The 56,598-nt window shown below is 66.9% G+C and carries 60 protein-coding genes and 1 tRNA gene (1 of these 61 only partly in view); 38 read left to right on the top strand and 23 right to left on the bottom strand.

The genetic code is table 11. From position 1 onward, the window contains the following. The 3 genes in view from ABZX92_RS08515 to ABZX92_RS08505 are tightly spaced (at most 16 nt apart) and all read right to left on the bottom strand, a layout consistent with a single transcriptional unit that may run on beyond the window. A protein-coding gene (locus ABZX92_RS08515; RefSeq protein WP_355555438.1) for a methyltransferase domain-containing protein crosses the window boundary here: on the bottom strand, positions 1–1,570 show its 5' portion. The gene continues 110 nt to the left of window position 1, outside the view; only the first 1,570 of its 1,680 coding nucleotides appear in the window; it begins with the start codon at positions 1,568–1,570; its stop codon lies beyond the left edge, outside the window. Between the two features lie 16 nt (positions 1,571–1,586). Next, positions 1,587–2,456 carry a glycosyltransferase gene (locus ABZX92_RS08510; protein ID WP_355555436.1) on the bottom strand — a complete coding sequence of 290 codons (870 nt, stop codon included), beginning with the start codon at positions 2,454–2,456 and terminating at the stop codon, positions 1,587–1,589. Further along, positions 2,453–3,571 carry an SHOCT domain-containing protein gene (locus ABZX92_RS08505; protein ID WP_355555434.1) on the bottom strand — a complete coding sequence of 373 codons (1,119 nt, stop codon included), beginning with the start codon at positions 3,569–3,571 and terminating at the stop codon, positions 2,453–2,455. Before ABZX92_RS08505 ends, ABZX92_RS08510 begins: the two co-directional genes overlap by 4 nt. A gap of 202 nt (positions 3,572–3,773) precedes the next feature. Between ABZX92_RS08505 and msrA the strand changes: the two genes are divergently transcribed. Next, positions 3,774–4,433 carry a peptide-methionine (S)-S-oxide reductase MsrA gene (gene msrA, locus ABZX92_RS08500; protein WP_355555432.1) on the top strand — a complete coding sequence of 220 codons (660 nt, stop codon included), beginning with the start codon at positions 3,774–3,776 and terminating at the stop codon, positions 4,431–4,433. 12 nt (positions 4,434–4,445) lie between these two features. Then, positions 4,446–5,354, top strand: coding sequence for a hypothetical protein (locus ABZX92_RS08495; RefSeq protein WP_355555430.1), 909 nt, complete (start codon positions 4,446–4,448; stop codon positions 5,352–5,354). On the opposite strand, the gene ABZX92_RS08490 is transcribed toward ABZX92_RS08495, so the two are convergent. From ABZX92_RS08490 to ABZX92_RS08470, 5 genes are all read right to left on the bottom strand, one after another. Then, entirely contained in the window at positions 5,341–5,559 is a 219-nt protein-coding gene (locus tag ABZX92_RS08490; RefSeq protein ID WP_355555428.1) for a hypothetical protein, read from the bottom strand. The two genes, ABZX92_RS08495 and ABZX92_RS08490, sit on opposite strands and share 14 nt — an antisense overlap. Positions 5,560–5,792: 233 nt before the next feature. After that, the gene (locus tag ABZX92_RS08485; protein ID WP_355555427.1) at positions 5,793–6,149 is read right to left on the bottom strand and encodes a septal ring lytic transglycosylase RlpA family protein; all 357 of its coding nucleotides are present in this window, start codon (positions 6,147–6,149) and stop codon (positions 5,793–5,795) included. Between the two features lie 45 nt (positions 6,150–6,194). Then, complete coding sequence (locus ABZX92_RS08480) at positions 6,195–6,587, bottom strand: contact-dependent growth inhibition system immunity protein (RefSeq protein ID WP_355555425.1); 393 nt, start codon at positions 6,585–6,587, stop codon at positions 6,195–6,197. A gap of 28 nt (positions 6,588–6,615) precedes the next feature. Continuing rightward, entirely contained in the window at positions 6,616–7,245 is a 630-nt protein-coding gene (locus tag ABZX92_RS08475) for a hypothetical protein (protein WP_355555423.1), read from the bottom strand. Between the two features lie 40 nt (positions 7,246–7,285). Next, the gene (locus ABZX92_RS08470; RefSeq protein ID WP_355555421.1) at positions 7,286–10,090 is read right to left on the bottom strand and encodes a BTAD domain-containing putative transcriptional regulator; all 2,805 of its coding nucleotides are present in this window, start codon (positions 10,088–10,090) and stop codon (positions 7,286–7,288) included. A 58-nt stretch (positions 10,091–10,148) separates the two neighbouring features. On the opposite strand from ABZX92_RS08470, the gene ABZX92_RS08465 reads away from it, so the two are divergent. Next, a complete protein-coding gene (locus ABZX92_RS08465) occupies positions 10,149–11,195 on the top strand; it encodes a cytochrome P450 (RefSeq protein ID WP_355555419.1) in 1,047 nt (348 codons plus the stop codon). On the opposite strand, the gene ABZX92_RS08460 is transcribed toward ABZX92_RS08465, so the two are convergent. The 3 genes from ABZX92_RS08460 to ABZX92_RS08450 all read right to left on the bottom strand — a co-directional run bounded on the left by ABZX92_RS08460 (position 11,170) and on the right by ABZX92_RS08450 (position 12,329). Next, complete coding sequence (locus ABZX92_RS08460) at positions 11,170–11,598, bottom strand: OsmC family peroxiredoxin (protein ID WP_355555417.1); 429 nt, start codon at positions 11,596–11,598, stop codon at positions 11,170–11,172. The genes ABZX92_RS08465 and ABZX92_RS08460 overlap by 26 nt on opposite strands. Positions 11,599–11,822: 224 nt before the next feature. Then, positions 11,823–11,898 (bottom strand) — tRNA-Gly (locus ABZX92_RS08455). A 32-nt stretch (positions 11,899–11,930) separates the two neighbouring features. After that, positions 11,931–12,329 (bottom strand): hypothetical protein, encoded by a 399-nt coding sequence (locus ABZX92_RS08450; RefSeq protein ID WP_045313098.1) that lies wholly within the window; start codon positions 12,327–12,329, stop codon positions 11,931–11,933. Between the two features lie 159 nt (positions 12,330–12,488). Here ABZX92_RS08450 and ABZX92_RS08445 point away from each other — a divergent pair, with 159 nt between their 5' ends. The 4 genes from ABZX92_RS08445 to ABZX92_RS08430 all read left to right on the top strand — a co-directional run bounded on the left by ABZX92_RS08445 (position 12,489) and on the right by ABZX92_RS08430 (position 15,710). Beyond that, complete coding sequence (locus ABZX92_RS08445; RefSeq protein ID WP_355555415.1) at positions 12,489–13,811, top strand: sigma-70 family RNA polymerase sigma factor; 1,323 nt, start codon at positions 12,489–12,491, stop codon at positions 13,809–13,811. Positions 13,812–13,905: 94 nt separating this feature from the next. Beyond that, on the top strand, positions 13,906–14,343 hold the full coding sequence (locus ABZX92_RS08440) for a DUF983 domain-containing protein (RefSeq protein WP_355555414.1): 438 nt from the start codon (positions 13,906–13,908) through the stop codon (positions 14,341–14,343). Positions 14,344–14,358: 15 nt separating this feature from the next. Continuing rightward, complete coding sequence (locus tag ABZX92_RS08435) at positions 14,359–15,225, top strand: DNA-formamidopyrimidine glycosylase family protein (protein ID WP_355555412.1); 867 nt, start codon at positions 14,359–14,361, stop codon at positions 15,223–15,225. 35 nt (positions 15,226–15,260) lie between these two features. Continuing rightward, positions 15,261–15,710, top strand: a complete 450-nt coding sequence (locus ABZX92_RS08430) for a hypothetical protein (RefSeq protein ID WP_355555410.1) — start codon at positions 15,261–15,263, stop codon at positions 15,708–15,710. Here the strand turns inward: ABZX92_RS08430 and ABZX92_RS08425 are convergent, their stop codons facing one another. From ABZX92_RS08425 to ABZX92_RS08415, 3 genes are read right to left on the bottom strand one after another with little or no spacing between them, the layout of a single operon-like run. Next, entirely contained in the window at positions 15,711–16,289 is a 579-nt protein-coding gene (locus ABZX92_RS08425; RefSeq protein ID WP_355555408.1) for an LUD domain-containing protein, read from the bottom strand. Then, positions 16,282–17,700 (bottom strand): LutB/LldF family L-lactate oxidation iron-sulfur protein, encoded by a 1,419-nt coding sequence (locus ABZX92_RS08420; protein WP_355555406.1) that lies wholly within the window; start codon positions 17,698–17,700, stop codon positions 16,282–16,284. Before ABZX92_RS08420 ends, ABZX92_RS08425 begins: the two co-directional genes overlap by 8 nt. Continuing rightward, complete coding sequence (locus ABZX92_RS08415) at positions 17,682–18,389, bottom strand: (Fe-S)-binding protein (RefSeq protein WP_355555514.1); 708 nt, start codon at positions 18,387–18,389, stop codon at positions 17,682–17,684. Before ABZX92_RS08415 ends, ABZX92_RS08420 begins: the two co-directional genes overlap by 19 nt. Positions 18,390–18,500: 111 nt before the next feature. Between ABZX92_RS08415 and ABZX92_RS08410 the strand changes: the two genes are divergently transcribed. Next, on the top strand, positions 18,501–19,763 hold the full coding sequence (locus tag ABZX92_RS08410; RefSeq protein ID WP_045313081.1) for a histidine kinase: 1,263 nt from the start codon (positions 18,501–18,503) through the stop codon (positions 19,761–19,763). Positions 19,764–19,814: 51 nt separating this feature from the next. Further along, on the top strand, positions 19,815–20,156 hold the full coding sequence (locus ABZX92_RS08405; protein WP_355555404.1) for a hypothetical protein: 342 nt from the start codon (positions 19,815–19,817) through the stop codon (positions 20,154–20,156). 223 nt (positions 20,157–20,379) lie between these two features. Here the strand turns inward: ABZX92_RS08405 and ABZX92_RS08400 are convergent, their stop codons facing one another. Beyond that, positions 20,380–20,547: a hypothetical protein gene (locus ABZX92_RS08400; protein WP_166048541.1), complete on the bottom strand. Its 168-nt coding sequence runs from the start codon at positions 20,545–20,547 to the stop codon at positions 20,380–20,382. A gap of 112 nt (positions 20,548–20,659) precedes the next feature. Here ABZX92_RS08400 and ABZX92_RS08395 point away from each other — a divergent pair, with 112 nt between their 5' ends. From ABZX92_RS08395 to ABZX92_RS08325, 15 genes are all read left to right on the top strand, one after another. After that, positions 20,660–21,520: a S49 family peptidase gene (locus tag ABZX92_RS08395; RefSeq protein ID WP_355555402.1), complete on the top strand. Its 861-nt coding sequence runs from the start codon at positions 20,660–20,662 to the stop codon at positions 21,518–21,520. A 63-nt stretch (positions 21,521–21,583) separates the two neighbouring features. Then, positions 21,584–22,453 (top strand): LytTR family DNA-binding domain-containing protein, encoded by an 870-nt coding sequence (locus tag ABZX92_RS08390; protein ID WP_355555400.1) that lies wholly within the window; start codon positions 21,584–21,586, stop codon positions 22,451–22,453. Then, positions 22,450–22,878: a hypothetical protein gene (locus ABZX92_RS08385; protein WP_355555398.1), complete on the top strand. Its 429-nt coding sequence runs from the start codon at positions 22,450–22,452 to the stop codon at positions 22,876–22,878. Before ABZX92_RS08390 ends, ABZX92_RS08385 begins: the two co-directional genes overlap by 4 nt. Position 22,879: 1 nt before the next feature. After that, on the top strand, positions 22,880–24,679 hold the full coding sequence (locus tag ABZX92_RS08380; protein ID WP_355555396.1) for a cation acetate symporter: 1,800 nt from the start codon (positions 22,880–22,882) through the stop codon (positions 24,677–24,679). 259 nt (positions 24,680–24,938) lie between these two features. Next, entirely contained in the window at positions 24,939–25,289 is a 351-nt protein-coding gene (locus ABZX92_RS08375) for a DUF485 domain-containing protein (RefSeq protein WP_355555394.1), read from the top strand. After that, positions 25,286–26,878: a cation acetate symporter gene (locus ABZX92_RS08370; RefSeq protein WP_355555392.1), complete on the top strand. Its 1,593-nt coding sequence runs from the start codon at positions 25,286–25,288 to the stop codon at positions 26,876–26,878. Before ABZX92_RS08375 ends, ABZX92_RS08370 begins: the two co-directional genes overlap by 4 nt. A 112-nt stretch (positions 26,879–26,990) precedes the next feature. Further along, positions 26,991–27,476: a SigE family RNA polymerase sigma factor gene (locus ABZX92_RS08365; protein WP_355555390.1), complete on the top strand. Its 486-nt coding sequence runs from the start codon at positions 26,991–26,993 to the stop codon at positions 27,474–27,476. Next, positions 27,476–28,357 carry a hypothetical protein gene (locus ABZX92_RS08360; RefSeq protein ID WP_355555389.1) on the top strand — a complete coding sequence of 294 codons (882 nt, stop codon included), beginning with the start codon at positions 27,476–27,478 and terminating at the stop codon, positions 28,355–28,357. The genes ABZX92_RS08365 and ABZX92_RS08360 overlap by 1 nt, the downstream gene beginning before the upstream one ends. A gap of 59 nt (positions 28,358–28,416) precedes the next feature. Beyond that, positions 28,417–28,755, top strand: a complete 339-nt coding sequence (locus tag ABZX92_RS08355) for a rhodanese-like domain-containing protein (RefSeq protein WP_355555387.1) — start codon at positions 28,417–28,419, stop codon at positions 28,753–28,755. A gap of 2 nt (positions 28,756–28,757) precedes the next feature. Then, positions 28,758–29,663, top strand: a complete 906-nt coding sequence (locus tag ABZX92_RS08350) for a DUF4328 domain-containing protein (RefSeq protein WP_355555385.1) — start codon at positions 28,758–28,760, stop codon at positions 29,661–29,663. Positions 29,664–29,725: 62 nt separating this feature from the next. Further along, the gene (locus tag ABZX92_RS08345; RefSeq protein WP_355555383.1) at positions 29,726–29,872 is read left to right on the top strand and encodes a hypothetical protein; all 147 of its coding nucleotides are present in this window, start codon (positions 29,726–29,728) and stop codon (positions 29,870–29,872) included. 14 nt (positions 29,873–29,886) lie between these two features. Then, entirely contained in the window at positions 29,887–30,072 is a 186-nt protein-coding gene (locus ABZX92_RS08340; RefSeq protein ID WP_355555382.1) for a DUF397 domain-containing protein, read from the top strand. 23 nt (positions 30,073–30,095) lie between these two features. Beyond that, a complete protein-coding gene (locus tag ABZX92_RS08335; RefSeq protein WP_355555380.1) occupies positions 30,096–31,064 on the top strand; it encodes a glycerophosphodiester phosphodiesterase family protein in 969 nt (322 codons plus the stop codon). A gap of 76 nt (positions 31,065–31,140) precedes the next feature. Further along, positions 31,141–33,855, top strand: coding sequence for an NACHT domain-containing protein (locus ABZX92_RS08330; protein ID WP_355555378.1), 2,715 nt, complete (start codon positions 31,141–31,143; stop codon positions 33,853–33,855). A 15-nt stretch (positions 33,856–33,870) separates the two neighbouring features. Then, positions 33,871–34,071: a hypothetical protein gene (locus tag ABZX92_RS08325; RefSeq protein WP_355555377.1), complete on the top strand. Its 201-nt coding sequence runs from the start codon at positions 33,871–33,873 to the stop codon at positions 34,069–34,071. Here ABZX92_RS08325 and ABZX92_RS08320 read toward each other — a convergent pair. After that, on the bottom strand, positions 34,058–35,245 hold the full coding sequence (locus ABZX92_RS08320) for a cytochrome P450 (protein ID WP_355555375.1): 1,188 nt from the start codon (positions 35,243–35,245) through the stop codon (positions 34,058–34,060). The genes ABZX92_RS08325 and ABZX92_RS08320 overlap by 14 nt on opposite strands. Positions 35,246–35,335: 90 nt before the next feature. Between ABZX92_RS08320 and ABZX92_RS08315 the strand changes: the two genes are divergently transcribed. The 10 genes from ABZX92_RS08315 (at position 35,336) to ABZX92_RS08270 (ending at position 42,803) form a co-directional block, all read left to right on the top strand. Beyond that, positions 35,336–36,076, top strand: a complete 741-nt coding sequence (locus ABZX92_RS08315; RefSeq protein WP_355555373.1) for a glycerophosphodiester phosphodiesterase family protein — start codon at positions 35,336–35,338, stop codon at positions 36,074–36,076. A 29-nt stretch (positions 36,077–36,105) separates the two neighbouring features. Continuing rightward, complete coding sequence (locus ABZX92_RS08310; protein ID WP_355555372.1) at positions 36,106–37,041, top strand: DUF5926 family protein; 936 nt, start codon at positions 36,106–36,108, stop codon at positions 37,039–37,041. Between the two features lie 62 nt (positions 37,042–37,103). Then, complete coding sequence (locus ABZX92_RS08305; protein ID WP_355555370.1) at positions 37,104–37,439, top strand: DUF952 domain-containing protein; 336 nt, start codon at positions 37,104–37,106, stop codon at positions 37,437–37,439. An 87-nt stretch (positions 37,440–37,526) separates the two neighbouring features. Then, positions 37,527–38,051, top strand: a complete 525-nt coding sequence (locus ABZX92_RS08300; RefSeq protein WP_355555512.1) for a SigE family RNA polymerase sigma factor — start codon at positions 37,527–37,529, stop codon at positions 38,049–38,051. A 3-nt stretch (positions 38,052–38,054) separates the two neighbouring features. Further along, positions 38,055–38,867: a hypothetical protein gene (locus ABZX92_RS08295; protein WP_355555368.1), complete on the top strand. Its 813-nt coding sequence runs from the start codon at positions 38,055–38,057 to the stop codon at positions 38,865–38,867. A 279-nt stretch (positions 38,868–39,146) separates the two neighbouring features. Next, positions 39,147–39,764, top strand: coding sequence for a hypothetical protein (locus tag ABZX92_RS08290; RefSeq protein ID WP_355555367.1), 618 nt, complete (start codon positions 39,147–39,149; stop codon positions 39,762–39,764). A 157-nt stretch (positions 39,765–39,921) separates the two neighbouring features. After that, positions 39,922–40,482 (top strand): hypothetical protein, encoded by a 561-nt coding sequence (locus tag ABZX92_RS08285; protein WP_355555365.1) that lies wholly within the window; start codon positions 39,922–39,924, stop codon positions 40,480–40,482. A gap of 78 nt (positions 40,483–40,560) precedes the next feature. Beyond that, positions 40,561–41,145, top strand: a complete 585-nt coding sequence (locus ABZX92_RS08280) for a hypothetical protein (RefSeq protein ID WP_355555363.1) — start codon at positions 40,561–40,563, stop codon at positions 41,143–41,145. Between the two features lie 103 nt (positions 41,146–41,248). Continuing rightward, positions 41,249–41,656 (top strand): YciI family protein, encoded by a 408-nt coding sequence (locus tag ABZX92_RS08275; protein WP_355555361.1) that lies wholly within the window; start codon positions 41,249–41,251, stop codon positions 41,654–41,656. A 1-nt stretch (position 41,657) separates the two neighbouring features. Then, on the top strand, positions 41,658–42,803 hold the full coding sequence (locus ABZX92_RS08270; protein WP_355555359.1) for a DUF6596 domain-containing protein: 1,146 nt from the start codon (positions 41,658–41,660) through the stop codon (positions 42,801–42,803). A gap of 49 nt (positions 42,804–42,852) precedes the next feature. Here the strand turns inward: ABZX92_RS08270 and ABZX92_RS08265 are convergent, their stop codons facing one another. The 4 genes from ABZX92_RS08265 to ABZX92_RS08250 all read right to left on the bottom strand — a co-directional run bounded on the left by ABZX92_RS08265 (position 42,853) and on the right by ABZX92_RS08250 (position 46,394). After that, a complete protein-coding gene (locus tag ABZX92_RS08265; protein WP_355555357.1) occupies positions 42,853–43,410 on the bottom strand; it encodes a ferritin in 558 nt (185 codons plus the stop codon). A 100-nt stretch (positions 43,411–43,510) separates the two neighbouring features. After that, a complete protein-coding gene (locus tag ABZX92_RS08260) occupies positions 43,511–44,698 on the bottom strand; it encodes an arginine deiminase (protein WP_355555510.1) in 1,188 nt (395 codons plus the stop codon). A gap of 147 nt (positions 44,699–44,845) precedes the next feature. Beyond that, positions 44,846–45,619 (bottom strand): CPBP family intramembrane glutamic endopeptidase, encoded by a 774-nt coding sequence (locus ABZX92_RS08255; protein WP_355555355.1) that lies wholly within the window; start codon positions 45,617–45,619, stop codon positions 44,846–44,848. Between the two features lie 10 nt (positions 45,620–45,629). Then, positions 45,630–46,394 carry a DUF2470 domain-containing protein gene (locus tag ABZX92_RS08250; RefSeq protein ID WP_355555353.1) on the bottom strand — a complete coding sequence of 255 codons (765 nt, stop codon included), beginning with the start codon at positions 46,392–46,394 and terminating at the stop codon, positions 45,630–45,632. 78 nt (positions 46,395–46,472) lie between these two features. On the opposite strand from ABZX92_RS08250, the gene ABZX92_RS08245 reads away from it, so the two are divergent. The 3 genes from ABZX92_RS08245 to ABZX92_RS08235 all read left to right on the top strand — a co-directional run bounded on the left by ABZX92_RS08245 (position 46,473) and on the right by ABZX92_RS08235 (position 48,349). Next, positions 46,473–46,937 carry a hypothetical protein gene (locus tag ABZX92_RS08245; RefSeq protein WP_355555351.1) on the top strand — a complete coding sequence of 155 codons (465 nt, stop codon included), beginning with the start codon at positions 46,473–46,475 and terminating at the stop codon, positions 46,935–46,937. Then, positions 46,934–47,440 carry a hypothetical protein gene (locus ABZX92_RS08240; RefSeq protein WP_355555349.1) on the top strand — a complete coding sequence of 169 codons (507 nt, stop codon included), beginning with the start codon at positions 46,934–46,936 and terminating at the stop codon, positions 47,438–47,440. The genes ABZX92_RS08245 and ABZX92_RS08240 overlap by 4 nt, the downstream gene beginning before the upstream one ends. A gap of 441 nt (positions 47,441–47,881) precedes the next feature. Beyond that, positions 47,882–48,349, top strand: a complete 468-nt coding sequence (locus ABZX92_RS08235) for a CAP domain-containing protein (RefSeq protein WP_355555347.1) — start codon at positions 47,882–47,884, stop codon at positions 48,347–48,349. Positions 48,350–49,595: 1,246 nt separating this feature from the next. On the opposite strand, the gene ABZX92_RS08230 is transcribed toward ABZX92_RS08235, so the two are convergent. Next, positions 49,596–49,805 carry an ATP-binding protein gene (locus tag ABZX92_RS08230; protein ID WP_355555345.1) on the bottom strand — a complete coding sequence of 70 codons (210 nt, stop codon included), beginning with the start codon at positions 49,803–49,805 and terminating at the stop codon, positions 49,596–49,598. Positions 49,806–52,468: 2,663 nt separating this feature from the next. Between ABZX92_RS08230 and ABZX92_RS08225 the strand changes: the two genes are divergently transcribed. Beyond that, the gene (locus tag ABZX92_RS08225) at positions 52,469–53,689 is read left to right on the top strand and encodes an MFS transporter (protein ID WP_355555343.1); all 1,221 of its coding nucleotides are present in this window, start codon (positions 52,469–52,471) and stop codon (positions 53,687–53,689) included. Between the two features lie 394 nt (positions 53,690–54,083). On the opposite strand, the gene ABZX92_RS08220 is transcribed toward ABZX92_RS08225, so the two are convergent. After that, on the bottom strand, positions 54,084–54,746 hold the full coding sequence (locus tag ABZX92_RS08220) for a response regulator transcription factor (RefSeq protein ID WP_355555341.1): 663 nt from the start codon (positions 54,744–54,746) through the stop codon (positions 54,084–54,086). 575 nt (positions 54,747–55,321) lie between these two features. Next, positions 55,322–55,951, bottom strand: a complete 630-nt coding sequence (gene shbA / locus ABZX92_RS08215) for an RNA polymerase sigma factor ShbA (RefSeq protein ID WP_355555339.1) — start codon at positions 55,949–55,951, stop codon at positions 55,322–55,324. Positions 55,952–56,598 lie beyond the last annotated feature (647 nt).

Raw genomic sequence — 56,598 nt, 5'->3', positions numbered from 1 at the left:
AGACCTGGTGGATGGCGGCCAGCTCCGCCTCCAGCTCGGCGATGCGCCGCTCGCTGATCTCGTTGCGCTCCAGCACGCGGTCGAGGTTGCGGGCTGAACCGGGCGGCAACATCAGTGCGTGCTTGTCCAGCTCCACGTGCACCAGCGCGCGCATGACCAGCCACTCGTCGGGGTTCACGACGTGCGCTGACGACTTGTCGGACCACTTGTTGTAGATCGCGGTCATCTGCTCCGTGTCGTGCACGCCGCACAACGAGGCGGCGCGCACCAGGAAGTCCCAGTCCTCGCAGACGGTCAGCGTCTCGTTGAACGCGAAGCCCAGCTCGACGAGTCGGCGGGGGAACGCGAAGCAGTGGAACGGCGTCTCGTTCTGCCGCAAATGCCTCAGCATGTCGAAACGCGTCGCGTACGTGGGCGTGAGCGGGCCGCTCGCGTAGCCGTCGTCGCCCCACGTGCGCTTCTGCTCGGCCGCCCACCAGCGGACGATCGTGCCAGGGGCCTCGGCCGCGCCTTCGTGGACGTTCTCGACGTAGTTCGCGAGCACGAGGTCGTCATCGTCCAGGAAGACGACGTAGTCGCCACGGGCGGCACGCAGGCCGACGTTCGCGGGAACGCTGCGGGTGCCGCCGTCGCACGACAAGGTGCGCACGCGCTGGGCGAGGTTGCCTTCGAAGTCGTCGACCAGCTCCTGCACAGCGCGCAGCCGTGTCGAGTCGTGCACCACGATCACGACCTCGAAGTCGAGGTCGGTCTGCGCGCCGAGGCAGCACAGCACGTCGCTCAACGCCAGCGGGCGCTTGCCCTGGGTGCGAATCACGATGCTGAGGAAGACCGAGCCCGCGTCCTGCGCGGCAGGCGCGCGCCGAGCGCCGCGGTGGTAGCGGCGCACGAACTGGTTCACCGAGCCGAAGTCGTCCGCCTCGTCGCGCAGCGTCCGCAAGAAGGAGCCGACGTTCGTCTTCGGCTCGAACAGCGGGTGCAGGGCGCGGTGCTGGTCGGACTGCTCGAGCAGGAAGTCCTCACGGGCCGACTCGTACCAGCCGGTCGTCGTCGTCAGCTCCGTCAGCGACGACTCGGTGAAGAACCGGACGTGCGTGCGGTCGAGGAGACCGGACTCCGTCATCTCCCAGCGGCCGGCGAGCAGCTGCCGGGCGAGGTCGACGTGCGCGACGTTCGGGATGCTGATGATCAGCTCGGCGTCCTGCTCCGCGATCACGCCCAGCGAGGTCAGCACCGCCGACGGATCCGGCACGTGCTCCAGCACGTCCAGGCACAGCACGGCCGCGACGGACCGCCCGGAGACGATCTTGTCCAGCGACGTCGCCAGGTCCGGTGCCGTCAGGTCGACGACGTGGCCCTCCAGACCGCGCGCGGCGAGGGCCTCGATCGCCGCCGCGTCCACATCGATGCCGACGTAGGTGGCGCCGCTGGCCGTGATCGGGTCCGCGACCGCCGCGGCGCCGCAGCCGATGTCCAGCACGATCTTGCCGTGCGGATCGGTGCCCGCGAGCAGGCGGACAGCGGCGCCGTACGGGCCGTTCTCGTTGAAGTCGAACTCGTAGTTGCCCACGCGGAGTACCCCAGGTTCAGAAGCGGCGGCGGCCGTACTCGAAGTCGATGAAGTCGGCGACCGTGCTCGCGTTCGGCAGGGGATCGGGCAGATCGTCCTCGTCGAGTCGCTGGAAGTCCGCGACCGCGCGCTTCTGGTCGTCGTGGCCGTGCCGGGTGACGACGTCGACCGTCTCCTCGACGAGGTCGGCGCGGTCGTACTTCGTCAGCAGCTTGAGCCTGCCGAGCAGGCCGGCGTGCAGCTCGATGCTCGTCGGTGCGACGTTCGCCTTGTCGTCGAGCCGCTTGTCGTGGAACACCACGGCTTTCGGCTGGTGCACGACGCGTGACCCCGCGAGCCGCAGACGCCAGCTGAGGTCGACGTCGTTGACGTAGGACGGGAACGACACCTGGTCGAACCCGCCGACCTCGTGGAACAACTTCGTCCGCACGAGCAGGCAGGCGCCGCTCGCCCAGCTCTGGTCACCCGTCGAAGGGTCGAACCACTTCGGGTGCTCACAAGGGATCTGACGGGCGTCCACGGCACCTACGTGCACGTCGCGGGCCGCCTTCAGCAGGTGCTTGAGCAACATCGGCGCGACGTAGGTGTCGGGGTTGAGCAGCAGCAGGTAGTCCTCGTCCGCACCTTCCGCGAGCCTGTTGCAGCCCGCGCTGTGGCCGAGGTTCTCGCCGAACCACGTGTAGTGCAGAGCCGCGAAGCCGGTGTTGTCCTGCAACGACTGCACGTCGCTCGCACCGATCATCGGCGTGCTCGAGCAGTCTCCGATGTGGACGGTCACGTCGATGTCGGCGTGCTGCGCGCTCTGGTTCAGAGCGCGCATGCAACGCCACACCTCGTCGAGCTCGTTGTGGAACAGGACGACGGCGACCCGAAGCGTCGTCCTCATTTAGCGGGCGTGTGCTCGAGCTGGTCGGCCAGGACCTGCTTGAAGGCGGCGACCACGTCGGCTTCGTTGGCGCCGAGCACCTCGACGCGGAGGAGCTCGCCACCGGAGACGTAGCTACCGCGCCGCACCTGGAGGGTCTTGCCCGCCGCGTCCTTGACCTCCGCGCCGAAGACCTTCACCCCCGGCTTCGACTCGGTGGGCGACTCGGCGAAGGCGAACCGCAGCTGGTCGTTCTCCATCGCGTCGCGCAACGCGGCGGGGTCGGCGCACTTGAACGCCCACATGCTGTCCGAGTTGCCCTTGGTGTCCAGCACGACGACCGAGCGGGTCTCGGTGACGTCGAACCGCTTGAGCATCAGCAGATCGGGCTCCGGCAACGGCTTCGCGGCTTCCAGCTGCTGCGGGGTGTAGGTGTTCGGGCCGTTCTTGGCGCCTTCGGGAATGGTGAGGTTGCCGAACGGCGTGGGCTTCTTCTTGGTGGGCGACTGCGAGGTGGGCGCCGGGTTGGTCGGAGACGGGTCCGCGTTGTTGCTGCCCGTGCCCTTGAACACCGTGAACCAGAGCACCGCGCCCGCGACGAGCACCAGCACGACGCCGAAGATCGCGAACACCTTGCCCTTGCCGGAGGGCTTGTCGTCGAAGACCTCCGGGCCGTGCGCCTGGAACCCGCCGCCACCCCACTGAGGCGCCATCAGGTCGTGGTCGCCCGTGGTCCACGGCGGCGGCTGCGCCGATGAGGCCGAGTACGGGTTCTGCGGCGGCGTGGCCTGCCAGCCACCGTGCGGGGGCTGCGCGGGCCGGACGAACTGGGTGCGCTCGGCGCTGGCGTCGCCCGCGGAAACGACCTGCGTGCGATCCGCGTTCTCGGGCTGCGGGGTCTTGCCGGGGACGTTCGAGACCACCTGGGTGCGGTTCGACGAATCGTCCTGTCCCTGGTCCCATCTGAACGGCGGTGGGAAGGAGTTCGGCGCCGGGGCCTGCTGCGCAGGTGCGGCGGCCGCTCCTCCGGCGGATCCGGCGAGAATCTCGTCACGGCGGCGGCGGTACTCGTCCGCCGAGATCTTTCCCGAGGCCAGCACCGCGTCAAGGCGGCTGAGCTCCTCCTGCCAGGTCACGCCGGCCTTCCTTTCTGCTGCTCACCGCTGCCCGCGCGCGGGCAATCCCAGGGTCGTGCTCGCGGTATGTCTATCGTACGAGTTGCTCTTCTCCGCAGTGGGTGGAAGGAGCATTTTGTGACCACCTGGGACCGGAAAGATCGTACGAACGCCGCGCCGGACTGCAGCCCGTCAGGGAACCGGCCCGCGTAGATTGATCCGCATGGCGTTGTTCGGTCGTGACAAAACGCAGGTCACCGGCGCTGCGGACGCTCTGCCGGGCCGCGCGGACCCCGTCGTGGTGCCGGCCCACCACGCCGTCTTCGCCGACCGCGGCCTGCAACCACCCTTCCCGGCGGGACACCGCACCGCGGTGTTCGGGATGGGCTGCTTCTGGGGCGCTGAACGCCTCTTCTGGCAGACGCCCGGAGTCTGGACCACCGCGGCCGGTTACGCGGGTGGCCACACCCCGAACCCCACCTACGAAGAGGTGTGCTCGGGCCGCACCGGGCACGCCGAGGTGGTCCTGGTCGTCTTCGACCCGGCCGCGTTGCCCTACCAGGACCTGCTAAGGGTGTTCTGGGAGGGACACGACCCGACGCAGGGCATGCGGCAAGGTGCGGACGTCGGCAGCCAGTACCGGTCGATCGCGTTGTACTCGGACGAGGGACAGCGGGTCACGGCGGAGGCCTCCCGCGACGTCTACCAGCGGGCGTTGAACGCCTCCGGGCTCGGGCAGATCACCACCGAGGTGAAGCGACTCGGGGAGTTCTACTACGCCGAGGACTACCACCAGCAGTACCTCTCCGATGCCAAGAACCCCTACGGCTACTGCGGTCTCGGCGGGACGGGTGTGTCCTGTCCCGTCGGCTTGAAGGCCTGAGACGATCAGTTCATGGGGGCGAAGCTCGACTTCTTCGCCGACGTCGTGCAGACCGGCACGATCCTCGGCGCCGACGCGGACATGGGGCCGGACGTGGTGGCCGCGGTGCTGGGCGACGACTTCAGCGAGAACTGGAACGGCCGGAGCTACTGGCGGTCGTACGGCCTCGTCGAGATGGCCTGGTACCGGCGCAGGCGCGGTCTTGGGCTGATGGGTGAGCACTGGGCGGTGCAGGCGCATCGGCTGGCGTACGGCGTGCCGCTCGATCGGGCGATCGTGGCCAGGTACGGCGAGTTCAGCGGGCTGCAGATGTTCGACGAGCTGCGGGACGAGCTGGCCCGGCGCGGTACCGGGCTGGTGGAGCTGGGCGGGCCCGAGTTCGGGCACCAGCAGTACTGGCAGCCGGACGCGCAGGTCGTGCTGTACGTGTCGGTGGAGGACGATCCCGGCACCGTGCAGAAGATCTTCTCGGCGTTCGGGGACGACCACACCATCACGTTCAAGGGCGACCACCGCGTCGTCTGGCAGCAGATGAAAGAGGTCTGCGCCATGACGGAGGACCAGCGCCGCCGGTGGGTCGAGAAGAAGCGGCCGGACGACTTCCGGTCCTGGTGGCGGTACTGCACCCGGCTCACGGCCGCGCGCACCGCGCTGGACGAGGTCGGCGACCGCGCGGCGTTCGTCGAGTTCGTCTTCTGGATGTGGACGTTCGGCGAGCAACGCGACGTCTGCACATCGAAGGAAGTCGCCTACCAGCAGGCGATGTTCGCTGCCCGCATCGACGAGCTGCACCCCGAGCTGGAGCTGCCGAGTCACGAGGTGCTGGCCGCCGCGTGCCTCAGCCACGTCAGCGAGCTGATGACCCGCGACGACAAGAACCTGATCTACGCCGCGAAGCTGTTGGACGTCAGCAGAAGATGAGCCCGCACGGTTTCGTGGTCGTCGTCGTGGTCGGCCGCGGCGGTGTCGTGGTGGTGGGCTTCGGCGGCTGAGTCGTGGTCGTCGTGACCCCGGTTGTGGTCGTCGTGGTGGTGGTCGTAGTCGTTGTCTGAGAAGAAGAAGACGGCGCGGACGACGACGAGGTGGACGACACGGTCTGTGATGGTGTCTCGGTCTGCGTGGGCATCAGAGACGGGGTGTTGATCAGCGAAACGCGGGCTGGTTTGTCGCCCTCGGGGCCTGTCGGATCGCCCGCTGCGAGCGATCCGACATGCGGTGCGAGCACGTAAAACGCCGCGATGACGGCACCTAGGAGCGCCCCAGTGGCGAGCCGACCCGGCCCACTCATCGCCGCCAACACCCCGTTTGCCTATCCCGTTCACTCGATTGGGTCAAGCAAAACGAGAGTTTTGGTATCGATCAAACCCTGGTGACGGTCACGCCGACTACGCCCTGTGACAACGTGGCGATGGTCTTGAAGGCCTTCGGGGTCAGGTCGATGCAGCGACCGGTGACGAACGGGCCGCGGTCGTTGATCCGCACGGTCACGGTCTTGCCGTTGGAACGGTTCTTCACCTTGACCTTGGTGCCGAACGGCAGCGTCTTGTGCGCGGCGGTGAGCTTGTTGGGGTCGAAGCGCTCGCCGCTGGCCGTCGTACCGCCACCGGTGTAGTAGGAGGCCTTGCAGGTCTCGGCCGAGGCGACGGGGGTGAACAGCACTGCGGTGGCGGCGAGGGAGGCCAGTGTGAGGCCGGCGGCCGCGAGGGTCTTTGCCATGGCACCAGCAACTCACCGGGCGGCAAAGAGACGCCTAACGCGCGCCTAACCGGGAAACTGCTCGGCGGCGTTCACCAGCAGCTGCCAGTCGCCCTCGGGCAACGTGCGCAGCCGGTCCAGCAGAACCGACATCCGCGCCAGTAACGCAGGGTGATCGGTCCAGAACGAATGATCTACTCTCAGTAGAGCGGCCAGCAGGTCGCCCGGGTACAGGGCGAACGACCGCAGCGGGTCCGACTCGACGTGCTCCAGCGCCAGCAGCGCGGTCACGTCCAGGCCCACCTGATGCGTCACCAGCAGGTGCAGCGACGTCGGCGTCAGCTCCCGCACCGGCAGGTCGCGCAACGCGCACAGGTCCCGGTACAGCTGCGTGGACGACTGGTCAGGTCTCAGCCAGTCGTCGTCGCTCAGGTGCGCGAGCGTTCTGTCGCGGTCCACGCACCCATCGTGCCTGCCAGGACAAGAGCTAGCGGGCCGACTGAGGCAACGGTTCGGCATTGGGCGACTGCCAGCCCACCCGGACGAACACCTCGCCCTCGTGCAGCAACGCCTGTGACGCCAGGCCCCACACGGTCGATGCGAGCAGTACAGAGCTCACGGCCTCGCCGAGTCGCACCCAGTCCTGGCCGATCATCCGGACCAACGCGCCGTTGCGCCGCGCCACGAGCTCCATGTCGCAGCTCTCGGCGTGGGCCGCGTGCAGCAGCCACGTCAGCGCCGAGTCCGGCACCTCGTCGGCCAGGAACGGGCGCGGATCCGCCCGCCGCAAGGAGATCGCCGCCGCGGAGGCCACCTCGCACGAGAACGGGTCCAGCTCCCAGCGCGGGTGCACGGACGCCACCTGGCCGTCGGCACCCGCGGAGCGCAGCACGTGGCAGTCCCAGCCCATCGCCGAGAGAGCAACGCGTACGTGGTGAAGCACCGCGCCACACGCGAGGAGCGCCGCCTGGTCCGTGCGCGTCGTGACGAGCTCCAGGCACTCGTTGCCCTCACGCCACCGCCACGGCGGCACGACGTCGAACGACGGTGCCCGCGCGGCGAGCTTCAGGACTTCTTCGATGGTTCCCACGTCTGGCCTGCGCACGCTGGTCCTCATTCAGCCCAGCCTGCCGACGCCCGGTTGCACGGAGCCTGCGTCACGACTGCGTGAGCTCTTTTTGGGCCGCCGCAATCACTGCGGCCACGGTCATCGCCGACCCGCGAGCGAACGAGGCGGCGTACTCCTCCTCGCCCAGGGCCTGCAAGCAAAGAGCCACGCATTGGTCATGCGACGCCGCGAAGTTCGCCGACCCGAACAGCGGCAACCCGACCGACTGCCACACCCGGTCAGCGCCGCCCAGCAACAACGCGGCGTGCGAAGCGGAGCCACACACGACCGAGATCAGCGCCAGCAGCTCCACCGACACCGCGATCCCCAGCAGGTCGTCGAACTTCTCCTTGATGCGCAACGAAGAAGTAGCCAGCTCACGGGCCTCGACGACGTCCCCACGTCCCATCGCGACGAACGCCAGGACGTACAACGCGTACGCGCGCGCCCACAGCTCACCGTTCTCCTCGCACACGGCTCGTGCTTCGGCGCAAAGAGAGGCTGCGCGGTCCAGCTCACCGCCAAAAGCCACCGTGATCGCCAACGCCACCCGCGCCATGATCACGTTGCTGTCCAGGTGCCCCAGCTCGGTGTGCACGCGGTCCGCCTCGGCCAGCAGCGACGCGCCCAGTGGCAGGTCGTCGTTGAACACCGCCGCCGCGCCCTGCACATAGGTCGCGTAGACGTCGGCGTCCGCGTCGTCCAGGAGCTCAGCCTCGGTTCGGCACGTCTCCAGCAGCGCCGGCACAGCGGCGGTGTTGCCTTGGAGCGTCGCCACGTACCCGTTGACCCACAACGCCTTGCAACGCGCCCGTGACGGCTCTGTCTCCAGCGACAACGCCCAGTTCAGCCAGTGCCGTCCCTCGGCGAACCGCCCGCAGCCGACCCAGTAGAACCACAGCGTCGCCGCCAGTCGCAACCCCGCGTCGGCCTCGCCCGGCGTCGTCAGCGAGTGCTCCAGAGCCGCCCGCAGGTTGCCGCTCTCGGTCGTCATCCACCCGACCGTCGCGGCCTGCCGTGGCGTGAACCAGGCCCGTTCGCCCTGCTCAGCCACACCGGCGTACCAGTCGCGATGCCTCAACCGCAGCCGTGCTTCCTCATCGCTCGCACGCAGCCGCGTCTGCCCGTACTGGCGCATGGTCTCCAGCAACCGATAGCGCGCCACGCCTGCGTGTTCCTCACGCTGCAGCACCGACTTGTCGACCAGGCCGTCGACCGCGTCGAACATGAAGTCCGCGGTCAGCGAGTCGTCCGAGCACACCGCCTCGGCCGCCGCGAGGTCGAAGCTGCCCGCGAACACGGACGCCCGCGCCCACAGCAGCTGTTCGCGCGGTGAGCAGAGGTCGAAGCTCCAGTCCATGGTCGCCAGCAGGGTCTGGTGCTGCGGCAACGCGGTCCGGCCGCCGTCGGTCAGCACCCTGAACCTGTCGTCGAGTCGTTCGAGCAGCTGCGCCGGCGTCAGCGCACGCACCCGCAGCGCCGCCATCTCGATCGCCAGCGGGATGCCGTCGAGTCGGCGGCACAGATCCGCCACGGCCTGCTCGTTCGCCCCCGTGATGACGAACGAGCCAGGCACGGCGGCGTCGGCGCGTTGAGCGAACAACGTCGCCGCCGGATAGGGGACCGACAACGGCGCCACGGCCAGCACCTGCTCGCCGTAGACCCGCAGCGCGCGCCTCGACGTCGCGATGACCCGCAACTTCGGGGCCACCCGCAACAGCGTGTCCACCAGGACCGCGCAGTGGTCGACGACGTGCTCGCAGTTGTCCAGCACCAGCAACGCGTCCCGGTCGGCGAGGAACTCCGTGAGCACCGACAGCTGCCCACGCCCGGTCTGGTCGACCACGCCCAGTGCCTCAGCCACGGTGTGCGGCACCAGAGCCCGGTCGCGCAACGCCGCCAGCTCCACCAGCCACACCCCGTCCGGTGGCTGCTCGCCCCGCGCCACGTGCACCGCGAGCCGCGTCTTGCCCACTCCGCCGACGCCGATCAGCGTGACCAGCCGGTGCTGCCGGATCAGGCCGGCGACGTGCCCGGTCTCCGGCCGGTCCACGAAGCTCGACCGGTCGGCGGGCAGGTTGCCGCGAATCAGGGGAGGCGTGCGTTCGGGCAGGTCAAGCCGTGGATCGGCGGCCAGCACCGCCTGTTCGAGGTCGCGCAGCCTGCTGCCGGGCTCGATGCCCAGCTCGTCGACCAGCACGCCGCGCGCCCGTTGGAACGCGGCCAGCGCCTCCGCCTGCCGCCCCGACCGGTAGAGCGCGATCATCAGCTGCTCCCACAGCCGCTCGCGGAACGGGTGTTGCTCGACCAGCGAGTTCACCAGCGGCGCCACGGCGGCGTGCTCACCGAGGGCGAGCGAGGCGTCCATCAGGTCCTCGGTCGCGTCCAGCCGCAGCTCGGTGAGCCGCGCGGACTCGTGCCGCGCCCACTCGCCCGGCCGGCAGTCCGCGAGCGGATCACCCGTCCACAACGCCAGTGCCTCGCGGAGCATCCGTGCGGAGTCCACCGGGTCGTCGCTCTTGCGTGCTGCTGCGACGAGCGCTTCGAACCGTGGGGCGTCCACGGTGTCCGCGGGTGTGTTGAGCACGTAGCCGGGTTCGCGGGTGGTGATCAGCTCGCCGAGCCCGGCGTCGCGGATCTGGCCGCGGAGGCGGGCGAGCAGGCTGTGCAGGGTCTTGGTGGCGGTCGCGGGTACCTCGTCCGACCAGAGCGCGTCCACGAGCGCGCTGCGCGGCACCGTCTCGCCCGGATTGAGGGCGAGCCGTGCGACCAGCGTTCGTTGTCCCGCGCTGCTGAGCTGAACTGCTCCGTTCGGACCGGTGAGTTCGAGCGGACCGAGCAGCCGGATGATCACTTGAATTCGTCCTGTCGTCAGCCCCCGACAAAGGCTGGAACCGGGACAAGATACTGCAATGGAATTCGACCCGAGAATCAACGCCCAGCGCGTGACCGCATACGCCGACCTGCGTGCCGTGCTGGCTGATCCGGTGACGTTCTCCTCCCGGAACATGACAGGTCCGCAGGTCGCGACCGTGGCGGCACTGCTGCCGCCAGAGCAGCGGCGATTGCTGGAATTGATGTCCTCGCTCAACGCGGCGGACGGAGCAAGGCACGCCCGAATTCGTGCGGCGGCGAATCAGAAATTCACTCCAACGGCCGTGCGCCAAATGGCTGATGCAATTCGGCTGCGCGCTAGGACGCTTCTCGACGAGCTGCCGGAGGAAGCGGACTTCGTGAGCGAGTTCGCCGCGCCGTTCGCGTTGGGAGTCGTCGGTGACGTGCTCGGCGTGCCCGAACGGGACTTCCCGCTGTTCCGCGAGTTCGTCGCGCCGGTGCTGGAGCTGACCAGCGGCGAGGAGGTCAGCGAGCGGGTCCTCGGGTCCTACTTCGCCGGGATGAACGAGTTCTGCGCCTACTTCGGGCGCTCGGACGCGTTCAAAGGCGGTCAGCTGTCCGAGCAGGAACGGCTGTCACTTTGCCTCGCCACCGTCGTCGCGGGCACCGACTCGACCACGAACCTGTTGGCCAGCATGCTGCTGCGGCTCGACGCACGGGAACGACGGCTGGGCGGCGTCGTGGAGGAGGTGGTGCGGCTCGACACGCCGTTCATCGGCTTCTTCCGCACGGCGACGTGCCCGGTGACGATGGGCGGGGTGAAGATCGCCGAGGGCGAGCACCTGTTCCTCGACTACGCGGCGGGCAACCGCGACCCCAAGGTGTTCACCGAGGGCTTCGACCCCGGCAGGCCGTCCGTACCGGGCCACCTCGGCTTCGGGCACGGACCGCACTACTGCCTCGGCGCGCAGCTGGCGCGCCTGGAAGGCCGGATCGTCGCCGAAGAGCTGCTCGACCGCTCGTCCGAGGTGGCCGAGCAGCCCGGCGACGTGCGCTACCGCAGGCACCTGATCAGTCACGGGCCCGCGGCGCTGCGGTTCAGACCAGGGCGGCGTCCAGCGTGATGTTCTCGACGGCCGCGAGCGCCTTGGAGACCGGGCAGTTCGCCTTGGCGCCCTCGGCCGCCGCGACGAAGTCCTCCTGGGAGAGGCCGGGCACGTTGGCGCGCACGGTCAGGTGGATGCCGGTGATGCCCTGGCCGGCGACGAAAGTCACCTTGGCGTTGGTGTCGATGGAGGTGGGCGGCGTGCCCGCGCCGGTCAGGCCGTGCGAGAGCGCCATGGAGTAGCAGGACGAGTGCGCGGCCGCGATGAGCTCCTCGGGGCTGGTCTTGCCGCCGGCCTCCTCGGCACGCGCCTTCCAGTCGATGTCGAAGCTGCCGCTCTTGGACGTTTCGAGGGCGACGTTGCCCTTGCCCTCGATGAGAGAGCCTTCCCAGTGCGCGCTAGCCGATTGGGTGACAGCCATGATCTCCATGTCCTTGTCGAAACGAGCTCGATCAGGTTGATGCGAGCGGACACCGGCCAGCTTTTCACGGTCTGGCCCCGAGATCACCTTGAGAACGCTGAGAAACGAAAGAAGCCGGTGTCCGTGGACACCGGCTTCTTGCAGGCTCGGGGTGTGGGGTGTCCCCACTGTGACCCGGAACGAAGAAACGGCTCATGCTCTCCATGAGCATGAGCCGTCCTGAGTGGAGCGGATGACGAGACTCGAACTCGCGACCCTCACCTTGGCAAGGTGATGCGCTACCAACTGCGCTACATCCGCACTGCCTTACGGGAAAGAACTATACAACAGGGTCAGACCGCGTCTCGACCGGGGGGTTGCAAACCGGCCAACAGCTGATCTACCTCGTCCAACTGTTCTTTGGGCCAGCGCCACTCCCACAGGGCGCGAACCTTGGGCAGCACGTCGACCGGCAACCAGGCGGCGACTTCCTCGCGGAGGTCCCAGTCGTCGAACACGTGCTCGTAGAAGCTGATCAAGGCCGCGTTCTCCAGGAACTGCTCCTGCTGGTGGAAGCACCAGTGCGCGAACCCGTACGCGCGCCGCAGCACGTCGTCGTCCTGCTCGCGATGCGCCTCGGCGGCCAGCTGCGACAGCTCGGAGAAGAAGACGTGGCAGGACCACTCCTCGGTCATGGCGACAGCACGAAGTTCCGGCACGAGGGCCGAAGCGCGTTCCCGCCAGTCCACCACGGGCGTGACGATAGTCGCTGGATCTTCTTCCGCCGACGGCCCGACGCCCACCTGTGACCGTCTCGTCACCGAATGCGTTGCGCTGATCAGCTCACGACTATCGGATGGTCTTGTATATCGACCTGTTCTCATCCGGAGGCAGGTCTGGCCCCTTGTGGCATGTTGAACCCTGTGATGGTCGACGAGAACGAGGTCGACCGGGACCTGCTCGCCAGGGTGCGCGAGGGAGACGACTCGGCCTACGGCGAACTGTTCTCCCGGCACGCGGACGCGATCCGCCGTTTCTCACTCAGGCACGTCCGCGAGGCGGCCGAAGCTGACGACCTCACCGCCGAGGCGTTCTTCCGGATGTTGCAGGCGATCAGGCGCGGAAGCGGTCCCACCGACCACGTCCGCACCTACCTGCTGACGGTCGCGCGGCGCGTGGCGTGGGAGTGGAGCGGTCGCCGGCGTGATGTCCCGGTGGAGGACGAGGAACTGGGCCGTCGCGTCGAGCCCGTGAGCGACAACGCGAACCGCCGGGCCGAGCACAACCTGATCACCAGAGCCTTCTCCAGCCTGCCCGAACGGTGGCGGGTCGTGCTGTGGCGCGTCGAGGTGGAGGGCGAGCGCCCCGCCTCCGTGGCGCCGCACTTCGGTCTCTCGCCGAACGCCATGTCGGCGTTGGCTCGCCGCGCGCGTGAGGGTCTGCGTGCGGCGTACCTGCAGGCGCACCTCGCCGCTGACGACGGGCGTTCGTCGTGCGCGGCGATCCGGTCGAAGCTAGGCACCTACACCGCGGGCGGGGTCCAGGGCGTCGAGGAACGCCGGATCCGCGCCCACCTGGACTCGTGTTCTTCCTGCTCACAGCTCTACATCGAGCTGAACGAGGTCTGCGCGGCCCTGCGCGCCAACTCGGCGTTCCTGATCGTGCCGTCCACGCTCGGCTTCGCGTTCGCCGGGAAGATGCTGATCAGCAAGGCGAAGATGGCGGTCGTGGCGGCTGGTGTGGCCACGATCGGCCTGTTCGGGACGATGGCCGCGGTGTTCAACGGTGGCCCCGGCGCGGCCGTGCTGCAGCCGGACCAGCACCCGGTGATCGCCATGAGCACGCCCGGTTCCAGCTCCGGCCGCAGCCAGGAGATCGTGGCCGCGCCTGCGCCGGAGACACATCAGCAGCAGGAGCAGCGGCACGAGAACGTGGTCAACCCCGGTGGCGCGCCGAAGCAGGAGACCGTGCGCAGGACGACGTCCAACCCGCCGCCGACCCAGCAGGAGCGCAAGGAGCCACCGGTCGAGCGGGCGTTGCCGGTCGTCCAGTCGTCGGCCTCGTCCTCCTCGGAGGTGGTCACGTCGGTGGTCACCAGCGCGCGGGACATCAGGTCGCTCGACACGCCTCCCTCGACGTCCGAGATCCCGTCGCCGCCCCCTGACCCGTGCTCGTCCCCGCAGACCACGACCACCACGATCACGCTCTACCCGAAACCGCTCGCCGAGGACTGACGGTGACGATCTAGGTAGGACGAGTTCACCCACAAGGCTCGGCCCGCGCCAGGTACGGTTTGAGCAGAATCGACCGAGCGTGGGAGACGGGTTTATGACGCGGCTGGTGCGCGGTGCCGACGGGCGGATGTGGACTGTCCACAGCCGGATCGAATGGCGCAACCCGGTGGAGTCCGACGACTTCGAGCACGACGTCAGCGGTGGCATCCTGCCAGGGATAATGATGGCCGGGATGCTCGTGGTGATGGTGGTGGTGCTCATCGCGTGGACGCCTGAGCAGGTCGTCGTGCCCGCGTGGCTGATCCTCGCGCTGATCTTCCTGTTCGCGTTCTTCCCGGTCCGCTGGGCGCTGCGCCGGCCGCACACGCTGGTCGCGGAGAGCAAGGCCACGGCCGACGAGCTGCCACCCGAGCGGTGGATCGGCCAGGTCAGGGGCCCGATGGCCGTCCGCCAGGAGGCCTCGCGGGTGGCGCGCACGATCGAGATGCACTCGCTGCCCGACGTCGAGGGCCCGCTGCAACCCGTCGACTGATGCGACACTGGACCGGTGCCCGAACTACCTGAGGTAGAAGCACTGGTCCACCACCTGCGTGAGAACGCGGTGGGCCGAACCGTGCACCGCGTCGACGTGGCGTCGCTGCAGGTGCTCAAGACGTTCGACCCGCCGTGGACCGCGCTGCACGGCCAGGAGGTCGTGGCCGCGCACCGGCACGGCAAACACCTGGACCTGGAGGTCGCGGACGGCCTCCACCTGGTCGTCCACCTCGCCCGCGCCGGCTGGCTGCGCTGGGCCGACACGATGTCCGCGCCACCGCCCAAGCAGGGCCGTGGTCCGCTGGCGTTGCGGGTGCACCTCGGGCCGCCCGGTCAGGGTCCTGGGTTCGACCTGACGGAAGCCGGCACGAAGAAGGGTCTCGCGGCCTGGATCGTGCGCGACCCGCAAACCATCCCGAGCATCGCGCGGCTGGGTCCGGACGCGCTGGGGATCACCCGCACGCAGCTGGAGGACCTGCTGCGCGGACGCACCGAGCGGTTGAAGACGGCGTTGACGGACCAGTCGCTGATCGCCGGCATCGGCAACGCGTACTCCGACGAGATCATGCACATGGCCCGGTTGTCGCCGTATGCCACCACGGGCAAGTTGAACGAGGAACAGCTCGATCACCTGCACGAGGCGATGCTCAGCACGCTGACCGATGCCGTCGCACGGTCCGTCGGTCAGGACGCGGCTCGGCTCAAGGGCGAGAAGCGGTCTGGGTTGCGGGTGCATGCGCGCACGGGGCTGCCTTGTCCTGTGTGCGGCGACACGGTTCGTGAGGTGTCGTTCGCGGACAAGGCGTTCCAGTACTGCCCGACGTGTCAGACCGGGGGCAAGCCGTTGGCCGACCGCCGGTTGTCGCGCCTGCTCAAATAACCGCTGCTTTACCGGACTTGCTCAGCCTCGGCGATATGACACGTCTTGGGAAAGCCGTCGCAGTCCTGTCCGTGGCCGCCGCAGCCTCCGTCATCGCGCCGATGAACGCCTACGCCGCCGAGTACGGCTGCACGGGCTCGCTGATCGACACCTACAAGGTGTACTCCAGCGTGCCCAACCACCTGAGCACGATCCGGCTCTACTACAACTCCAGCACCGGCTACAACTGCGCGGTCAACGTGAAGACCGCCTACTACTCGCAGTTCAAGCACTTCGCCAGCATCAGCATGTACAACCAGGACTTCCGCGAGGACGACAACAACCGTCCCGGCTACAACAACGACTACGACGCCGGCGACTTCCAGTACTACGCCGGTCCGGTCAAGGTGTACGCCAAGAACAAGTGCGTCACCATCCGCGCCATCACGAACTACTACGACGAGCGCGGCATCAAGGACGCCGTCGGAGTCCACTGCGGCAGCTGATCACGTCACGATGAGGACCTCCAGGGTGCGAGGGCCGTGGACGCCCTCCACCCGGTTGAGCTCGATGTCGCTGGTCGCGGACGGGCCGCTGATGAACGTCAGCGGCCGCGTGGGTTCCAGTCGCTGCAACGCTTCCGGCACCGACGCCGCGATCTGGTCCTGGCGGACCACGCACAGGTGGTAGTCCGGCAGCAGGGTGAGCGCTCTGCGCCCCTGGCCCTCCCCGCCGTCGAGGACGATCGTGCCGGTGTCCGCGATCGCGGCCGCACACCCGGTCAGCACGCCGTCCGCCTGGTCCAGCTCCTCGATGGTCAGCGGCTCGTGCAGCCACGTGACGCCGTCGATCAGCCACTCACTTGGAACGTCCTGCGGCGCAACGATTCGCTTGCCCTTCAGGGTCTGCAGCGCCGCGGGCACATCGATGACGGTGTGCACGATCGCGCGGTAGTCGGCGACCCGTTCGGCGAACAGCTCGACGCCACCGTCACCCGTCCGGTTGTAGCCGCGGACCGTCTGCGGCGCTGCCGGGACCTTCGCGTTGCGGATGCGCTGAAGGATCTCTTCTCTGGCGTCAGCCACGGTTCTTCCTCCACCAGGCGCGGAACGACTCAGCCGGCGGTGCGGGCACGTCGCGTGAGGACGTCCACTTCGAACCCGGCCAGGGCAGGGACGTGATCTTGCCGTCCTTGGCCAGGAAACGGGCCAGAGAACCGGCTTTCTGAGCTTTCTCGTACCGCGAGGCCTCGCCGAAGATCCACGCGGCGGCCGACATCGCGACCGACTCCGCCGTGCGCCCCTTGGCTTCCACGACCTCGGCGCGCAGGTGCGTGAGGACCGACGGGATGTCGATGCGCACCGGGCAGACCTCGAAGCACGCGCCGCAAAGTGAAGAGGCGTAAGGAAGTGAGGCTGCCTGCGGGTCGTGCAGGTCGCCGACCAGCTGCGGGGTCAGGATCGCGCCGATCGGGCCGGGGTAGACCGAGCCGTACGACTGGCCGCCGGTGCGTTCGTAGACCGGGCAGACGTTGAGGCACGCCGAGCACCGGATGCACCGGAGTGCCTGGCGCCCGATGGAATCCTCCAGCGTCTGAGTGCGGCCGTTGTCGATCAGCACCAGGTGGAACTTCTGCGGGCCGTCGCCTTCGGTCACTCCCGTCCACACGCTGGTGTACGGGTTCATGCGTTCCGCGGTCGACGAGCGGGGCAGCAGCTGCAGGAAGACTTCGAGGTCCTGCCACGTCGGCACGAGCTTCTCGATGCCCATCACGGTGATCAGGGTGTCCGGCAGCGTCAGGCACATCCGGCCGTTGCCCTCGGACTCCAGCACCACGATCGATCCGGTGTCGGCGACCGCGAAGTTCGCGCCCGAGATGGCGACCTTGGTGGTGAGGAACTTCTGGCGCAGGTAGACGCGTGCCGCCTCGGCGAGGTCCGCCGGTTCGTCCGACACCTCGACGCCCATGCGGCGCTGGAAGATCTCGCGGATCTCCGAGCGGTTGCGGTGGATCGCGGGCACCAGGATGTGCGACGGCCGGTCGTCGCCGAGCTGCACGATCAGCTCGGCGAGGTCGGTCTCGATCGCGTGCACGCCACCGGCTTCGAGGGCCTCGTTGAGACCGATCTCGGCGGTGGCCATGGACTTGACCTTGACGACCTCCTTGGCGTTCTCGGCCCGGCACAGGTCGAGCACGATCCGGTTGGCCTCTTCGGCGTCGCGCGCCCAGTGAACTGTGCCGCCACGTGCTTCCACCGATTCCTCTAGCTGGAGCAGGAGCGGTTCGAGGCGGGACAGGACGTCGTCCTTGATCTGCTCGCCGGCCACCCTGAGCATTTCCCAGTCGGTCATCTCGGCGACGGCGGCCGCCCTGCGCCCGCGGATGGTCCCGGTGGCCTTGCGCAGGTTCTGCCGCAGCTGGGTGTCGGCCAGCGCCTTGTGCGCTGCCTTGGGGAACGTCGGGCTGCCCAGCCAGGTCACGGGGTTGCGCGCCACGGGTCCTCCTCAGTCGAAGCCAGAATCTCGGCCAGGTGCACCGGCCGGACGCCCGCGCGCAACCGCGACAGGCCACCGCCGATGTGCATGAGGCAGGAGTTGTCACCGGCGGACAGCACTTCCGCGCCGGTGTCGAGCACGCACCGCATCTTGTCCGCGAGCATCGCCGTGGACGTCTCGGCGTTCTTGATCGCGAACGTGCCGCCGAAGCCGCAGCACTGCGTCGAGTCCGGCAGTTCCACCAGATCGAGCGCTTTGACCGCCCTGAGCAGCGCCAACGGCTTGTCCCCGACGCCCAGCATGCGCAGCGAGTGGCAGGTGGGGTGGTAGGTGACCCGGTGGGGGAACCAGGCGCCCACGTCGGTCACGCCGAGCACGTCGACGAGGAACTCGGCGAGCTCGAACGTCCGCGGCGGAGATGTACCCAGCGTGGGATGGATCTCCCGGACCATGCCCGCGCATGACCCGGATGGCGCAACCACGTAGTCATAGCCGTGGAAGACCTCGGTGTACTTGCGCGCCAGAGGCTTCGAATGCTCCCGATAGCCGGTGTTGAAGTGCATCTGCCCGCAGCACGTCTGGTCGAGCGGGAACTCCACCGAACAGCCGAGCCGTTCCAGCAGACGAACCACAGCACGTGCCGTCGACGGGAAGAACGTGTCGGTCAGGCAGGTCGCGAACAGGGCCACTCTCACGCGCACACCCTCTCCCCAAATTCATCGGATGTCTACCCGGATCGGTGGACCGTACGGGGGTACGCCGGGCGCGCCTCTTGCTATAGGGGTGTCCCACAGCACAGCATGTGCAGCGTGGGCGACCTGTTGACCGAGCGCGCTGTGCTCGGCGTCATCGCGACCCTGGCCGTTCTGGGCCTCTTCGTGATGCTGTGCCGCGCTCGACGAGTCAGCACCTCCGTCGAGGATGCTGTGATGGACATGCTCGACCGCATGTCCAGGGCGTCGAGCGACCTCCGCGCGGGCTTGACCGAGGAGGCGGCGAACAAGGCCACACCTCACCTGCGCGAGATGTTGCGGTGCGTCGCGGTCGCCATCACCGACGAAGAGGGCACCGTCCTCTCGTGGGACGGCGGCGCGAACGACCACTACGAGTACCTCCGCGACACGGTCGCCCGTGCCATCAACAACTGCCACAAGGAGCACGTCGACCACCGCAAACTCGGCTGCGAGCTGCAGGGCCCGTGCTCTCTGCACAGCGTTGTCGTGGTCCCGCTGGTTGTCGAGGGCGACGTCGCCGGCACGTTGATCGTGGTCTCGGGTGTCGCCTCGAAGCGCCAGATCCGGATGGCCGAGGAGACTGCCCGTTTCGTCTCCACGCAGCTCGAACTCGAAGTCGTGCAGAAGCAGCGCCAGGCGCTGGCCCAGGCCGAGGTGAAGGCGCTGCGGGCCCAGATCTCGCCGCACTTCGTCTACAACGCTCTGAACACCATCTCGTCGTTGATCCGCACGGACCCCGCGCACGCCCGCGAGCTGCTGCAGGAGTTCGCCGAGTTCACCCGTTACTCGTTCCGCACCGACGGCTTGTTCACGACCCTTGCCGATGAGTTGACCAACATCCACAGGTACCTGACCATCGAGCAGGCCCGGTACGGATCCCGGTTGAACGTCCGGCTCCGCATCGCCCCTGAGGTGCTGCAGGTCGTCCTGCCGTTCCTGGTGCTGCAACCGCTGGTCGAGAACGCGGTCCGCCACGGCCTGGCCAAGAAGCCCGGCGGCGGCATGCTCACGATCACCGCCGAGGACAACGGCAACGAAGCGCTGATCAGCGTCGAGGACGACGGCGTGGGCATGGACCCGGACCGGCTGGACGACATCAAGGACGCCCACCAGACCGGCGCGCACGTGGGCATCGGCAACATCAACGACCGCATGCGCACGGTGTTCGGCGCCGAGTACGCCCTGGTCGTGGAGACGGCGCCCAACGCGGGCACCAAGGTCATCCTGAAGGTGCCGAAGTTCGCTCGGAACGTGCTGCCGAACCTGAACATCGGCTCGCAGATGACGGACGAGCCGATGACGAACGAGCAGCCGGTCGTCCGCGCCTGAGGTGGTGGCGCCGCGGGGTAACGCGGCGATGGCGAGATACGACAGCCGGACATGCCCGATGAACCTCAGATCGAGTCAGCCGAGCCCGAGGCCACCTCAGCGGACAGCCCGTTCCAGCTGTCCGTGCAGAAGGACGCAGGTCCCGGCACCGGACCGGACTGGTCGGGCACGTATCCGGTGGCTTCTCTGCGGCGAATCCGCGCGGCCGCAACGACAGAGGAAGCGGGCGTGCAAGCGACGACCGAGGCGGTGATCCTGTTGCACTCGATCCGCCGCATCCTGATGTGGATGCTGGTCATCATCCCGATCGTCGCCACTGCCGTGATCATCGTGCTGGTTGTAGGTGACTCGGCCGAGTCGAAGCCGTGTACGTCGATCTACTCCTGCCGGTAAGCAGTGGCCAGAAAGTTGCACGGTCAATCATGCTCAACCCAGGCGTGGATCGTGCCGATTGTGGTGTTGACCAATGAACAGCCGGCACTCCCGATGGTCGAGGCCGGCCGCGAGTTAAGGGCAACATCAATTGCAGGAACAACAGGCACCCGAGCGCGTCCGCGTCTGCATCAAGTGCACGGCAAAGGGATTCAACAGCTGCAAGTGCTGAGAAGCCTGCAGGTCAGCGTGCGGCAACGGCCAAAGTCGTGATCAGCACGACGGCGCACACGCTCCAGCTCACCCACATCCAGTAGATGTGCATCGGCGTAGGCCCGGCAGCGTTCTGCCGGCCCCGGTCGTCCCACCACTCGACATAGCGTTCGAGCCAGCGGATCGGGTTGAACGTCACACGCCGAACCTAGCAGTACGGCAACAGCGACACGTGTTCCAAGTCACGCGGGAGCAACCGACAGCGCAGTTGGGCTCCCGCGTGCCCACGAAACGCACGTACTGTCGAGTACATGAGCGTCACGGACAAGATCGCGGCTCGTCTTCCGAGGGTCATGGACCGGGGCGAGCGGCCGCCGGTCGTCGCCGCGGTGCGGTTGCACGGGGTCATCACCCCGCAGTCCTCGCCGGTCGCGCGCAACACGATCAGCCTCCAGAACATCGAGAGCGCCATCAACCGCGCGTTCGACAACGAGCGCCTGATCGCCGTGGCACTGCTCATCAACTCGCCGGGCGGCGCGCCCACGCAGTCCGCCCTCATCGCCGAGCGCATCCGTGAGCTCGCCACGAAGAAGCACGTGCCGGTGCTCGCGTTCTGCGAGGACGTCGCGGCGAGCGGCGGCTACTGGCTGGCGTGCGCGGCGGACGAGATCTACGCGCACGGCACGAGCCTCGTGGGTTCCATCGGCGTGGTCAGCGCGGGCTTCGGGCTCAACGGCCTGCTGGACAAGGCGGGCGTCGAGCGCCGCGTCTACACCGCCGGGGAGAACAAGGTCCGGCTCGACCCGTTCCAGGCCGAGAAGCAGGAAGACGTCGAGTGGCTCAAGGGCCTGCACGCCGATCTGCACGAGCAGTTCAAGGCATGGGTCACCGAACGCCGCGGCGCCAAGCTCAAGACCGAAGAGGACCTCTTCAGCGGCGAGATCTGGACCGGCATCAAGGCGCAGCAGCTCGGTCTGGTCGACGGCATCGGCACCATCCGCAGCGTCATCCAGAAGCGCTTCCCGGACGCCGAGCTGACCGTCGCCGAGCCGAAGAAGGCGTTGCTGGCCAAGCTCGGGCTCGCGGCCGCGTCCACCCGATCGGGCGATCTCGTGACGCAGGTGCTGGCGAGCCTCGAAGAACGTGCTCGCTGGTCCCGATTCGGGCTGTGAGCATCAGTTCGGTTTCGCAGGGCGTGTCGAGGCCTACCCCGGCGTAGACATGACCGCACATTGATGGGCAAGATGCCCGACACAGTGAGTACCCATGACAACGCCGGTCTCCTCGTCCTCGCAGTCGATGACGAGGCTCCTGGCCTGAGCGAGATCAAGTTCCTGCTCGAGAGCAGCCCTCACATCCGGCGCGTCCTCACGGCCTTCGACGCCGCCGAGGCCCTGCGCATCCTGAGGGGTGACTACGAGCAGGAGGTCATGGCGAGGACCAAGGCCGGCCTGCCGCCGGTCGACGCGGTGTTCGCGGACATCAACATGCCCGGCCTGTCCGGCATGGATCTCGCCAGGGTGCTCAGTGCTTTCCGCTACCCGCCCGCCCTCGTCTTCGTGACGGGTGTGGAGGAACGCGACGCGCTCGTCACGGCGTTCGACGTCGGCGCGCTCGACTTCATCAACAAGCCGATCAACGAAGAGCGCGTGCTGAAGGCGATCTCGCGGGTCGCCGACCGGGTGGGCCGCAACCCCGCACCCCAGGCGCAGGCCGGGGCGAGCGCACAGGCCATGCCCGCCGAGCCGACCGACGACGAGGTCATCCCCGTCGAGCTGGGCGGCACGATCAAGCTCGTGCCGCGCGCGTCCGTGCGGTACGTCGAGGCGCAGGGCGACTACGCCCGCCTGCACACCCAGGACGGCAGCCACCTGGTGCGCATCCCGTTGGCACAGTTGGAAGAACGCTGGGCCAACGCAGGGTTCGTGCGCATCCACCGCTCGTACCTGGTCGCGCTGCCGTTGGTGAGCGAGCTGCGGATGACGGCGAACGGCTACGCGGTGGTCATCGGTTCCGGTGAGACCGCCAAGGAGCTCCCGGTCAGCCGCCGGCACACCAAGGAGCTCAAGGAACGCATCGTGCGACCGCCGAAGAGCGGCTGGTGAGCAGGCACGACGCGGGAAAGCCCGAGCAGGCCGCCCGCGAGGCCTGGCTCGGTGAGCAGGCCCGCAAGCCGCGCAGGCGCCGCGTCATCCTGAACGACTCGGCGAAGACACGTGGCAAGGCGCTGCGCACGATCATCGAGCTGGAGGAGCAGACCAGCGTCGGCGAGAAGCTGGTGCGCGACCTGATCAAGCAGCAGCTGCGCTCGGCGTTCGGGCTCGCTTTCGCGGTGCTGATCGGGATGTGCCTGCTGCCCATCACCTTCTACCTGTTCCCGCAGATCGGGGACCTCAAGATCCTCGGCATCGGCATCCCGTGGCTCGTGCTCGGCCTGGCGCCCTTCCCGGTCCTGTACGGGGTCGGCTGGGTGTTCCGCAGACAGGCCGAACGGCACGAGCGCGACTTCGTGAACATGGTCGACCGCTGACGTGAACGCCACCTTCTGGAGTCTCAGCGCCATCGTGGCCGTCGCGGCCGTGACGTTCCTGCTCGGTTACGTCGGCTCGCGCAAGGCCAACACCACCCCGGACTTCCTGGTGGCGCGCCGGGCGATTCCGGCCACCCGCAACGCCGCCGCGATCTCCGGCGAGTACCTGTCCGCGGCGTCGTTCCTCGGCGTGGCCGGGCTCGTGCTCAAGGACGGCATCGACGCGCTCTGGTACCCGATCGGCTTCACCGCCGGGTACCTCGCACTGCTGCTGTTCGTCGCCGCGCCGCTGCGGCGTTCCGGCGCCTACACGTTGCCCGACTTCGCCGAGGCCCGGCTGGGATCGGCGAACGTGCGGCATTTCAGCACGTTCTTCGTGGTCTGCATCGGCGTGCTGTACCTCGTGCCGCAACTGCAGTCCGCCGGCCTCACGCTGACGACGATCACCGGCCTGCCGGCGTGGTTCGGCGGCCTGATCGTCACGGTCATCGTGGTGATCAACGTGCTCGGCGGCGGCATGCGCGCGATCACGCTCGTGCAGGCGTTCCAGTACTGGGGCAAGCTCTTCGCGATCGCCGCGCCGACGTTCGTGCTGTTCGTGGTGTTCCTCGCCTCGCCGGACCGCGGCACGCAGCCGATCAGCGACGAGGGCGTGGTCAGGTTCCCGCAGGCCGAGAAGATCACCGTGGCCGAGCAGGTGATCAAGGTCAGGGTCGACGAGCCGCTCACGTTGAAGGTGCACGGCGAGATCGACGGCAGGGGAGCCGACGGCAAGGTGTTCTGGGGCCGCGGTGTCTACGAGCTCAGCCCCGGCACGGTCATGGAGTTCACCGCGGGCAGCCCGGTTCCGGTGGTCGACGGCGCGCCGACGAACAACCACGACTGGATGCGGCCGCAGACCGGCGGCATCTCCGACCTGCTCAAGACGTACTCGCTGATCTTCGCGACGTTCCTCGGCACGATGGGCCTGCCGCACGTCCTGGTCCGCTTCTACACCAACCCGGACGGCAAGGCGGCCCGGCGCACGGCACTGCACGTGCTCTACCTGCTGGGCCTGTTCTACATCTTCCCCACGGTCCTGGGCGTGCTGTCCCGGCTCTACCTGCCGCAGCTGCTGGTGAACGGGAAGACGGACGCGGCGGTGCTGATGCTGCCGAGCACGATGGTGCCGAACCTGGGCGGTCAGATCCTCGGCGCGATCGTCGCCGCGGGTGCGTTCGCGGCGTTTCTCTCGACCAGTTCCGGGCTCGTCGTTTCCGTCGCGGGAGTGGTCTCGACCGACATCATGCCGGGCAAGGTTCGTGACTTCCGGTGGGCAACGGTGTTCACCGGACTGGTCGCAATTGGTCTTGCTCTGCTGCTTCCGCGCTCCGATGCGTCACTGACCGTGGCCATGTCGTTCGCACTCGCCGCGTCGACGTTCTGCCCGCTTCTGGTCCTCGGCATCTGGTGGCGGGGACTCACCTGGGTGGGCGCCGTGTGCGGGCTCGTCGTCGGCGGCGGCATGGTGATCACCGCGCAGGTGATCAGCGTCGTCAGCTCCTACACCGGCCGCTGGGCGCCCGCAGTGTTCACCCAACCAGCGCTGATCACGGTGCCGATCGCGTTCATGACCATGATCGTGGTGAGCAAGGCGACCCGCAGGCGCGCGCCCGCGGACGTCAACCAGATCCTGCTGAGGCTGCACGCGCCGGACCCGCTGGGATTCATCCGGGACCGCGACATCGCCCGCTTCGGGACCGCCGAGGAGAAGGCCAGACAGGCCGACGACAAGCGCAGGGGAGCTAGTCGTACACGGTGAGTAATCACTGTTTCAAATGGGTGAAAATTGGTCACTCGAATCGGTGAACGGTGAATCTCGTCACGCAGCGTGCTGTTCGTCGACGCATACTGACCGTTCGTCGCTTCACCCGACTGCCTGGCGCAACGGCCCGAACGGGGTCTTACCTGAGTGACTCAAGTCTCCATACGGTTCTCGACCAAGAACAGGACCGCACCTGGAGGCATTACGTGCACGTCACGTTGCTGACACCTACGACGAGTACGGCGAGGAGGGGACTGTGAGCACTGTTGAGCACACCCCGAGCGAGTCGGCCCCCGATGCCCAGAAGTGGGTCGACGTACAAGCAAGTCCTGACTTCGCGGAGCTGAAGCACCGGCTGCGCAAGTTCGTGTTCCCCGTCTCCGGGCTGTTCCTCGCGTGGTACCTGCTGTACGTGCTCCTCGCGGACTACGCGCACGGGTTCATGTCCACCAAGGTGTTCGGCAACATCAACGTCGGGCTCATCTTCGGCCTGCTGCAGTTCGTGTCGACGTTCGTCATCACGACGCTGTACGTGCGGCACGCCAACAAGAACCTCGACCCGTTGGCGGAGAAGCTCCGCGGTGAGATCGAGGGAGACGGCAAGTGAAAGAGTCCAGCCCGATCCTCAACATCAGCATCTTCGGTGTCTTCGTCCTGATCACGCTGTTCGTGGTCATCCGGGCGAGCCGCAACACCAAGACCGCTGCGGACTACCTCGCCGCCGGCCGTGCCTTCACCGGCCCGCAGAACGGCATCGCGATCGCGGGTGACTACCTGTCCGCCGCGTCGTTCCTCGGCATCGCGGGCGCCATCGCCCTCAACGGCTACGACGGCTTCCTGTACTCGATCGGCTTCCTGGTGGCGTGGCTGATCGCGCTGCTGCTGGTCGCCGAGCTGCTGCGCAACACCGGCAAGTACACGATGGGCGACGTGCTGAGCTTCCGGATGCGCCAGCGTCCGGTCCGCGCCGCCGCCGCCACGTCGACGATGGCCGTCTCGTTCTTCTACCTGCTGGCCCAGATGGCCGGGGCCGGTGGTCTCGTCGCCCTGCTGCTCGGACTCACGGACCCGACCCAGCAGTCGCTCGTCATCGCCGTGGTCGGCGCCCTGATGATCGCCTACGTGCTCATCGGCGGTATGAAGGGCACGACCTGGGTCCAGATCATCAAGGCGTGCCTGCTGATCGCCGGCGCCGCGATCATGACCTTCTGGGTGCTCGGCAAGTACGGCTTCAACCTGTCGTCGCTGCTCGGTGCCGCGGTCGAGAAGGCACCCAAGGTCGGCGAGAAGCTGCTCGGCCCCGGTCTCGCCTACGGCAAGAACGGCACCACGCAGCTCGACTTCCTGTCGCTGGCCCTCGCCCTGGTCCTCGGCACCGCGGGCCTGCCTCACATCCTGATGCGCTTCTACACCGTGCCGACCGCGAAGGAAGCCCGTCGCTCGGTGGTGTGGGCCATTTGGCTGATCGGCATCTTCTACCTGTTCACGCTGGTCCTGGGCTACGGCGCCGGCGCGCTGGTCGGTCCGGACGCGATCAACAAGGCGCCCGGCAAGGCGAACTCGGCGGCTCCGCTGCTCGCGCTGGAGCTCGGTGGCCCGATCCTGCTCGGCCTGATCGCGGCGGTCGCGTTCGCGACGATCCTCGCGGTCGTGGCAGGCCTGACGATCACGGCGTCGGCGTCGTTCGCTCACGACATCTACGCCAACATCATCAAGAAGGGCCAGGCGGAGGACAAGGACTCCGAGGTCAAGGTCGCCCGCATCACCGCGGTCGTGATCGGTCTCGTGTCCATCGGCGGCGGCATCATCGCCAACGGCCAGAACATCGCGTTCCTCGTGGCGCTGGCGTTCGCGGTCGCGGCCTCGGCCAACCTGCCGACGATCCTCTACTCGCTGTTCTGGAAGAGGTTCAACACCTCGGGCGCGCTGTGGAGCATCTACGGCGGTCTGATCGTGACGATCACCCTGATCATCCTGTCGCCCGCCGTGTCCGGCACGCCGACCTCGATGTTCAAGAACGCCGACTTCGACCTGTTCCCGCTGTCGAACCCCGGCATCGTCTCGATCCCGGTCGCGTTCCTGCTCGGCTACATCGGCACGATCCTCTCGAAGGAGAAGGCCGACCCGGTCAAGCAGGCCGAGATGGAGGTCCGCTCCCTCACGGGTGCGGGCGCCGAGAAGGCCATCGCGCACTAGTTCTGTTCCGGACAACGGGCCGTCCCCTCGGGGCGGCCCGTTTTTCGTGCGTGCAACCCTGCCGGTGCTGGCCGCGTATTAGACGCGTAGCAGCGAAAGCAGGGGGACCGGAGTGCGACGGGACGAGGAGTTCTCGGAGTTCTTCACGAGCAGGTTCGACTGGGCCAGACGCACGGCGTACGCGCTGTGCGGCGACTGGTCGGAGGCGGAAGAGCTCGCGCAGAACGCGTTCGTGAAGGCGTACGCGAAGTGGCCGAGCATCAGGCGCGAAACGGCGGTGGCCTACGTCCGGACCATCGTGACGCGGCTGTTCCTCGACAGCAGGCGCCGCCGTCGCGAGGACCCGGTCGCCGAGCTGCCCGAGCTCCTGGTCGGTGGTGGTTACGACGATCCCGACGCACAGCTCCACGCCGCGTTGCGAAAGGTGCCGCCCAAGCAGCGGGCCGCGCTCGTGCTGCGGTTCGTGCACGACCTGTCGATCGAGCAGACGGCTGCTGAGCTGGGCTGTTCGACCGGCAACGTGAAGAGTCAGACAGCCAGAGGTTTGGCGGCGCTCCGCGAGGCGTACGGCGAGCCGATCCCCTCGGAGTGTGCTTGATGAACATCGAAGAGAAGCTGCGCGGAGCTCTCGACACACCTGCTCCGCCTCCTACGACGACTTTGGACCACGTGCTTCGGCGTGGCCGCCGCCGGGTGTTCGCCCAGCGCGCGGGAGCCTTGCTGGGCGTGGCGGCGGTGGTCGTCGGCATCGGCGTCGGTTCCACCGCGCTGAACCACGCGGGCCCGGACCGATCATCCGCGGACCAGCCGAACCCGGACTCGGCCACCGTCGAGCACGTGGTGGGCTGGCCACGGGTCAACGTGTCGCCGCAAACCCCGTACGAGACGTGGACGCCGGCCGCGGGCCGACCGGTTCCTCCGCTGCCCCGATGCGTCGCGGAGGAACCAAAGATCCGGATCATGTCGCCCGGTGTGCCGCAGTCGGCGGACTTCCTCGGCAAGTGGGAGGAGTCCGTGCGACGGACACTGCCCGAGATGCAGGTCGGGGAACGCCAGAACTATGCCTTCGGTTCGTATCACAGGTACTCGATCGACCTGACCGACGAAGACGGCGCCGGCAGCGTCATGCTCATGGTCGGCAGGTTCGAAGGTTCCCCGCAGGTGTTCGCGGACAACCTGCTCTGGACCACCGGCGACTGTGAACCGCCGTACCGCAAGGTGCTCCCGGACGGCACCGTCGTGCAACTGCACGGCGTCCACCCCTCCGAGCCGTTCCAGTCGCTCACGCAGTTCATGTACGTCTTCCGTCCGGACGGAGTGGTGTTCAGCCTCGAACTGCGCAACTGGAGCAGCAAGGACGTCCGGGTCGTCGCCGTCGACGTGGGAGATCTGGAGCGTGTCGGGCCCGGCCGCGCCACGATGCCGCTGACCGAGGAGCAGTTCTCCCGGCTCGGGCCCGCCATCGCGGGGGTGGCCTGAGGGTCTGCCGTGCCGGAGGCTCACGTCCGTGCAACCTCCGGCATGGCACCATCTACGGCGTGACTGTTCCAAGCGTGGAGATCGCCGACGTTCCCGCCGTGCTGCCGGAAGGCGCCGTCCTGCTGGACGTGCGCGAGCAGGACGAGTGGGACGCGGGCCATGCGCCCGGCGCGCTGCACATCCCCATGAGCGAGATCGGCGCGCGCCTCGACGAGGTGCCGAACGACGTGCAGCTCTACGTCGTGTGCCGTGCCGGTGGCCGTTCCGCCCGCGTGACCCAGTACCTCAACGAGAACGGCTGGGAGGCCGTCAACGTCGAGGGCGGCATGCAGCACTGGGACGCGCACGGTCGTCCGCTCGAGGGCGGCACCGACGGCATGGAACCCGAGGTCATCTGATCGTGCAGCCGTTGCAGCCGATGCGCGTGGACTGGGTGGCGACGCCGCCACCCGGTGCGTACCCGCAGCCCTCGCGGCGGGCGCAGCGGCTGTCCTACGGCGGCCCGCCGAACTACCCGGTCCCGCCGCGCTGGGGTTTCCCGCTGCTGGCGTGGCGCTGGCCGACGGCGGTGCCCGGCACGGTCGAGCACGCCGACTCGGTCGACGGCGTGCGGCGCCTCGGCCGGACCGCGCAGAACTCGCTCTGGCTGCTGGGCGCCGTGGCGGTCTGGGCGGCGTTGTCCGAGGTCTGGCGGTACGTCTTGGTCGCGCTGAGCCGCTACGGCGCGCTCTCCGCGGGCGTCGTCAGCGCGTCGGACGCGATGGTGGTGACGGCCTCGGTGATCATGATCGTGGGCTGCCTGCTGTCGCTGGTCCTGACGCTGTTGTGGGTGCGGCGGGCGCGCAACGTGGCCGCGTCTCTCGTGGGCTACGGACCGTCCCGTTCGGACGAACAGGCACTGCTCGGGCTGATCGTGCCCGGCATGAACCTCGTCGTGCCCGGCTCAGTGCTCGCCGAGCTCGAACACGCCGTGGCCCGCAGGCCCGCCGACGAACGTCCCCAACCCTCGAAGCTGCTGCGCTGGTGGTGGGGCTTCTGGGCGGGTTCCGGGTTGATGTTCCTGATCACGGTCCTGTGGTCGTTCCGCGAGAGCACCCAGGCGCTGGCCGACGGGGTGCTGCTGCACGCGTTGAGCGACCTGGTGATGGCAGGTGTCGCGGTGACGACGGCGCTGGTCGTCCGGCGGATCACCACGCTGCTGCTGCCGGTGGACGCCGCGTCCGTGCGGTTGATGCGCGTTCTTGAGGTCAAGGACGCTCCTGAGCCTCCGCTGCGGTCGTTCCGCGCCTCGGGCTCGCCGCGATAAGCCTTTCGTGTGATCTTTCGTGAAATTCTCACTTCGAAGATCTCGCTGACGATCATCAAGAGATGCGCAAGCGTCAGCCGCCTTTCCGCCGCCGCAAGCTGGCCAAGAAACTGCGGAAGATGCGCATGAGCGCCTTCGACCGCCTGACCGCCATGGCGTTGACGCCGGACGGGTCAACGGCTCTGATCGAGCGGATCCTGGCCGAGTGAAAGAGGTGTCCACTGTGGACTTTGATGCTGCGGTGCGGCGCAAGAGCAGTAGAACCGGCGGCGGCCAGGACGACAACTGTGTCGAGGTGGCGTTCTCCGGGGCGGTCGTAGGTGTGCGTGACTCCAAGAGCCCTGACTCCGGCACCCTCGTGTTCTCCGCCGTTCAGTGGGCGTTCTTCCTGAGGGACTTCCGGGGCTGACCCATCAGTGCCAGGTTGGGTGGATGCGGACACTCATCGGGGCTCTGGTGATCGCAATGGCCACACCAGGCGTCGCCCAGGCGCACCACCGGGACTTCGACCTCCAGGCACACCGCGGCGGCATCGGCCTGACCGTCGAGAGCACGCTCAAGGCGTTCGGCAAGGCGCTCGAACTCGGCGTGACGACGCTGGAGCTCGACCTGCAGATCACCGAGGACGGCCGTGAGGTCATCACCCACGACCGCAAGACGAACCCGGCGAAGTGCCTCGACACCAAGCCCGCGTTCCCCGGTGATCCCGAGTTCCCGTACGCCGGCAAGTACGTGAAGGACCTGACGTTCGCGCAGGTCCGCACCCTCGACTGCGGCAGCACGCGGTGGTCGCAGTACCCGGACCAGGAGCTCTCGCCGGGCGCGAAGATGCCCACCCTCGCGGAGCTGTTCGACCTGGCGCGCAGGCACCGCGCGTGGGGCATCCGCTTCAACATCGAGACCAAGGTCGAGGCCGCCGCGCCGAACGAGACCGCGCCGCGCGAGCAGTTCGTGCAGCGCGCGGTCCGGGAGATTCGGCGAAGCGGCTTCCTGAACAACGTGACCATCCAGTCGTTCGACTGGGGCACGCTCATGCGGATGCGCGAGGTCGAGCCGCGCCTGCCGTTGGTGGCGCTGACGCAGCCGGAGTTCCTGGTGCCCGGCTCGCCGTGGACCGGTGGGCTGAACCTGGGCGACTTCGGCGGGAGCGTCGCGAAAGCGGTGAAGAGCTTCGGTGTGAAGGCGTTGTCGCCGGTGCACACGATGACCACGAAGGAACTCGTCGCGGACGCCCACGAGCAGGGCCTCGCCGTCATCCCGTGGACCGTGGACGACGTGCCGCGGATGCACGAGATCATCGACACCGGGGCCGACGGCTTGATCACCGACTACCCGGACCGCTTGAGGAGCGTCTTGAAGGAGCGCGGGTTCAAGCTCCCCAAGCGGTATCCACGGCGCTAGCTCGCCGAAATGCTCAGGTCGGGTGATTACGGCCGGCAGCCGTAACTCCAGCTCGTTCCGGTCCGAAAAGCCTGTCATGGCACAGGACCTCGGACCGGTGAGCGATCCGCTGAAGGTGCTGATCGAGGCACTCAAGGCGTTCCTCTCGCCGGGCACCACCACGATCGTCGTCGCCGTGGTCGTGGTGCTCGTGCTGTTCAAGTACTTCGGGCTGGGCAAGCAGATCGCCACGCTGCACCGGTGGCTGACCACCCGCACCGACAAGCGCCGGGCGGCCAGGCGAGCGAGGTTCGCCGACCACGTCGAGAGCCAGATGCGCAGGCTCGGCGAGAAGGAGGAGTGGCGCGACCACCGCTACGCCGAGCTGGAGGCGGAGCTGGAGATCACCGGCCGGCAGCGCGTCCGGCTGCTGCGCCGCACCCCGATGAGCTCGCTGAAGCGGGTGCCGTCGCTGTCGAAAGCGCTGGAGGAGTGCGAAGACCGCATCGTGCTGCTCGAAGGTGAACCGGGCGCGGGCAAGAGCGTGGCCATGCGGCACCTCACACAACGCATGGCGGGCAAGACCATGCGCAAGGCGAGTGAGCACAGCGTCATCCCGATCTACGTGAACCTCAAGACGTTCAAACCTCCAGGCGTGCCAACGGCCGACGACGTGCGCGCGTTCGTGATCGAGTCCATCAACGCCGTGCGCGACCGTGACGTGGAACGGTTCCTCGACGAGGAGTTCGACCGCGGCATGCGTGACGGCACGTGGCTCTTCCTCTTCGACTCCTTCGACGAGATTCCGGAGATCCTCAGCGCCACCTCGGCGAACCGCGCCATCGAGGCCTACGCCGACGCCGTGCACGCCTTCCTGCACGCCATGAACGCCTGCCGCGGCGTCGTGGCGAGTCGCGAGTTCCGCGGTCCCGGACGTGCGGCCTGGCCGACGTTCCGCGTGGTTCCGTTGTCGGAACAGCGAAAGCGGCAGCTGGTTCAGCGCTCCGAGCTGGACCGCGCGGTCGAGGACCAGTTGCTGGGCGAGCTGCCGAACGCCGAGGTGAGCGTGCAGCAGATGTCCGGCAACCCGCTGTTCCTCGGCCTGCTGTGCGAGCACATGAGGCAGGGCAACGACTTCCCGACCAACGTGCACGCCGTGCTGGAGACCTACATCGGCCACCGGCTGGCCCGCGACACCGAGCGCGTCCGCGGCCACTTCGACGTCGGCAGCGAGGACGTCCGCCGGGTGGCCGAGGAGCTGGCGTTCCTGATCGCGTCACGGCAGTCGTTGGGGCTCAACGTGCCCAAGGTCCAGGCCGTCGCACTGCTGGCGGAGTCGCTGCGCCGGCCGAAGGCGGACCTGGCCCGCACGCTGGACGCCCTGATCTACACCAAGATCGCGCGCACCGGTGACGACGAGGGCAGCGTGACGTTCTCGCACCGGCGGCTGCAGGAGTACTTCGCGACCTGCGTGGTGATCAGGGAACCCGACCGCGTGCCGTTGCGGACCCTGCTCACCAGCGGGCGGTGGCGCGAGACGGCGGTGACGATCCTGCAGACGCAACGCGCCGACCACGCGGGAAAGCTGCTGGAGGAAGCGGTCCGGTTGCTGCCACAGGAGGTTCCCGGCACCACCGACCGCGGCTACGACTGGCCGCCGGGACTCCTCTACCTGCTGGGAATTCTCGCCGAGGGCGGCTCGCCGACGTTGCTCGCGACGCAGCCGGAGGTGGCGGGGCTCGTCGGCCCGGTGCTGAAGAAGGCCTGGGAAGACGGCATGTTGTTCGACCGCAAGTGGGTTCTCGAGGTGTGCTCGGTCGCGGACACCGACACGGCACGCGAGCTGCTCACCGAGGGGTTCGCGAGCGACAGCGAGTGGGTGCGGCAGGAGTCGTTCCAGCAGATGCGCAAGGTGCCGCAGTTCGCGGTCGAGCTGCGAGACCAGATCCGGCAGATGCTGGTCGACCTCAGCGTGGGCGGAAAGCTGCGCAGGGAGCGGAAAGCGGTGCTGGCGCAGGTGCGCAGACTGCCGGATCCCGCGGTGTTCGAACGAGCGCAGCGTCTGCTGATCGTGGGACCGTACGTGCACGCGGCAGTCGCGTTGGCGGCCACGGCGTTGATGGTGCGGCTCAGCGGCCTGCTGCTGGACCTCGGCTGGCAGATCACGGGCCTGTACTCCCTCATGACCATGCACTACTACCTGGTGGCGCGGATGCTCGCCTGCAGCGAATCCAGGACGTCGGCTCGGTTCCGGATGCTCTCGCCGGTTCTTCGAGACTCCGACTGGTACCTGCTGATGATCATCCCGACCATGGGCCACATGGGGCTCTCGTTCGTGATCGTCTTCGACACGTGGTCGAGGGACGCGATGGAGGGCTGTGTCGTGACGGCCCTCGCACTGCTCGTCTACGGCCTGCCGTTCGTGCTGCTGTTCACGGCGAAATACGGGTGGCGGGGCATGGTGCGGGCGTCCGGTCGGGCCGTCAGCATCAAGGCGGTGCTCAACGCGCTCCTCGTTCTGGCCGGCTACACCGTCTTTCTCGGCGTGCTGGTGGTCGGGGGTGTCTACGTCACGGCGGAGATGGAGCCCGATCCGGCGATCGGAACCATCGTGATCATCGCCGTGGTCACGTTGGTCGTGCTCGCGCTGCTGAGCTGGGTGGTGTCCGTCGTCGTGAGCCGCCGCAGGCAGCAGAGGCAACTCGAAGCCCTCAGGGCGCGGCTGGACGAGGGTGACTACTCGGTCGCCACGCTCCGCGACCACCTGTTCGACCTGCGGACGTCCTTCGCGGCGCACGCCACGTTCGCCTAACTGCATCAGCGCGAGGTGAGCTGGCCGGACGAGCTGCTCGCGTTCCTGCACCTGCTCGCCAAGGCCATCCACAGCAAGAAGGTGGCGGACTGCGACGCGGTGGAGCTGCCGGAGGACACGCGGCTCAGGGACTGGGTGCGCAGCTCCGAGGTGCTCGACCAGCTGAGCATCTTCCTCGGTGCCCAGCGCCGCAAAGCCGAAGCTACTCCGCGCTGAGCACCAGCGAGTGCAGGCCGCGGATCACGAACTCCGCGCGCCGGTTGGGTTCCTCGGCCAGCACCGCGCCGGGCAGCTTGCGGTGCAACGAGGACAGCGCCGCCTCCACCTCGATGCGGGCCAGGGGTGCGCCCAGGCAGTAGTGGATGCCCATGCCGAACCCGAGGTGCTGGTTCTTCTCGCGGCCGACGTCGAGGACATCGGGTTCCTCGAACACCAACGGGTCGCGGGCGGCGGCACCGAGCAGTGCGGCGATCTTCTCGCCCGGCTCGATGACGTGGCCGGCGATCTCCACGCGCTCGGTGGCGGTGCGTTCGAAGAGCTGCAGCGGCGAGTCGTAGCGGATCAGCTCCTCGACGGCGGTGGGCATGATCGCGGGCGACGAGAGGCGTTCCCACTGCGAGCGGTGGCGCATCAGGGCGAAGACGCCGTTGCCGATGACGTTGACCGTGGCCTCGTGGCCGGCCATCAGCAGCAACACGGCGGTGGCGACGAGCTCGTCCTCGGTGAGCCGGGCGCCGTCGGTGTCGGTGACGGCGACCAGGTCGGAGACCAGGTCCGAGCCGGGCGTGACGCGGCGCAACGCGATCAGCTCGCGCAGGTAGGCGACGAACTCCGCGGCGGCGCGCTCGGCGACCTGCTGCTGTTCGGGTGGCAGGCCGTACTCGTACATCTTCACGATGGCGTTCGACCACGGCTGCAGCAGGTAGCGGTCCTGCTGGGGCACGCCGAGCAGCTCGGCGATGACCTCGACCGGTAGCGGCGCGGCGACGTGCGCGAGCAGGTCGGCCTGGCCCTGGTCACTGATCTTCGCGACCAGCTCGTCAACGAGGCGGTCGGCCAGGTCCGCGACCCACGGGCGGAGGCGCTCGACGTGACCGCGGCCGAACGCGGCGGCGACCAGGCGGCGCAGGCGGGTGTGCGTGGGCGGCTCGTTCTCCAGCAGCGAGTTGCGGTGCAGCAGGTTGAACGCCATGAACTGCTCGACCGGCTTCACGTCCGACCAGATGCGGCCGAGCGAGCGGTGCCGCAGGACCGCCGAGCAGGCGGCGTGCGAGACGGCGACGGCGACACCCATCTGCTCGTGGTGATGCACCTCACCGGCTTCGCGCAGGGCGGCGAAGGCCGGGTACGGGTCGGCGATGAACGCGGGATCGCGCTGGTCGAACGTCACAAGGCGGGACGGTAAGTCGCGATCCGCGTTTCGTCCACGTCCATTTGATTGATGACTCAAATTGTTGTGCGGCAACTATCGTTCGTACTCGTGCAGCTACCTTCCGTCGTCGCTCACCGCGGAGCGTCCACCGACCGTCCTGAGCACACCATCGGCGCGTACGAGCTGGCCCTGAAAGAGGGCGCAGATGGGCTTGAATGCGACATCAGGCTGTCGAAGGACGGCGAGATCGTGTGTGTGCACGACCGCACGCTCACCCGCACGTCGAACGGCCGTGGCACGGTCAGCGCGCTCTCGCTCAGCGAACTGCGGACCTACGACTACGGCAGCTGGCACCGCCACGGTCAGCCGGCCGAGCTGCTCGTGCTCGACGAGCTGCTGGAGCTGGTCAAGGGCACGAACGTGCAGCTCTTCATCGAGACCAAGCACCCGGTCCGATACCGCAACGAGGTCGAACGCAAGCTCGTCGAGGCGCTGAGGAAGCACGAGCTCGACTCGCAGATCGTCATGATGTCGTTCTCGCCGACCGCGGTGAAGGCGTTCCGCGACCAGGCGCCGGACATCCGCACGGTGCTGCTGCTCGACCGCCTCGGCCGGTACCGCAGCGGCGCGCTGCCGTCGTTCGCCGACTACACCGGACCCGGTGTGCACGTGCTGCGCAACGACCCCGGTTACGTCGATCGGGCGAGGCGAGCCGGGCACGAGACGTACGTGTGGACGGTGGACAGCGCCGAGGACGTCGCGCTGTGCCGTGACCTGGGTGTCCGCTACCTCGCGACGAACGCCCCGGCGAACACCCGCCGCCTGCTGACGGCTAACTTGGCCACCTGACCAAGCCTGAACTTTGAGGAGGGCCCGAGGTGGCCAAGCGGACCGCGGTCAAGGACGCACCGAAGGACGGGATCAACCCGAAGCAGCCCTGCCCGTGCGGGTCCGGCAAGCGCTACAAGGCCTGCCACGGCGCGCCCGGTGGCGCGACGGACGTGATCGTGTCCCGGCCGTTCGAGGGCCTGGCCGCCGAGTGCGAGCTGATCGCGCTGCGCGAGTTCGTGCCGTCGGCGGTCGCGAAACTGCCGGTCAAGGACGGTCGCGAGGTCACGCTGGCGACGGTGCTGCCGATGGCGGCCGCCGGGCTGATCCGCGGCGACGACGTGCCGTTCGTCGGCCTGCAGGTGCAGACGCGGTCCGGCGACATCAGCCGCGACCTCGCGCGTGCGCTGCAGTGGGCGCAGCAGGCGAAGACCGGTGACGTGCTCCCGGTCGTCGGTCCTGAGGACGGCGCGAACCCCGGCCGCCTGCAGGACCTGCTCGACCCCGAGGCCGAGATCGTCCCCGTGCTGCACACCGACTTCGTCTGGTGGATGCCGGAGGGCACCGAGCCGACCGGTGACGTGGCGCTGTCGCTGGAGCGCGCGAACGCCGCGATCCTGCCGACCGAGCGCCTCGACGCGCCCGGCGTGAAGGCCGCGTACTGGGTCGACGCGGGCGACAAGGCGCACCTGCGCTGGGTCCGTCCGGAGCCCGAGGAGAAGCTGGTGCCCGCGATGGCGCGCCTGGCTGCCCGCGGTGAGTTGGACCTGGGCGAGGGCTCGCGGTACGCCGGTTCGTTCCGCGCGCACGGCCTGCTCGTGCCCGTGTGGGACCTCGACCGCGAGATGCACGCCCGCGAGTGGACCGAGCCGGCCGAGGCGCTGGGCAAGCGCCTGCTGGAGGCGCTGGCGTCCGACGAGCCGCTGAGCGACGCCGAGCGCCGTGCTCGCGACGGTCTCCGGGGCCGTCAGATCACGCTCCGCTAGACCTGCTCAGAACGCTGTCCACAGCGTTGTCCACAAGGTTGTGCACAGGGAGCTGTGGATAAGTGCTGACCCACATCATCTCGAAGGCCGACTGGGCCGCTGCCCAGTCGGCCGGTTCGATCGCGCCCGCCGGCGAGGAGTTCGTGCACTGCTCGGACCGCGGCGTCGTGCACGTGACGGCCGGCAAGTTCTTCCGCGGGCAGAGCGGGCTGCTGTTGCTCGTGATCGACCCGCAGGTGCTCGACGTGCCGGTGCGGTGGGAGGCGGTGGCGGACTCACCGCTGTGGTTCCCGCACGTCTACGGGCAGATCCCGGTCGCGGCGGTGGTTGAGGTGCACGAGTTCCCGTGCGAGCCTGACGGTTCGTTCGTTCTGCCAGAGGCCGTTGCTGTTCTGTGATTGAGTGAGGCAACCGTCTCGCTCGCTCGTGCGTGGACTTCCTGAAGCCAGTTGTTCGCTTCGGGGAGGGAGCGTGCCGTGACGGCGGTGCTGCAGCTGGAGTCGGCCGCCGAACGCGGCGGGGGAAGAGCGGAAGCCGTGGGGGACTTCGCGGAGTTCGTGCGCATTTCCATGCCCGGACTTCTGCGTTATGGCCATGCACTGACCGGAAACCCGCACGACGCGGCCGATCTCGTGCAGTCGGTGCTGGAGAAGGTCGGCTCTCGCTGGGTGGCGGTGCAGCGAAAGGGTGACGACCCGCTCGCGTACGTCCGCAGGGCGATGGCCAACACCCACATCAGCATCTGGCGCCGTCGTCGCCGCGAGAACCTCGTGGCCGATCTGCCCGACAGCGGCGTGGTGGCTCCCGAGCTCAGCAGGCTCGAAAACGAACCGCTCTGGCAAGCACTGCGCGAACTGCCGCCACGGCAGCGCGCGGTGATCGTGCTGCGCTACTACGAGAACCTCACCGAGGCCGAGATCGCGAACGCGCTCGGCATCTCGTGCGGCACCGTGAAGAGCCAGAGCAGCAAGGCGATGGCGAGTCTGCGGACACGCCTGGGAAGGGACTGACCGGTGGACGACGACCTCGACGCAGAGCTGCGCAGGCTCTTCAGCGACGATCGGCTGGACGTCCACGCGACTCCGGACGCCACCGACGCGGTGCTTCGCGGTGCGGACCGCAGGCGACGCCGGCGCTCGGCCGCGAGCACCGCGCTGGCCGTGGTGGTCCTCGTCGGTGCGGGAGTCGGGCTGACCCAGCTGCGCTCGTCGAGCGACCACACGGCGGACGACCTGCTGCCGACGTCCGTGCCGTCGACCTCCTCGCCCACGCCGTCGACCAGCACCGTCTACTCGACCTCGGTCGTGACGGTCGAGGTCCCGCCGTCCAATCCGACCGCGGGCAACCCCGGCACCGGAAACCCCACTCCGGGCACCTCGACCAAGCCGCGCACGACCACCCCGCCGCCGCCCCCGCCCCCGTCGGAACAACCGAGCAAGGTGGACGGACTCGCGCTGGGGATGACGGAGGCGGACGCGCTGAAGACCGGATCGCTGAAACAACCCGGCACCGCGGCCGATCCGCAGGGCAAGTGCACCGCGTACGGGACGAAGAGCGTGCCGGACAGCAATGCCGCGGTCATCTCGCCCGCCAGGGGAATCGTGTGGCTCACCCTGCCGAGCTACGCGAAGACGAGCAAGGGTGTCACCGTCGGCACGAGCGTGGCCGACGTGAAGGCCGCCTACCCGACCGCCACGCAGACCGGTTCCGAACTGCGCGTGGAAATGGTCGCGACGCCCAAATGGTCGTACGTATTCGAAACCGACGGCGCTGCGGTCACGGTCGTTCGAATGCGGTTGAACTCCAGCGACTGTCCCGGTTACTGATCATTTGATCTCGTCGAGGTCCCGCCGCTCTTGGGGGTGCGGCGGGACCTCGGCAGCTGTTTGAGCTGCTCACGGCACTTGCAGGCGATTTGAAGGTTTCTTGCAGGTCGGTGGGGCATGGTGGAGCCCGTTCGTTTCCCCGTGCTGCGGGGCTATTTGTCGTGCCCGGAATTCGATTGTTTTCCGTGACTTTTCTGTGACGTTCGAGTTTGCAACCCCCGGGTGGTGCCGGCGTCTTAAGGGTATCTCGAAAATGAGCACAATCCTGGGGGTACGGAAATGAACAGCTCGATCAAAATCGCACTCGTCGCCGTGGTCGGCGTCGCCGCGATGACCGCGTGCACATCCGCTCCGGCGCCGAAGAACAACGTCGCACCGCAGACGTCTTCCTCCACTCCGATCTCGGAGACGTCCTCGCCGCCACCTCCCGTGGTCGTGACCTCGGTCGTGACGCAGACGGTGACCAACCCGCCGCAGCCGCAGGCCGTGGTCAAGGTCGACAACCGCATCGGCTACGGCGCGCTCAAGCTCGGCATGTCGCTCGACGAGGTCCGCGCGGCCGGCCTGACCACCCTGACCTGGGAGAGCGACGGCGACGCCAACTGCGTCGCAGACGGCAGCCTCGCGATCTCGAAGAAGTTCGGAATCGTCCGCATCTCACTGCCCGCGGACGCGAAGACGTCCAAGGGCATCGGCGCCGGATCGACGTTCGCCGAGGTCAAGGCGGCGTACCCGGATGCCCGGGAGTACCGCGACGGTTGGTCGACGACGTTGAGCGGCAAGGCCGGCTACGCGTTCCTCGGTGATCTGCGCAACGAGCGGTTCGCCGACTCGGACGTGGTCATCGGCATGAAGCTCACCTCGTCCGACGCTGACTGCGCGATGGCCTACCTCTGACCTGTCGTACCCGCTCCGCTGGGGGTGGGGCGGGTGCGGCACCCACATTCAGACGGCCTGCAGAGGCTTGCAGGCCACCTGGAGGTTTCTTGCAGGCCTGCCAACCAGAGTTGGCAGCGTCGAACACGAACGAACCAAAAGTCCCGGGGGGACCACTGTGAACCGCTCGCTCGTCCTCGTCAGCGCCGCCGCGGCTCTTGCTCTGTCCGCGTGCTCGACCACTCCGCACAGCAGCTCCGCGCCGACGCCCACGTCCTCACCCACCGCGCCGGCGGCCACCGAGGTCGTGACGCAGCCGGTGACCAACCCACCGCCGCAAGCCGTCACGAAAACCGACAACCGCATCGGCTACGGCTCGCTCAAGCTGGGCATGACGCTCGAAGAGGCGCGCGCGGCCGGTCTGACCAACCTGACCTGGGAGAACGCCAACGCGGGCTGCGCCGCCGACGACAGGATCGCGGTCTCGAAGGAGCACGGCATCGAGCGCATCACGTTGCCCGCGGAGGCCAAGACGTCGAAGGGCATCAGTGTCGGCTCGACCTTCGGCGACGTGCGGAAGGCCTATCCGACGGCCTCCGAGTACCGCGCGGGCTGGTCGGCGACCATCGACACCAACGCTCACTACGCGTTCCAGGGTGAGCCGGGCAGCGACGCGAACAAGGTCGTGACGATCAAGCTCGGCGCGAACGACGTCTCCTGCGCGATGGCCTACCTCTGATCTGGTGCCCGCCGCACTGGGGGTGCGGCGGGCATCGCACCGACACAACCATGAACAACAAGTCCTGGGGGACCTGAAATGAACCGCTCGCTCATCCTCGTCACCGCTGCTGCCGCTGCTCTCGCACTGTCGGCCTGCACCTCGACTCCGGCACCGCACAACGACGCCGCGCCGCCGTCGACGACCTCTGCCTCGACCCAGCCGCCCGCCGTGGCGACCGAGGTGGTGACCCAGACCGTCACGAACACGCCCGCGGCGCCGGCGAAGCCCGTGATCGGCTCGTTCGGTTACGGCCCGCTCAAGCTCGGCATGACGCTCCAGCAGGTGATGGACACCAAGCTCATCGGACCGGACAGGACGAACGGCGGGGAGACCTGCACGTCCCACGAAATCCTCGGCACCGGGCAGTTCGTGTGGGTGTCCAAGGCGAAGGGGCTCGCGAGCATCACCTTCTCCCCGGCGATGTCGTCCGACGGTGTGGGTGTCGGTGCCACCGAGGCGAAGCTCAAGGCCGAGTACACCAACCTCGAGCCGATCGGACCCAACTACAGCTATGTCGCCAAGGCCGACAACAACCCGGCCGCGAAGTTCGTCTTCGGGGTGCTCGACGGCAAGGTCACCGCGGCCTTCCTCACCCTCAACGGCCAGGACTGCCACAACTAGCGAAAAAATCTTGAGACGCGGTGTCGAGAAACGTCGAACGGCTCCGTCCCCGTGGTGAAAGCGGCCAGGATGGGTCGCAACAGCACTGAGGGAGACACCCGAGATGGCCAAGTACCTGCTGCTCAAGCACTACCGCGGCGCCCCGGCACCGGTGAACAACGTGCCGATGGACCAGTGGACCCCCGACGAGATCTCGGCCCACATCCAGTACATGAACGACTTCGCCGACAAGCTCAAGGACACCGGCGAGTTCGTCGACGGCCAGGCGCTCGAGATGACGGGCGCGTGGGTCCGGTACGACGGCGAGGGCAAGCCGCCGGTCACCGACGGGCCGTTCGCGGAGACGAAGGACCTCATCGCGGGGTGGATGATCATCGACGTCGACAGCTACGAGCGTGCCGTCACGCTCGCGGGGGAGCTGTCGGCGGCACCGGGCAAGGACGGCAAACCGATCCACGAGTGGCTCGAGGTCCGTCCGTTCTACGGCAACGCGCCGACGATCACGGAGTGACGTGGAAGAAGCACTGATCAGGAGCCTCACCCCGGCCGTGCTCGGGATCCTCGTCCGCCGCGGAGCCGACTTCGCGGCGGCCGAGGACGCCGTGCAGGACGCGTTGGTCGAGGCGATCCGGGTGTGGCCGGAGGATCCGCCGCGCGACCCGAAGGGCTGGCTCGTCACGGCGGCGTGGCGCAAGTTCATCGACGCCACGCGAGCCGAGACGGCGCGGAAACGCCGTGAGGAGCACACCGAGCCGGAGCAGGGACCCGTTCCCGACACCGACGACACGCTCCAGCTCTACTTCCTCTGCGCACACCCGAAACTGACGCCGTCGTCGGCCGTCGCGCTCACGCTCAGAGCCGTCGGCGGACTGACGACGCGCCAGATCGCCCAGGCCTACCTCGTACCGGAAGCGACCATGGCGCAACGCATCAGCCGCGCCAAGAAGACGGTCGGCGACGTGCGGTTCGACCAGCCCGGCGACGTCGCCACCGTGCTGCGCGTGCTCTACCTGGTCTTCAACGAGGGCTACTCGGGCGACGTCGACCTGGCCGCCGAGGCGATCAGGCTCACCCGGCAGCTCGCCACCGTGATCGACCATCCAGAGGTGGCCGGTCTCCTGGCCCTGATGCTGCTGCACCACGCCCGGCGGGCCAGCCGGACCGCCAAGGACGGCAGCCTCATCGCGCTCGCCGAGCAGGACCGCGCGAAGTGGGACACGAGGCTGATCGCGCAGGGCGTCGAGATCCTGCAGAACGCCCTGGCGAAGGACCAGCTCGGCGAGTTCCAGGCGCAGGCGGCCATCGCGGCCCTGCACGCCGACGCGCCCAAGGCCGAGGAAACCGACTGGGTGCAGATCGTCGAGTGGTACGACGAGCTCGCGAACCTGACCGACAGCCCGATCGTGCGGCTCAACCGCGCGGTCGCGGTGGCCGAGGCGGACGGCCCACGTGCCGGGCTGAAAGCGTTGAGCCAACTCGATCCCGAACTGCCGCGCTACACGGCCGTTGCCGCATACCTCCACGAGCGCGACGGCGATGAACGAACAGCGGCCGGGCTTTACGTCGAGGCGGCAGGGAAAGCGTCGAACCTCGCCGAGCGGGAATACCTCACCCGGCAAGCGGCGCGGCTGAACCGAAAAGGCCCGCCGCACCAGTGAAGGTGAGGCGGGCCCGTATTTCAGGCACTCGTGCGTGCGAAGGAAAAACTCAGAGTGCGCCACCGGCGGCGGTCGGGGCGCTGGCGCCACCTTCGTCGCCCACGGTTTCGCGGGTGAGGTAAGTCTCGACGTAGAACATGTTGCCGTCCGCGCGGTCCATGATCGTGAGCAGCGTCTTCATCGAGGAGACCTCCTCGACCTGCTCCTTGAGGAACCACTGCATGAACTGCTCGCCGATGTAGTCGCTCTCCTCGCGGGCGGCCCTGGCGAGCGCGACGATCTGGTCCGTGACCTGCTGCTCCTGGCGCAGGGCGAGGTCGACGAGGTCGCGCGGCGACTTGAATTCGTTGATCGGCGTCTCGGTGCCGGGAATGGCGACCGCGATGTCGTTGTCCATCAGGAACTGCACGATCATCATCGCGTGGTTGCGCTCTTCGAGAGCCTGCTTGTAGAAGTGCGACGCGAGGCGCGGGAGGTCCTCGTTGTCGAACCACACGGCGAGTGCGATGTACTGCTGCGAAGCGGAGAACTCGTTGCCGACCTGAGCCTGCAGGAGCTCGTGGAACTTCGACTTCTTGGACAGGATCTTCTTCACGTTCGAGGCCATGCGGAGTACGTTATCCCAGAACGGTGATCTTCGCATTCCAGGAAAAGCTAACCTTTGTTTGGAAAGGTGATCCAAACAAAGGTTAGGCATTCCTAATGATCTAGACCAGGGGTGCGCGGTCAATCGGGCACGACATGCAGCGGGGCCCGCCGCGGCCGGATCCCAGTTCCGAACCGGCGATCCGCAGCACCTCGATGCCGTTGGCCTCCAGGCGCTCGTTCGTCTCGACGTTGCGCTCGTACGCCACGACCAGACCGGGGCCGACCGCCAGCGTGTTGTTGCCGTCGTCCCACTGCTCGCGCTCGGCGGTGACCGGGTCGAGGCCGGTGTCGATCACGCGCAACCGCTCGATGCCCATCGCCTCGGCCGCCGCCTCCAGGAACGGCACCGGGCCGTCGACGCGCACGCCACCGTTGCCGTCGGAGCGCACCGGGTACGCGGACAGGTTGTCGCTGATCGCCGGGTACATCACCACGGCGTCGCGGTCGACCATCGTGCAGACGGTGTCGAGGTGCATCGTGGCGCGTTCCTGCGCGATCGGCACTGCCAGCACCGTGTGCGCGAGACCGTCGGCCAGTGCGGACCGGGCGAACGACTCCGCGCCCGCCGGGGTGGTGCGCTCGCCGACGCCGATGGCGATCACGCCCGGTGCCAGCAGCAGCACGTCGCCGCCCTCCAGCGGGGCTGAGTGGGCGCCGTACGCGCGGCCCGTGCGGCGGAACCGCGGGTGGTAGGCGTAGATCAGGTCCGTGAGCGTCGTCTCGCGGTCGCGGGCGGGCAGCGCGAGCGAGGTGATGGCCACGCGGTCGCCGACCCACACCGACGAGTCGCGGGTGAAGAGCAGGTTCGGCAGCGGGTCGACGGCGAAGTCGATCGGCAGGTGCATCTTGCGCACCAGCGACGCGCCCTCGGCGGCCGGCAGCTCCTCGAACGTCATGCCGGTCATCAACGCCTGCGCCAGCTGCGGGGCCGGCAGCGAGGTGAGGTGGCTGCGCAGCGCGTCGGCCAGGTCGATGCCGAGCCGGCGCTCGTTGACCGCGCTGTGGATGCCCGCGATGCGCGCCCGGTTGTCCTCAAGTGCCTGCGTGAGCACGTCCGCCAGCAGCAGGACCTCGACTCCGCGCGCGGCCAGCGTCGCGGCGAACGCGTCGTGCTCCTCCTGGGCGCGGCCGACCCACGGCACGCCGTCGAAGAGCAGCTGGTCGTTGTTGCGCGGGGTGAGCCTCTTGAGCTCGTTGCCCGGCCGGTGCAGCAGCACCGTGCGCAACGGGCCGACCTCGCTGTCCACGCGGGGCGCGGCGTCCGGGATTGCTTCCGTCTCAGCGATCGTGTGCGCAGTCACCGGACGAGCGTAACCCTGAACAGCACAAATCGCCGCTGCTGCGCCTGGAATCGCAACGAATGGTGCAGAATATTCGCTGCGACCATTGAATCGTTAAGGCAACCAGCTCACTTTGCCGCGCAACATTGTGTAACCGATGAAAGCGACGACGTCGAGGATCGTGTGAGCGATCACCAACGGCCACAGCCTGCGGGTTCGCTGCCAGTAGAAGCCGAAGACCAGGCCCATGACCAGGTTGCCGATGAACCCGCCGAAGCCCTGGTAGAGGTGGTACGAGCCGCGCAGCACGGCGGCCGCGAGCAGTGCCGTGTACTTGCGCCAGCCGAGCTGCTCCAGCCGCGTGATCAGGTACCCGACGACGAGCACCTCCTCCGCCCACGCGTTGCCGGCGGCGGCGAGGATCAGCGCCGCGCTCATCCACCACTGGCTGTCCAAAGTGGACGGCTGAACGGCCAGGTTCAGCCCGAGTCCCCACGCGGCGAAGTAGAACGCCAGACCGGGAATGCCGATGATCGCGGCCAGCCCCAGCGCACCGAGCGAGTCGGCGAGCTTGCGAGTGCCGTCGAGACCGATGACCTTGAGCTTGATCCCGGTGCGCCACAACAGGTACAGGCCGATGCCGCCCCACGCGGCGAGCTGCAGCACGCCGAGCAGCTGGGCGATCAGGTCGAGCAGGTCGGCTTTGGCCTGCGGGACGTTGATCGCGACCGACTGCTGGTTCAGCGGGGTCGGCTGGAGCAGGCTGTCGATCAGCCGCACGAGGCTGCGCAGACCGGACAGACCGAGCGTCATGCTGAAGACGATCAGCAGTTCGAGCTGGTAACCGCGCTTCTCGTCAGCGTTGATCTCCGGGGCAATCAAGGTCACCCGCGCGAGGCTACCTCTGGGACAGGAACGGGCAGCCCATCAACCGGCGCAGCTCTCCGGCGAGTTCCTGGGGCGTGCTGACCGGCTTCGAGAACGCGATCCGCACGTCGTGGTCCTCGCACTCGGCCTCGACCCGCAGCCGCAGCCCGAACCGGTCGAGCCCGAGCGGTCGCACCTGCCCGCCGCGCAGCTCCTCCGGCAGATGCCTGGCGAGCTGTCCGACGACGTCCCGGTGTGCCGCCTCCAGATGCCGCAGCCAGTGGTCCTCGTTGCGGCAGAACGGGTCCGGCGTCGCACTCGCGAACTGCTCCGGCCGGATCGACGACGTGCCCTCGGCGTCCGCGATCACCAGCGACGCCGGTGTGAGCCTCAGCACGGACGCGCCGTGGCCCGCGTCCAGCAACCGGTGGTCCGGGCGGGCGTCGGCGACCGCGAGGATCTCGTCGCGCGCCTCCTGGCCGTCCAGCGCGGTGACCCAGCCGGTGAGCCACAACAGGCCGCGGACGGGCTCGCGCAACGGCACCGGGGCCTGGTCGGCGATCTCCAGCATCGCCGTCACCTCGGCCCGCGGGGTCTGCCACAGCTGCCCGACCAGCGGGTGCTCGTCGGCGAGCAGCAAGATCGTCGTCCCGCACGGGTGCACGTGGTGGAACAACGGGCTGGTGCGGGATCCGGCCTGAGGAAGCAGGGCGGCGTGACCACCGCGAGCCGCGATCGTGCGAGCGCGCTCTGCGGCGTGCGGCGCCGGTGGGCGCTTGGTCTGGGTGTCGGTCACCGCTGCACCTCCTCGAAGGTTAGGCAAGCCTAACTTAGCTGCGCTCCTGATGGGAAGCGTCACCTGTACGGTTGACAGGTGGTCGTGCCAAACAAGCCTTCCACCGAGGTGACGGCGTTGGATGATCGGTGGACCCGGTACTGCGTCGACCGATCGAGTCGCCGTGCCCTGATGTGGACCGTCCTCGCCGCGTCGGCCTTCGTTCTCCAGTTCGTGCTGGTACTTGTGTGGTCGTGGTCATCTCCGGTGGCGCTGCTCCTGCTCTTCTTCGCCGCGGCTGTGCTCTGGGTGGTGACCCGTCGCCGTCCGGTGCGTTTACCGGAGGATGAACCGTGGCATTTCGCCCATGTGCAGTGGGAAGGAGGGCGTCTCGTCGTGTTGTCGTCGCCGCCGCTTCTGTTGACCTTGCGCGTGGGGCCTCTCCTCCGCGGACGCATCGCTCGCCACCGGCGCGTGTGGTTCGTGCCGCCGGACTCGGCCGGGAACACCGTCGTCACGTTTCGCGGGGTACCGCAGCTGATTCCGGCGCGAGTGCAGAGATGATCCCCAAGATCGGCGTGGAGAACTGGGCCGAGACCTGCTTGGCGCGGGCGGATCGGCGCGCGGTCGGGCACATCATCTTCGCGGTCGTGGCGTTCGGTGGTGTGTTGATGATCCATTGGTTGTGGCTCACCGTGCTGGCCGTCCCGGTGGCGCTGGAGCTGGCCGCGCCGGGGTTGCGGCACTTCTTCCAGCGGCGGGGGACGTTGCAGCTGATCGAGCGTTTTCCGTTCCGGCCGGTGTCGGTGAGCTTCGTGCCCGGCCGGCGGATCGGGCGACAGGCGTACCTGAAGGTGCACGACTCGGAGAAGAACCTGCGGCTGCCCGAGCTTCCGGAACGGGCACGGGTGCTGGTGCGGCTGCCCAGCCTGCGCGCTATCACTGCGTTCGCGTCGCCGTCGGCGGCGCCCAGCACGATTCGTGACCGCGGCACCTCAAGATGCTCAGCACAGCCCCGCCGCGAGAGGGCGTCCTGCGCCGGGTATGAGTGGTGGTCTTCTATCTAGGATGATGCAGGTTCCGACACCGAAATCATCGCCAGAGCAGAACGCCACCGCCGGATGCGGATGAGCCCGGCACGCCGCCTCCGTCACATGCCGCGCCAGATCCCACATCCGCTCCGGTCGATCCGCGCCGTACACGACCGCCAGCACCGCCCGCAGATCGCGCGCCTGCTCGAGAGCGTTGTCCAGCAGCCACCACAGGCCAGCCCACGCGCCGGCTTCGGCGAGATTCAGAGGATCGTTAGCCATAGTCCTTCTCCAGACACCCTCTTAGCCAGGTACGACGACCAACAGTGCGCGGTTGTGTGTTCATCCGTACCGACTCGGACACGAACCCTGCACGAGGGCGCTGGTGAAGCTCAGAATGAGGATCGGACGACAGTGAGGAGGCCGCCCGTGCCCAGGAGCCGCAAACGTAAGCGCTCAGACGGCTCCGTTGCCCGAATGCGCACCCGTGCCCCAGAACGTGGTAAAGAGATCAAGTCGGAAACGCCACCAAAGCCGAAAGCGGCAACGGTGCACAGCAAGAGCTACCAGTCTTCCAAGGAAGACAGCGTCACGTGGCTCGTGAACGAGGTCAGGAAGACGGCGGGGCTGGCTCCCCTGCGCACCGACGAACACTTGCGCACAGCTGCCAGGAGACACAGTGCCGACATGGCCAAGTGGGGCTACTGCGCGCACGAGAGCCCTGACGAGGTGACGCCGGAGCAACGTATGCGGGCGGCCGGTCACACGCGGCCCGGCGGTGAGAACGTGGCCAGGGGCCAGCGGTCGCCGCATGCTGTGATGGATGCCTGGATGAAGAGCCCTGGTCATCGTGCGAATATCCTCAGCCCAGATTTCCGCACCATCGGTGTAGGGGTCGATCTCAGCACTAGCGGTCCGCACTGGACGCAAAACTTTGGCTACTGAGCTTTAGAACGGTCGCCACGGTCAGATCCTGCCCTTTTCGAACGTATCGTCTCCACGCGAGTGGCGTACTCAGCCACGATCGCTTCGGACTCCTCAACGTTCTGAATTCTCCACGTCGTCGTGATCGCATGCGCGTCGATACATTGACTCGATCTTCACCAGGGGGTGAATTTCACGGTGGAGGAAATATTTCATCGGCGCATTGTCTTAGCTGTCTGCGATCGTATCCATGAACAGAAGAATCTCGAGGTTCGCCGATCGGATCGAAGCGTAGGTCGAGCCGCTGCCGCAGGGCCGGACCAGTCGCCAACCGTTTCGGTGCGGTGGAAACGCGTGGGTGTGTGGCTGTCGAGTGAGCTGGCAGTCCGCATGTCGCGAGCCAGGTGTCGCCGGACTTGCAAGAGTCAGCCAAGCAGGTGAACGGGCAGTCTTTATGGCACAGGCGGGCATTTCCTGGGCCGTACTGGCAGACGTTCGAACGATGTCGGACAGCTGACGATGTGTACGTTCCTTGTGGCGCGGAGCAGATTGTTCAAGACGAGCTCCGGCTCAGCCGCGATTCGGCTGGCGAGCTCGGCTCCCGCTGGGTTTTGTGTGCATTAGAGCATCAGCTGCGGCGGATCCTAACCTCGTCGAGTGCTCACTCCAGGTCGTTGTCACGCATGGCGATAAGGCTGTCATGGCCGCGGCAAGTACGCTTGCTTCGATACTGCTCGACGGTGTACCACGTGATCGGCTGACGTGTCCGATCGAGTTTCCCGTCACGTGCGCCGTCCCTGACGACCTAGATGACGACGGTCGCGCGGCTTGGCACGAGAACGTGAACGTCGCCTCGGTTCTGGTATCTGCTTATGCGGCAAGGGATCCAAGCGCGATCCAGCTAGTGGCGGGCGCCCTGTGTGGCGCTGGAGTCTTCGAGGTGATGGCCGCCTGGTGACAGCGGCGGCACCACAAGCTTGACCGCCACGCGTCTTGGTTGGGTAAAGCGATGCGCGCCGCCGAGCAGTCGACTGCGCCAGGCCTGCCTACCTCGCACAACGATGACGTGGTCGCTGCGCAAACAGAAATCGTCTGTGTTCGCGGCAAGCGGCCATGCGCGTGTCTATGCGCGCCGCTAGGAGTTAGTGCCGGTCTCGACGATGTTGCTGCCGTGGATGAGCCGGTCGACGATCGCGGCGCAGAGACGTGGGTCGTGACGGTCGTGGTCCAGCCGCTGAAGCTATCGCTCGAAGCGATCGCGACCGACTTATTCTCCTCGCGTCCAGGCGGTCTCGTAACGGGTGATGGTCATGAGCAGGATCTCGTCCGCAGCCTCCACGAGTTGCTTGACCAGATTGGCCGACGTATAGCGGACGCGGAGGCCAAGCACGATGGCCTCGGTGCCTAGCACGGTGAGTAGCTGAGTTCTGCGGGTGCCGGAGTCGCCGATCAAGCACAGCCGCCAGCCTTTCTTCACCTACTCGCAGGTGGCCACGATGGACCACCGCTGGATCGACGTTTGGGGTTGACGTCGAAGTCGAAGGCGGGCAATGACTTCTCAGGCGGGAACGCGGCTGCTTTGATAAGGCGTTCGGAGCGGGCCCAGTCGTCGCACTCGGCGATAGACAGGCCGGCGAGGAACCCGCAGTAGGACATCTGCTCGCGCGCTGCTGTGTCTGCCGTCGTCGCCTCCCCGAACTGGGATCGTGGGTGATCACAGCATCCAGCAGGCTTGATACGCAGCGGCGTCGGAGACCTGCTCGATCAGTCCTAGATGGCGTGGCTTGCTCGCGGCTGTAGTTCCTTCAGTTTGCAGCGACGGCAGCGAAGCAGCCGGTCATAGATGAGGCAACCCGTTGTTACTTCAGGGAAGAGGCAGGTGCCGTGACGGGCAGAAATCATCGTTACCGGGAGACGATGACCGCCTGATGGTCTAATGTATCGACCCCTACCTCGACTCGACGGGAAGAATGGAGAATAGCCATGACTATGACTCGAACACGACGTTTGGCATACATAACGGTTGCTTTCGCTCTGGGTGCTCTCGCGGCATTTAGTGGCGAAGCCAGCGCTCAGACTTACGTAGGAGACGCTGGAGGAGCGTACTTCTATGCTGACACGAACTACCACGGCCAATACGAACTAGCCTATGGTCACGGCTGTAAGAATCTGGCATCTCCGCAAACTGCTTCATCTGTTCGCCCAGTCGCTCCATTATTCGCCAGTCCGCAGGTGCCATGGAAAAAGATGACCCTATGGACAGGGCTGGGCTGTACGGGCACGGCGGTAATAATCACGAATGACGTGCCTAATCTGGCAGAAATTGGGCTTGACAACAACGTTGCGGCGGCCAGTTTCAGATAGTCGGGTGTCTAGCTATGCAGCGATGACGTGAGTGCTGGTAGAGCCACTCGAGTTTGAAGTAACCGCGGGACATCTTGTGCCGATGCCGCCGTTAGTGGCGCGCGATCACAGCACCAATGCCGGCATCGAGCGCGGAGAAAGAAGAGGCTGGTGGCGCCGTGTCGGACATAGTCCTGCACGGGACGTGGTCGGCATGACCGGCAGGTCAGTGCATGCGATCGATCGCCTGCGCTTGGGGTGTGCGAACGGTAGTTCGATCACACAACTCACCCCTGCGGTGGCGGAGTGATGACGCCAACACGGCCAGGACGTGGCCCATCATGATCAGAGCGATGGTCATCACATCGCCTTCAGCACCCCAGACGCTCACATATGTGTGCACTTACCTTAGGTACCGCGAAACTCGGCCCACTATCGGCATGTGCACGGCATACGAGTCTGGGATGACCTGATTCGATGCCCATTCACGACAGCGAAATCGCCGTGCATCATGACGGCTCCGGGCGGGACCTACGCACAAGCATCGCAGCCCTTCCTGATCGTACCCGAGTCCTCCGCCGGCACTGAGCGCGGTAACCGTTGGCCGCGCCCGGTCGAACGGCGGGCAGGTCCGCCGGGCAAGTCGGTCGGACTCAAAGCGAGACTCGGAAGCGAGCAAGTCACCGATCAGCTTGGTGTCCCTTAGACCTACTTCGCCCAGGAAATGCAGTGTGGCGTCCTTACAACATGGGCGAGAGCACCCATGAGCCGCATCTGCGGCAAAGGCCAGGCACAGAACCGATTCGTGCTGGTGAAACCCGCACTGCGGCCGCATAGACAGCAACGGCAGTAGTGCGCCGAGGCGTCGTAGCCGGGCCAGGCACAGCGCCCGGCGGCGGCCTCGACGCTTGCTGGAATCTCGGACCCGCACGGCTACCACCCACGAGCTTCCTCTCGACCGCGGCGTGGCGGAGAGCGCGCAGGAACGTATCTGACTCTGAGGTCCGTAGTTTCGATCCTGGGGCTCGAATAATTCGGAGGTGATCACCGGAAACTGCGCGAATCCCCGCAGCAACCGTTGCGCCAGAGCCACTCTGTGCTCCACCGCTGAGCCGCTGAGGGTGCTCACCTGCAGCTCGTCCGCGCTGACAACAAGGTGCAACGGACCGTCGTTCGCGTCCAGACGCGCGTACATCCCGCCGCAACCGGAGAACGACTCGAACCGGAGCTGGTCCCCGGTGCGGGCGACCACCGGATCGCATTTACCAGCAATCGAGGCGGGGTGAATGTATCGGATCGATGCCACCTTCGTCACCAAGCGCGAACCTGCGGCTACCAAGTCAGGCTAGGCGACGAAGCCGTAATAGAACATAGGTTGTTCTTTCGCAGCCACACTGCATTGTCTCCGGATTCCTGCAGGCGAGCACACCATCACCAGCACCGGATCGGCGGAGATATCGATAGCTGTTCATCCTCATCCCACCTCACCCTAGAATCCCACCATATCCATACGAGGCGACCTGAGACCTGCACACTGGCCACACCTGCACCCAAGTCGGCGAGGTCCAGATGGTGAGGCAACTGGACCCGCAGTCGCGTCTATTGGGGAAGCGTCCGGTGCACGTAGTGACAAGGTGTTGAACTGTCGTGTTGACATCTGACCCGGCTAGCGTAGGTTGTTATTGTGCCAGTCGATTCATATCCTCTTTGGGGAGGTGGTGAACATGAGGCCGCCCTCTTGGTGAATAGGTTCGTGATGCGGCAGGTGTAGGCACGCCAAGTTGCGCTTCGGATTGGATGGACAGCTTGCGCGATGTGTCACTTCTTGGGAACGTCGACTTCCGCCGTTTCTGGGGTGCTACTTCCATTTCAGCGCTCGGCGACGGTGTCACTTCTGTTGCGATTCCGTTGACAGCGATTGTGGTGCTCCATGCCAATGCGGTTGAAATTGGCATTGTTACTGCTCTGGCGTGGTTGCCTAGCCTGCTATTCTCAGTGCACTTGGGATCTCTTGTCGATCGCTTCGGGCGGCGTCGTGCCATGATGATCGTGGCCGACGTCGTCCGGCTGATCCTGCTGATCGGACTTTGGATAAGCTACACCCTGGGTGTCCTTTCCTTCCTTCAGCTATTTGTTGCATCGTTTTTGCTAGGCGTTTTCTCGGTACTGTTCACCGTGAATGAGAACTCGTTGTTCGTCGCGCTGGTTCCGTCGGATCGGTATGTCGATGGTCAGGCGTTGTGCGAAGGGGGCAGATCCCTGGCCTTTCTTGTTGGGCCAGCGGTCGGGGGGATGCTTGTTTCGATGCTGTCCGCCCCTACTGCATTGTTGGCAGATGCTGCTTCGTTTCTGTCTTCCGCGTTCCTGCTCGGCAGAATCAAGGTGAATGATCCGCCTCGTCAGGAGGGACGGATCTCGGTCGGGGAGGGGTTGAGCTACATCGGCCGCACTCTAGCCGTGCGTGTGCTCTTGCTGATCACCGCGACCGCCAATCTGTTCAACATTATGTTCACAACTATGGTGATGTTGTACCTGGTTGAACAGGTACGACTGAGCCCAGTGGTGATCGGTGTCGTGATAGGCCTGGGCGAGGTCGGCGGATTTCTCGGTGCTGCGACATGCTCCCGCCTGGCCCGTCGCTTCGGTGTCGGCCGAACGCTTCTCGCCGGCGTTTTGCTCTCCTCGTTGCCGCTGTTAGCGATCCCGTTGACCGGAGTTCTTGCCATGATCCTGGCCGCGTCATCGGCGGCAGGATTCGGTGGGGTGATTCGGGATATCTGTGCCGGGACGTTGTTCAGCGCGCTTGTGCCCGACAACCTTCGTTCTCGAGTCAGAGGCGCGTTCATGGCCGTTAGTTTCGGCGCACGGCCGCTCGGCGCGCTGCTTAGCGGTGTTCTAGTCACTTTGATCGGCCTGCCATCGATGCTGGTGGTGGCCGCGGCAGGTGGCGCTTTCGCTACCCTGTGGCTGGTCAGATCACCACGCAGGTTGTTCAGCCTCACCCCGGCTCAGGACTGAAACGATGTTTTGCACCAACATTGGCCATGTCGGCGTGGCATACCGCCGCGACATCTCGGCATCAGTCCATATGAGTGGCACCTTCAGGGCGGTTGGCAAGTGAGAGTGAGCGGTCTTGCTGACTTCGCTGGAGCTTTTGTCCCACGGTGGTCGCGCAGTCATGGAACGGCGGCACCGCGACTACTTCATCCGCATGACGGATGAGGTGTTCTAAGGCCAGCTCGTCCCCGATCAGCTGAAGATCGCCAGGATGGGCTTCATCATGATCACGCAAACCTGCGGATGGCGCTTGCCTCCAGGCTTGGCAGGCAGGAAGACTCTGAGGCCGGAGGGCAGCTTGCAGTAAGCCTCGTCGTGTGAGGCGGCAAGGCGCGGCGGCGAAACGGAATTAGCGTCACCGGGGCGCGACGATCTTGACGCCGACCCCGCGGATCGTGTGCAGGTAACGAGGTGCGGTCGCTGACTCGCCCATTTTGCGGCGTAGCACGAATAAGTGGACGTGAATCGTCTGCAGGCTGACGGAGTTGGACTTCCGCCACACGTGCTCTGTGAGCGCTCGCTTGCTGACGACCTCGCCCGGACGCTCGGCGAGGTGGGCGAGCAGGTCGAACTCCAGTCTGGTTAGGTCGAGAGGCTTTTCTCTAATCGTCACCGTGCGGCTGGCGCGGTCGATGAGGAGTTCGCCGACTGACAGTACATCCCCTGAATCAAGGTTCGGCTGGCCGAGCAGCGCCTCGACGCGCGCGGTGAGATCCTCGGCGGATAACGGTTTCGCGGCGAAATCGTCAGTGCCGGCGCCGAACAGGCGCGCGACGGTCATAAAATCGTCCGACTCGTCCAGAGTGATTACCGGCACGTCGCTGATCCCTCTGATCAACTGGAGTACATGTACGGCGTCAACACCGAGCACGACCAGGTCCGGCCTATCTGAGATGAACGCAGGCATCGTCCCATACGCCGTCGACACCGCTTTAACCGAATGACCCAGCTCTGCGAGCTCTCGCACGAGCGACCTCGTGGCCGGGACATCCTTATCAATTATCAGGAGCTTGTACATGGCCCGACAAGGTCTTCTCGACGGAGTTGGGGCTTTGGCGGCTTCGCTGCCGCTAAGGGACGTTAAGGCAGGAATTCCTTCCTCAACAGGCACCTACTTCTGGTCAATGACAGCGTTGTCGGACATTCTTTGCGCCTTCGCTGGAATGCCGGGACGGTTAGCTGGCAACGCTGACCCTGCTATTTGCATCGATGCTCGTCTTGGACGAGTACAAGCGCGGTAGTACGGGCGTGTGCACGCACATGCACGTCTATGCACCAGGCGGTGCTTCGAGAGGTGCGGCTACGAGCTTGGCCTGAACGTGTAGGTGTTCGTTCCGCGGAATGGTCCGTAACAAGCACAGGGGCCTTTCTGGGCGCGATGATCTGCTCGTTCCCTCGCCACAACCACGGCCGAGCAGGATACTTACACGACCGAGGTCCAGCGATGCGGGAGGCATCGCGGCACCTGGCCTGCGCATCGGTTCGCGCTCAAATCGATCAGATCGTTGCTGCTGTTGCTGAACCTTGGAGGTCGGCATCGGCGGTGGATCAAGGGTTATGTTGAGGAGTTCTGGGCGCTGAGCCGGACTCGGTTCACCACGCGAAACCTTCGGCCAGGAGACCTTGATCAGCACGCACCATGGAGCGAAGCTTTGTCAGGGCGCGGTGCTGCGTAACGCGAACCCCGCCGGAAGTGGATCCGACCGCGCGGGCAGTCTCCGCGGCGGACAGTCCGACAACGATTCGAAGGACAAGGACTTCCTTTTGGCGGGCCGGAAGTTCGTCGAGCAGCTTGCCAAGCCGGGTGGACAGCTCCGCGTTCAACGCCAGCTGTTCAGGTTCCTGATCGCTGATACTGACATCCGGTGTGTCGGCGACCGGATCGGCTCGGTTGCGCGCCCCGGCGCGGACAGCATCGCAGACCTTGTGCGAGGCGATTCCGTATACGAACGGCAGAAAGGGCATGCGGCGTTCACATAGCGTTGGCAACGCTCGCAGTATGCCGAGATAGATCTCCTGAGCCACGTCTTCTGGAAGAACCAGCGCGCCATTGATCCTATTGATGCGAGCCCGGCAGTATCGAATCACCAAGGGCTGCAATAGTGCGAGCAGGCGCGTTGTGGCACCGGCGTCCCCCGCTGACGCTGCCCGCGCTTCCGCTTCGATCTGGCGTTCGACGGTCGAACTGGACGAGGCGCTCTCTTGTCGTAGTACGGTGATCACGAACTCCAGACGCGGCTCATGGGCCGACCTCGACCTGAGCATTGAGCAACTTGTCACGAGCGCCTCGCAGCTGCCATTCGATCAGGATTTGCGGTCAGGAAGCGAGACCAGGAGTGGAAAAGTGGTCGAAGAGGCAGGTTCTACTGCGCGTCGATACCTCTGCGGGTGCCGACTCACCGGAAGGCAACGCGTCGATCAGCTTCCGCAAGAGCTCCATCGCCAGGCATCTGACTACCTGCGAACATGTGGCTTTGCCTCTCGGTTCATCAGCTCAGTACCGATCGCCTGTCATCTCTGTGTTTCTATGGTTGGTAGTGGCTGAACGCCGCGTGTCGATGCCTGTTTCGTTGCGATGCAGAGGAAGTTCTCGCGTTGCGACTGACTTTCGGCGGGCAACGGTCGAAAGAGGTGTTCCTCAGCTCGAATGCCATCGACTATCATGTCCCGGTTATTTCCGGCAAGCTGCAGGTGTCGAATCGATTTGTGTTTGTAACGATGGATTTGCGCGCGGTGGTTGCGACCTACATTTCGCGCGCTCACGCGGAACTGCAAGTCACGCCTCGATGTCCACGCCCATCTCCTCGGCGATGCGGGCCGCCTCCGCCAGCAACGTCTCGACGATCTGCGACTCCGGCACCGTGCGGATC

Origin of the sequence: Lentzea sp. NPDC006480 (genome assembly GCF_040611995.1) — a bacterium.
In the GTDB taxonomy this organism is placed as follows: domain Bacteria; phylum Actinomycetota; class Actinomycetes; order Mycobacteriales; family Pseudonocardiaceae; genus Lentzea.
Note: the sequence above shows the minus strand (reverse complement) of the source record. Positions and strands in the feature narration are given on the sequence as shown.

Coding starts and splice junctions, on each gene's coding strand:
- ABZX92_RS08510 (WP_355555436.1), bottom strand. CDS start 2,456: ATGAGGACGACGCTTCGGGTCGCCGTCGTCCTGTTCCACAACGAGCTC.
- msrA (WP_355555432.1), top strand. CDS start 3,774: ATGGCGTTGTTCGGTCGTGACAAAACGCAGGTCACCGGCGCTGCGGAC.
- ABZX92_RS08495 (WP_355555430.1), top strand. CDS start 4,446: ATGGGGGCGAAGCTCGACTTCTTCGCCGACGTCGTGCAGACCGGCACG.
- ABZX92_RS08490 (WP_355555428.1), bottom strand. CDS start 5,559: ATGCCCACGCAGACCGAGACACCATCACAGACCGTGTCGTCCACCTCG.
- ABZX92_RS08485 (WP_355555427.1), bottom strand. CDS start 6,149: ATGGCAAAGACCCTCGCGGCCGCCGGCCTCACACTGGCCTCCCTCGCC.
- ABZX92_RS08475 (WP_355555423.1), bottom strand. CDS start 7,245: ATGAGGACCAGCGTGCGCAGGCCAGACGTGGGAACCATCGAAGAAGTC.
- ABZX92_RS08465 (WP_355555419.1), top strand. CDS start 10,149: ATGGAATTCGACCCGAGAATCAACGCCCAGCGCGTGACCGCATACGCC.
- ABZX92_RS08460 (WP_355555417.1), bottom strand. CDS start 11,598: ATGGCTGTCACCCAATCGGCTAGCGCGCACTGGGAAGGCTCTCTCATC.
- ABZX92_RS08445 (WP_355555415.1), top strand. CDS start 12,489: ATGTTGAACCCTGTGATGGTCGACGAGAACGAGGTCGACCGGGACCTG.
- ABZX92_RS08440 (WP_355555414.1), top strand. CDS start 13,906: ATGACGCGGCTGGTGCGCGGTGCCGACGGGCGGATGTGGACTGTCCAC.
- ABZX92_RS08430 (WP_355555410.1), top strand. CDS start 15,261: ATGACACGTCTTGGGAAAGCCGTCGCAGTCCTGTCCGTGGCCGCCGCA.
- ABZX92_RS08410 (WP_045313081.1), top strand. CDS start 18,501: ATGTGCAGCGTGGGCGACCTGTTGACCGAGCGCGCTGTGCTCGGCGTC.
- ABZX92_RS08405 (WP_355555404.1), top strand. CDS start 19,815: ATGCCCGATGAACCTCAGATCGAGTCAGCCGAGCCCGAGGCCACCTCA.
- ABZX92_RS08395 (WP_355555402.1), top strand. CDS start 20,660: ATGAGCGTCACGGACAAGATCGCGGCTCGTCTTCCGAGGGTCATGGAC.
- ABZX92_RS08390 (WP_355555400.1), top strand. CDS start 21,584: ATGGGCAAGATGCCCGACACAGTGAGTACCCATGACAACGCCGGTCTC.
- ABZX92_RS08360 (WP_355555389.1), top strand. CDS start 27,476: ATGAACATCGAAGAGAAGCTGCGCGGAGCTCTCGACACACCTGCTCCG.
- ABZX92_RS08345 (WP_355555383.1), top strand. CDS start 29,726: ATGCGCAAGCGTCAGCCGCCTTTCCGCCGCCGCAAGCTGGCCAAGAAA.
- ABZX92_RS08335 (WP_355555380.1), top strand. CDS start 30,096: ATGCGGACACTCATCGGGGCTCTGGTGATCGCAATGGCCACACCAGGC.
- ABZX92_RS08330 (WP_355555378.1), top strand. CDS start 31,141: ATGGCACAGGACCTCGGACCGGTGAGCGATCCGCTGAAGGTGCTGATC.
- ABZX92_RS08290 (WP_355555367.1), top strand. CDS start 39,147: ATGAACAGCTCGATCAAAATCGCACTCGTCGCCGTGGTCGGCGTCGCC.
- ABZX92_RS08280 (WP_355555363.1), top strand. CDS start 40,561: ATGAACCGCTCGCTCATCCTCGTCACCGCTGCTGCCGCTGCTCTCGCA.
- ABZX92_RS08275 (WP_355555361.1), top strand. CDS start 41,249: ATGGCCAAGTACCTGCTGCTCAAGCACTACCGCGGCGCCCCGGCACCG.
- ABZX92_RS08265 (WP_355555357.1), bottom strand. CDS start 43,410: ATGGCCTCGAACGTGAAGAAGATCCTGTCCAAGAAGTCGAAGTTCCAC.
- ABZX92_RS08240 (WP_355555349.1), top strand. CDS start 46,934: ATGATCCCCAAGATCGGCGTGGAGAACTGGGCCGAGACCTGCTTGGCG.
- ABZX92_RS08235 (WP_355555347.1), top strand. CDS start 47,882: ATGCGCACCCGTGCCCCAGAACGTGGTAAAGAGATCAAGTCGGAAACG.
- ABZX92_RS08225 (WP_355555343.1), top strand. CDS start 52,469: ATGGACAGCTTGCGCGATGTGTCACTTCTTGGGAACGTCGACTTCCGC.
- ABZX92_RS08220 (WP_355555341.1), bottom strand. CDS start 54,746: ATGTACAAGCTCCTGATAATTGATAAGGATGTCCCGGCCACGAGGTCG.